This is a genomic window from Streptomyces sp. NPDC026246, assembly GCF_055567995.1.
Map to the genome: position 1 here is coordinate 438,148 of NZ_JBVHPJ010000005.1, position 55,150 is coordinate 493,297.

The 55,150-nt window shown below is 75.1% G+C and carries 52 protein-coding genes (1 of these 52 cut by a window edge); 22 read left to right on the forward strand and 30 right to left on the reverse strand.

Features of this window, described 5'->3' with window-relative positions; translation table 11 throughout:
• Positions 1 to 120: 120 nt before the first annotated feature.
• From ACZ4M5_RS16435 to ACZ4M5_RS16445, 3 genes are all read right to left on the reverse strand, one after another.
• Positions 121 to 4,458 (reverse strand): cation-translocating P-type ATPase, encoded by a 4,338-nt coding sequence (locus ACZ4M5_RS16435; RefSeq protein WP_467737242.1) that lies wholly within the window; start codon positions 4,456 to 4,458, stop codon positions 121 to 123.
• An 18-nt stretch (positions 4,459 to 4,476) separates the two neighbouring features.
• Positions 4,477 to 5,019, reverse strand: a complete 543-nt coding sequence (locus tag ACZ4M5_RS16440; protein ID WP_467737244.1) for a hypothetical protein — start codon at positions 5,017 to 5,019, stop codon at positions 4,477 to 4,479.
• 106 nt (positions 5,020 to 5,125) lie between these two features.
• The gene (locus ACZ4M5_RS16445) at positions 5,126 to 5,335 is read right to left on the reverse strand and encodes a hypothetical protein (protein WP_467737246.1); all 210 of its coding nucleotides are present in this window, start codon (positions 5,333 to 5,335) and stop codon (positions 5,126 to 5,128) included.
• 406 nt (positions 5,336 to 5,741) lie between these two features.
• On the opposite strand from ACZ4M5_RS16445, the gene ACZ4M5_RS16450 reads away from it, so the two are divergent.
• The 5 genes from ACZ4M5_RS16450 (at position 5,742) to ACZ4M5_RS16470 (ending at position 10,918) form a co-directional block, all read left to right on the forward strand.
• Entirely contained in the window at positions 5,742 to 6,422 is a 681-nt protein-coding gene (locus ACZ4M5_RS16450; protein ID WP_467737248.1) for a nucleotidyltransferase family protein, read from the forward strand.
• Between the two features lie 12 nt (positions 6,423 to 6,434).
• A complete protein-coding gene (locus ACZ4M5_RS16455) occupies positions 6,435 to 6,722 on the forward strand; it encodes a BON domain-containing protein (RefSeq protein WP_467737250.1) in 288 nt (95 codons plus the stop codon).
• Complete coding sequence (locus ACZ4M5_RS16460) at positions 6,719 to 7,483, forward strand: metallophosphoesterase family protein (protein ID WP_467737252.1); 765 nt, start codon at positions 6,719 to 6,721, stop codon at positions 7,481 to 7,483. The genes ACZ4M5_RS16455 and ACZ4M5_RS16460 overlap by 4 nt, the downstream gene beginning before the upstream one ends.
• 219 nt (positions 7,484 to 7,702) lie before the next feature.
• Positions 7,703 to 9,367 carry an alkaline phosphatase D family protein gene (locus tag ACZ4M5_RS16465; RefSeq protein ID WP_467737254.1) on the forward strand — a complete coding sequence of 555 codons (1,665 nt, stop codon included), beginning with the start codon at positions 7,703 to 7,705 and terminating at the stop codon, positions 9,365 to 9,367.
• Positions 9,368 to 9,553: 186 nt separating this feature from the next.
• Positions 9,554 to 10,918, forward strand: a complete 1,365-nt coding sequence (locus ACZ4M5_RS16470; protein WP_467737256.1) for an alpha-lytic protease prodomain-containing protein — start codon at positions 9,554 to 9,556, stop codon at positions 10,916 to 10,918.
• Positions 10,919 to 10,976: 58 nt separating this feature from the next.
• Here ACZ4M5_RS16470 and ACZ4M5_RS16475 read toward each other — a convergent pair whose 3' ends face one another.
• The 5 genes from ACZ4M5_RS16475 to ACZ4M5_RS16495 are packed head-to-tail and all read right to left on the reverse strand — an operon-like array spanning position 10,977 to position 14,915.
• Positions 10,977 to 12,128: a serine hydrolase domain-containing protein gene (locus tag ACZ4M5_RS16475; RefSeq protein ID WP_467737258.1), complete on the reverse strand. Its 1,152-nt coding sequence runs from the start codon at positions 12,126 to 12,128 to the stop codon at positions 10,977 to 10,979.
• A complete protein-coding gene (locus ACZ4M5_RS16480) occupies positions 12,125 to 13,042 on the reverse strand; it encodes a DUF6895 family protein (protein WP_467737260.1) in 918 nt (305 codons plus the stop codon). Before ACZ4M5_RS16480 ends, ACZ4M5_RS16475 begins: the two co-directional genes overlap by 4 nt.
• Positions 13,039 to 14,001, reverse strand: a complete 963-nt coding sequence (locus ACZ4M5_RS16485; RefSeq protein WP_467737262.1) for a DUF6895 family protein — start codon at positions 13,999 to 14,001, stop codon at positions 13,039 to 13,041. Before ACZ4M5_RS16485 ends, ACZ4M5_RS16480 begins: the two co-directional genes overlap by 4 nt.
• Positions 13,998 to 14,705 (reverse strand): hypothetical protein, encoded by a 708-nt coding sequence (locus ACZ4M5_RS16490; protein WP_467737264.1) that lies wholly within the window; start codon positions 14,703 to 14,705, stop codon positions 13,998 to 14,000. The genes ACZ4M5_RS16485 and ACZ4M5_RS16490 overlap by 4 nt, the downstream gene beginning before the upstream one ends.
• A gap of 21 nt (positions 14,706 to 14,726) precedes the next feature.
• Complete coding sequence (locus ACZ4M5_RS16495) at positions 14,727 to 14,915, reverse strand: hypothetical protein (protein ID WP_333930290.1); 189 nt, start codon at positions 14,913 to 14,915, stop codon at positions 14,727 to 14,729.
• A gap of 484 nt (positions 14,916 to 15,399) precedes the next feature.
• Here ACZ4M5_RS16495 and ACZ4M5_RS16500 point away from each other — a divergent pair, with 484 nt between their 5' ends.
• From ACZ4M5_RS16500 to ACZ4M5_RS16510, 3 genes are all read left to right on the forward strand, one after another.
• Positions 15,400 to 15,933 (forward strand): DoxX family protein, encoded by a 534-nt coding sequence (locus tag ACZ4M5_RS16500; RefSeq protein ID WP_467737266.1) that lies wholly within the window; start codon positions 15,400 to 15,402, stop codon positions 15,931 to 15,933.
• Positions 15,934 to 16,040: 107 nt separating this feature from the next.
• Positions 16,041 to 16,604: a hemerythrin domain-containing protein gene (locus ACZ4M5_RS16505; protein WP_467737268.1), complete on the forward strand. Its 564-nt coding sequence runs from the start codon at positions 16,041 to 16,043 to the stop codon at positions 16,602 to 16,604.
• A 330-nt stretch (positions 16,605 to 16,934) separates the two neighbouring features.
• A complete protein-coding gene (locus tag ACZ4M5_RS16510) occupies positions 16,935 to 18,254 on the forward strand; it encodes an MFS transporter (protein WP_467737270.1) in 1,320 nt (439 codons plus the stop codon).
• Positions 18,255 to 18,638: 384 nt separating this feature from the next.
• Here ACZ4M5_RS16510 and rfaE2 read toward each other — a convergent pair whose 3' ends face one another.
• From rfaE2 to ACZ4M5_RS16560, 10 genes are all read right to left on the reverse strand, one after another.
• A complete protein-coding gene (gene rfaE2 / locus ACZ4M5_RS16515; RefSeq protein ID WP_467737272.1) occupies positions 18,639 to 20,045 on the reverse strand; it encodes a D-glycero-beta-D-manno-heptose 1-phosphate adenylyltransferase in 1,407 nt (468 codons plus the stop codon).
• Positions 20,042 to 20,677: a D-sedoheptulose-7-phosphate isomerase gene (locus ACZ4M5_RS16520; RefSeq protein WP_467737274.1), complete on the reverse strand. Its 636-nt coding sequence runs from the start codon at positions 20,675 to 20,677 to the stop codon at positions 20,042 to 20,044. Before ACZ4M5_RS16520 ends, rfaE2 begins: the two co-directional genes overlap by 4 nt.
• Positions 20,678 to 20,753: 76 nt before the next feature.
• Positions 20,754 to 22,031 carry a glycosyltransferase gene (locus ACZ4M5_RS16525; RefSeq protein WP_467737276.1) on the reverse strand — a complete coding sequence of 426 codons (1,278 nt, stop codon included), beginning with the start codon at positions 22,029 to 22,031 and terminating at the stop codon, positions 20,754 to 20,756.
• Positions 22,028 to 22,993 (reverse strand): glycosyltransferase, encoded by a 966-nt coding sequence (locus ACZ4M5_RS16530; protein ID WP_467737278.1) that lies wholly within the window; start codon positions 22,991 to 22,993, stop codon positions 22,028 to 22,030. Before ACZ4M5_RS16530 ends, ACZ4M5_RS16525 begins: the two co-directional genes overlap by 4 nt.
• Positions 22,990 to 24,063, reverse strand: a complete 1,074-nt coding sequence (locus ACZ4M5_RS16535) for a glycosyltransferase family 9 protein (protein WP_467737280.1) — start codon at positions 24,061 to 24,063, stop codon at positions 22,990 to 22,992. Before ACZ4M5_RS16535 ends, ACZ4M5_RS16530 begins: the two co-directional genes overlap by 4 nt.
• A complete protein-coding gene (locus tag ACZ4M5_RS16540; protein WP_467737282.1) occupies positions 24,060 to 24,716 on the reverse strand; it encodes a D-glycero-alpha-D-manno-heptose-1,7-bisphosphate 7-phosphatase in 657 nt (218 codons plus the stop codon). Before ACZ4M5_RS16540 ends, ACZ4M5_RS16535 begins: the two co-directional genes overlap by 4 nt.
• Positions 24,713 to 25,786, reverse strand: coding sequence for a glycosyltransferase family 2 protein (locus tag ACZ4M5_RS16545; RefSeq protein WP_467737284.1), 1,074 nt, complete (start codon positions 25,784 to 25,786; stop codon positions 24,713 to 24,715). The genes ACZ4M5_RS16540 and ACZ4M5_RS16545 overlap by 4 nt, the downstream gene beginning before the upstream one ends.
• Positions 25,783 to 27,459 carry a carbamoyltransferase family protein gene (locus ACZ4M5_RS16550; RefSeq protein WP_467737286.1) on the reverse strand — a complete coding sequence of 559 codons (1,677 nt, stop codon included), beginning with the start codon at positions 27,457 to 27,459 and terminating at the stop codon, positions 25,783 to 25,785. The genes ACZ4M5_RS16545 and ACZ4M5_RS16550 overlap by 4 nt, the downstream gene beginning before the upstream one ends.
• 67 nt (positions 27,460 to 27,526) lie before the next feature.
• Complete coding sequence (locus ACZ4M5_RS16555; RefSeq protein WP_467737288.1) at positions 27,527 to 28,492, reverse strand: NAD-dependent epimerase/dehydratase family protein; 966 nt, start codon at positions 28,490 to 28,492, stop codon at positions 27,527 to 27,529.
• A 296-nt stretch (positions 28,493 to 28,788) separates the two neighbouring features.
• Positions 28,789 to 29,316 carry a hypothetical protein gene (locus tag ACZ4M5_RS16560; protein WP_467737290.1) on the reverse strand — a complete coding sequence of 176 codons (528 nt, stop codon included), beginning with the start codon at positions 29,314 to 29,316 and terminating at the stop codon, positions 28,789 to 28,791.
• 199 nt (positions 29,317 to 29,515) lie between these two features.
• Here ACZ4M5_RS16560 and ACZ4M5_RS16565 point away from each other — a divergent pair, with 199 nt between their 5' ends.
• On the forward strand, positions 29,516 to 30,187 hold the full coding sequence (locus ACZ4M5_RS16565) for a hypothetical protein (protein WP_467737292.1): 672 nt from the start codon (positions 29,516 to 29,518) through the stop codon (positions 30,185 to 30,187).
• Between the two features lie 45 nt (positions 30,188 to 30,232).
• Here ACZ4M5_RS16565 and ACZ4M5_RS16570 read toward each other — a convergent pair whose 3' ends face one another.
• Complete coding sequence (locus ACZ4M5_RS16570; protein ID WP_467737294.1) at positions 30,233 to 30,556, reverse strand: hypothetical protein; 324 nt, start codon at positions 30,554 to 30,556, stop codon at positions 30,233 to 30,235.
• Positions 30,557 to 31,548: 992 nt separating this feature from the next.
• On the opposite strand from ACZ4M5_RS16570, the gene ACZ4M5_RS16575 reads away from it, so the two are divergent.
• Complete coding sequence (locus ACZ4M5_RS16575) at positions 31,549 to 32,403, forward strand: fructosamine kinase family protein (RefSeq protein WP_467737296.1); 855 nt, start codon at positions 31,549 to 31,551, stop codon at positions 32,401 to 32,403.
• A 4-nt stretch (positions 32,404 to 32,407) separates the two neighbouring features.
• Here ACZ4M5_RS16575 and ACZ4M5_RS16580 read toward each other — a convergent pair whose 3' ends face one another.
• A complete protein-coding gene (locus ACZ4M5_RS16580; protein ID WP_467737298.1) occupies positions 32,408 to 34,066 on the reverse strand; it encodes a catalase in 1,659 nt (552 codons plus the stop codon).
• Positions 34,067 to 34,284: 218 nt separating this feature from the next.
• On the opposite strand from ACZ4M5_RS16580, the gene ACZ4M5_RS16585 reads away from it, so the two are divergent.
• Complete coding sequence (locus ACZ4M5_RS16585; protein ID WP_467737300.1) at positions 34,285 to 34,764, forward strand: hypothetical protein; 480 nt, start codon at positions 34,285 to 34,287, stop codon at positions 34,762 to 34,764.
• Between the two features lie 67 nt (positions 34,765 to 34,831).
• Here the strand turns inward: ACZ4M5_RS16585 and ACZ4M5_RS16590 are convergent, their stop codons facing one another.
• Both ACZ4M5_RS16590 and ACZ4M5_RS16595 read right to left on the reverse strand, forming a co-directional pair.
• Positions 34,832 to 35,068: a hypothetical protein gene (locus ACZ4M5_RS16590; RefSeq protein WP_333930269.1), complete on the reverse strand. Its 237-nt coding sequence runs from the start codon at positions 35,066 to 35,068 to the stop codon at positions 34,832 to 34,834.
• Positions 35,069 to 35,649: 581 nt separating this feature from the next.
• Positions 35,650 to 37,137 (reverse strand): helix-turn-helix domain-containing protein, encoded by a 1,488-nt coding sequence (locus ACZ4M5_RS16595; RefSeq protein WP_467737302.1) that lies wholly within the window; start codon positions 37,135 to 37,137, stop codon positions 35,650 to 35,652.
• A 162-nt stretch (positions 37,138 to 37,299) separates the two neighbouring features.
• On the opposite strand from ACZ4M5_RS16595, the gene ACZ4M5_RS16600 reads away from it, so the two are divergent.
• The 4 genes from ACZ4M5_RS16600 (at position 37,300) to ACZ4M5_RS16615 (ending at position 41,513) form a co-directional block, all read left to right on the forward strand.
• Positions 37,300 to 37,920: an L-threonylcarbamoyladenylate synthase gene (locus ACZ4M5_RS16600; RefSeq protein ID WP_467737304.1), complete on the forward strand. Its 621-nt coding sequence runs from the start codon at positions 37,300 to 37,302 to the stop codon at positions 37,918 to 37,920.
• A gap of 145 nt (positions 37,921 to 38,065) precedes the next feature.
• On the forward strand, positions 38,066 to 38,821 hold the full coding sequence (locus tag ACZ4M5_RS16605; protein ID WP_467737306.1) for a dienelactone hydrolase family protein: 756 nt from the start codon (positions 38,066 to 38,068) through the stop codon (positions 38,819 to 38,821).
• Positions 38,822 to 38,897: 76 nt separating this feature from the next.
• Complete coding sequence (locus ACZ4M5_RS16610) at positions 38,898 to 40,403, forward strand: metallophosphoesterase family protein (RefSeq protein WP_467737308.1); 1,506 nt, start codon at positions 38,898 to 38,900, stop codon at positions 40,401 to 40,403.
• Between the two features lie 81 nt (positions 40,404 to 40,484).
• Entirely contained in the window at positions 40,485 to 41,513 is a 1,029-nt protein-coding gene (locus ACZ4M5_RS16615; RefSeq protein WP_467737310.1) for an LLM class flavin-dependent oxidoreductase, read from the forward strand.
• A gap of 28 nt (positions 41,514 to 41,541) precedes the next feature.
• Here the strand turns inward: ACZ4M5_RS16615 and ACZ4M5_RS16620 are convergent, their stop codons facing one another.
• Complete coding sequence (locus ACZ4M5_RS16620) at positions 41,542 to 42,516, reverse strand: TauD/TfdA dioxygenase family protein (protein ID WP_467737312.1); 975 nt, start codon at positions 42,514 to 42,516, stop codon at positions 41,542 to 41,544.
• A gap of 185 nt (positions 42,517 to 42,701) precedes the next feature.
• Here ACZ4M5_RS16620 and ACZ4M5_RS16625 point away from each other — a divergent pair, with 185 nt between their 5' ends.
• Both ACZ4M5_RS16625 and ACZ4M5_RS16630 read left to right on the forward strand, forming a co-directional pair.
• The gene (locus tag ACZ4M5_RS16625; protein WP_467737314.1) at positions 42,702 to 43,532 is read left to right on the forward strand and encodes an aldo/keto reductase; all 831 of its coding nucleotides are present in this window, start codon (positions 42,702 to 42,704) and stop codon (positions 43,530 to 43,532) included.
• Positions 43,533 to 43,569: 37 nt separating this feature from the next.
• Positions 43,570 to 44,169 carry a DNA polymerase ligase N-terminal domain-containing protein gene (locus ACZ4M5_RS16630; protein ID WP_467737316.1) on the forward strand — a complete coding sequence of 200 codons (600 nt, stop codon included), beginning with the start codon at positions 43,570 to 43,572 and terminating at the stop codon, positions 44,167 to 44,169.
• Positions 44,170 to 44,178: 9 nt separating this feature from the next.
• Here the strand turns inward: ACZ4M5_RS16630 and ACZ4M5_RS16635 are convergent, their stop codons facing one another.
• The 4 genes from ACZ4M5_RS16635 to ACZ4M5_RS16650 all read right to left on the reverse strand — a co-directional run bounded on the left by ACZ4M5_RS16635 (position 44,179) and on the right by ACZ4M5_RS16650 (position 48,580).
• Entirely contained in the window at positions 44,179 to 46,521 is a 2,343-nt protein-coding gene (locus ACZ4M5_RS16635; RefSeq protein ID WP_467737318.1) for a SpoIIE family protein phosphatase, read from the reverse strand.
• Positions 46,522 to 46,592: 71 nt separating this feature from the next.
• Positions 46,593 to 47,060: a peroxiredoxin gene (locus tag ACZ4M5_RS16640; RefSeq protein WP_467737320.1), complete on the reverse strand. Its 468-nt coding sequence runs from the start codon at positions 47,058 to 47,060 to the stop codon at positions 46,593 to 46,595.
• A complete protein-coding gene (locus ACZ4M5_RS16645) occupies positions 47,057 to 47,437 on the reverse strand; it encodes a MauE/DoxX family redox-associated membrane protein (protein ID WP_467737322.1) in 381 nt (126 codons plus the stop codon). Before ACZ4M5_RS16645 ends, ACZ4M5_RS16640 begins: the two co-directional genes overlap by 4 nt.
• 627 nt (positions 47,438 to 48,064) lie before the next feature.
• The gene (locus ACZ4M5_RS16650; RefSeq protein WP_467737324.1) at positions 48,065 to 48,580 is read right to left on the reverse strand and encodes a MarR family winged helix-turn-helix transcriptional regulator; all 516 of its coding nucleotides are present in this window, start codon (positions 48,578 to 48,580) and stop codon (positions 48,065 to 48,067) included.
• Positions 48,581 to 48,689: 109 nt separating this feature from the next.
• Here ACZ4M5_RS16650 and ligD point away from each other — a divergent pair, with 109 nt between their 5' ends.
• From ligD to hemC, 3 genes are all read left to right on the forward strand, one after another.
• Positions 48,690 to 49,670, forward strand: a complete 981-nt coding sequence (gene ligD / locus ACZ4M5_RS16655) for a non-homologous end-joining DNA ligase (RefSeq protein ID WP_467737326.1) — start codon at positions 48,690 to 48,692, stop codon at positions 49,668 to 49,670.
• Positions 49,671 to 49,814: 144 nt separating this feature from the next.
• On the forward strand, positions 49,815 to 50,588 hold the full coding sequence (locus ACZ4M5_RS16660; RefSeq protein WP_467737328.1) for an NPP1 family protein: 774 nt from the start codon (positions 49,815 to 49,817) through the stop codon (positions 50,586 to 50,588).
• A gap of 149 nt (positions 50,589 to 50,737) precedes the next feature.
• Complete coding sequence (hemC, locus tag ACZ4M5_RS16665) at positions 50,738 to 51,673, forward strand: hydroxymethylbilane synthase (protein WP_467737330.1); 936 nt, start codon at positions 50,738 to 50,740, stop codon at positions 51,671 to 51,673.
• 24 nt (positions 51,674 to 51,697) lie between these two features.
• Here hemC and ACZ4M5_RS16670 read toward each other — a convergent pair whose 3' ends face one another.
• Positions 51,698 to 52,219 carry a hypothetical protein gene (locus ACZ4M5_RS16670; protein WP_467737332.1) on the reverse strand — a complete coding sequence of 174 codons (522 nt, stop codon included), beginning with the start codon at positions 52,217 to 52,219 and terminating at the stop codon, positions 51,698 to 51,700.
• Positions 52,220 to 52,681: 462 nt separating this feature from the next.
• On the opposite strand from ACZ4M5_RS16670, the gene ACZ4M5_RS16675 reads away from it, so the two are divergent.
• Complete coding sequence (locus ACZ4M5_RS16675) at positions 52,682 to 53,473, forward strand: RNA polymerase sigma factor SigF (protein ID WP_467737334.1); 792 nt, start codon at positions 52,682 to 52,684, stop codon at positions 53,471 to 53,473.
• A gap of 31 nt (positions 53,474 to 53,504) precedes the next feature.
• Here ACZ4M5_RS16675 and ACZ4M5_RS16680 read toward each other — a convergent pair whose 3' ends face one another.
• Complete coding sequence (locus ACZ4M5_RS16680) at positions 53,505 to 53,825, reverse strand: ANTAR domain-containing protein (protein ID WP_467737336.1); 321 nt, start codon at positions 53,823 to 53,825, stop codon at positions 53,505 to 53,507.
• A gap of 244 nt (positions 53,826 to 54,069) precedes the next feature.
• Here ACZ4M5_RS16680 and ACZ4M5_RS16685 point away from each other — a divergent pair, with 244 nt between their 5' ends.
• The gene (locus ACZ4M5_RS16685; RefSeq protein ID WP_467737337.1) at positions 54,070 to 54,873 is read left to right on the forward strand and encodes a VOC family protein; all 804 of its coding nucleotides are present in this window, start codon (positions 54,070 to 54,072) and stop codon (positions 54,871 to 54,873) included.
• A 64-nt stretch (positions 54,874 to 54,937) separates the two neighbouring features.
• Here the strand turns inward: ACZ4M5_RS16685 and glgX are convergent, their stop codons facing one another.
• Positions 54,938 to 55,150: the 3' end of a glycogen debranching protein GlgX gene (gene glgX, locus ACZ4M5_RS16690; protein ID WP_467737339.1), read on the reverse strand. 1,947 nt of this gene lie beyond the right edge of the window; only the last 213 of its 2,160 coding nucleotides appear in the window; the start codon falls outside the window, past its right edge; the stop codon is at positions 54,938 to 54,940.

Consider the following 55,150-nt stretch of genomic DNA (forward strand, 5'->3'; position numbering starts at 1 on the left):
CCCGGGGGCCCCCGGGCCGGGGCCCCGCCGCCGGCCGGGCCGCGGCCCCCACGGCGCCCCCCCGCCCCGCGCCGGGGCCCGCCCCCCCGGGCGCGGGGGGCGGCGGCCGCTTCGGCGTGCTCACTCGGGCACCGGGGCCGCGACGCCGCTGCGCATCACCTGCCGCGCCTGACGCAGCAGTTCGCCGAGCCGCAGGGCGAGGTGCGCGGTGACGCCGTAGAGGGCGTGCACGGCCGGCAGGCGTTCCAGGCGGGGGGCCAGCGCGGAGAGGGCGATCGCGGCGGCGACACCCGCCCACGCCACGGGTCCGAGCGGCGTGCAGCCGAAGAAGTGGCTGACGCCGGGTGTCTGGACGAGGGCGGCTAGCACGGCGGCGGACCCGAGGGCGGTGGCCCACACCAGCGGACTGTGCCGCCGCCCCGACAGGGTCTGCACCAGCTGCGCGCCGACCACACCGCACAGGGCCATCGTGGTGGCCCGGCGTTCCGTGCCCGGGGTGAGACGGCCGATCAGGTACGCCGTGACCGCGCCGAGGCAGGTGGTGATGCCGCGGCGGCGGATCGAGCGCAGCAGCGGCGCGCCGAGGACGTCGAGACCCATGGGTCCGGCTGCCGCGTGCTCGGCGGTCGAGGGGTCGTTGCTCGGGGTGACCGCGACGGCCATGGCCGGGAACATGTCGGTGAGCAGGTTCACCAGCAGCAGCTGACGGGTCGACAGGGGGGAGGCGCCGGCCAGCAGGGTGCCGAGGACGCTGAAGCCGACCTCGCCGGCGTTGCCGCCGATGAGGATGCTGACCGCGTCGGCGACGCTGCGCCACAGGGCACGGCCCTCGGCGACCGCGTCGACCAGGACGGACAGGTCTCCGGTGGTCAGGACGAGGTCGGCCGCGTTGCGGGCGGCGGCGGAGCCGCGGGACTCGACGCCGACCCCGACGTCGGCGGCGCGGATGGCCGCGGCGTCGTTGGCGCCGTCGCCGGCCATGGCCACGACCCGGCCGGCCTGTTGCAGGGCTTCGACGACGTGCAGCTTCTGCTCGGGGGCGACCCGGGCGACGACACCGGCTCCGTGCAGGGCCCGGACGCGCTCGCGGCGCTCCATGGCCACCAGTTCGTCGCCGGTGACGACCTCGGTCTCCTCCGGCCAGCCCAGCTGCAGGGCGATGGCGCGGGCGGTCTCCGGGTGGTCGCCGGTGAGCATGACGGGCAGGATGCCGGAGCGGCGCAGCTCCGCCAGCAGGGCGTGCGAGGTGTCGCGGGGCACGTCGGCCAGCGCGACGAAGCCGCTGAACTCCAGGTCGGCCAGGGGCGCGTCGAGTTCGGCCTGGGCGTCGTCGGCCCGGCAGGGGCGCCGGGCGACGGCGAGGAGCCGCAGGCCCTGCCCGGCCAGTTCGTGGGCGGTGCCGGTGGCGTGGGCGGGCAGGTCGCGGCAGGCGGGCAGGATCGTCTCGGGGGCGCCCTTGACGACCAGGAGTTCGCCGAGGTCGGGGTCGCCGCCCCGGCCGACCGCCGCCGCGTAGCCCCGGCGGGTCTCGAAGGGCAGTTCGCCGGCCGGGGTCCAGCCGGGGTCGGGCGGGGCCACGTCCAGGACGGCCTCGTCGGTGGCGTGGGCGATGCGGCGGCCCTGCCCGGTGTCCTCCTGCGGGCAGGCGCGGGCGGCCAGGCGTACGACGGGGGCGGCATGGTCGCTGCCGGTGTCCAGGACGGTGCCGTCGGCGGTGGCGACCTTGACCAGACGCAGCTTGTTCTCGGTGAGGGTGCCGGTCTTGTCGAAGCAGACGGTGTCGACCCGCCCGAGCGCCTCCAGCGTGCGCGGGGTGCGGACCAGCACGCCCCGCCGGGACAGCCGCCGGGCGGCGGCCATCTGGGCGACCGTCGCGACGAGCGGGAGCCCTTCCGGCACGGCCGCGACGGCGACGGCGACGCCACCGCTGACAGCACGCCGGACGGGGCTGCCGCGCAGCAGGGACAGTCCGGTCACGGCGGCGCCGCCGGTGAAGGTCACGGGCAGGGCCTTGCGGGTCAGTTCCTGCAGCCGTGCCTGCACTCCGGCGGGTGGCGGGGTGCGGGCGGCGAGGGTGACGGCCCGTCCGGCCTCGGTGCGTTCGCCGGTGTCGACGACGAGGGCGGTGGCGTGTCCGGCCACGACGGTCGTTCCCTCGAAGACCATGCAGGTGCGCTGAGCCACCGGCAGGCCGGGCGTGGACTCCACGGACTTGGTCACCGGCAGGGACTCGCCGGTGAGGGCGGACTCGTCGACCTCCAGGCCGTCGACGTCGAGCAGTCGCGCGTCGGCCGGGACGACGTCGCCGGCGCCGAGGCTGATCTCGTCGCCGGGCCGCAGCCGGGTGGCGTCGACGGTGACGGTGCGGTGGCGGCCCTCCTGCCTGCGGGCCTTGGGCTGCTGGCGGGCCGCGAGCCGGGCGAGGGCCTGCTCGGCGCGCAGCCGCTGGAGTCCGCCCGTGACGGCGTTGAGGTCCATGGCGCCGACGACGAGCAGCGCGTCGACCATCGAGCCGAGCAGCGCGGAGGCGACGGCGCCGGTGGCGAGGACGGGGGTGAGGGGGTCGTCGAGTTCGCGGCGGACCGCCCCGGCGGCCTGCCACGTCCAGCGGGCCGGGGCGAGGGCGGGGTGCCGGCCCACGCGCGTGGCCTGCCGCCGTGAACGGTCGGTGAGCACGGCGAGGCCCTGGGGTTCGTCGTCCCGGCGGGTGCGGCCGATCCGGTCGCGGGCCTCGTCGGGCTCCAGGGCGTGCCAGGGGATGTGCAACCGCGGCGGGGGCGGGGTGGCCCTGGCGATCCGGGTCGCCTCCAGCCAGCCGGTCACCAGGGCGTTCGCGGCGGCGATGTTGACGGGGGCGTGCCGGGTGAGGGGCCACAGGAACCGCCCGCCGGGGGGCCGTCCGCCGCGGGCCACCAGGAGCCCCGACAGGGCGGCCCCGGCGCGGGCCAGGGTCTGCGAGCGGCGCCCGACGCGACGGGCCGCGGGGATGGCGGAGAGCAGTCGCCAGACGTCGGCGAGGCCGCCGGGCGCGAGGGCGTCGGCGCCCCAGGGGACGGCGGCGCGGCCGTCGGTGAGGGCGATGGCCACGTCGGCGGCCGGCAGACCGGCCGCGAGGTCGCCGCCGCCGGAGCCGTCGAGGCGGGCGACGGCGACCACCACGTGCCCGTCGCCCTGCAGGGCCCGTACGACGTCGCCGAACGGCTTGGCGCCCGGGGCGACCTCGTCGGCGAGCCGGGTGATGTCCTTCAGGTCGGAACCGCCGGCGATCACCACGTGCAGTCCGGCGCGGCGGGCGGCGTCCAGGACGGCCTCGGCGAAGGGGTGCACGGGGTCGTCGGGGAAGCCGTCGGCGTCGTCACCGGTCTCCGTGCGGCGGCTGCGCAGGGCGCCGGCGTGCAGGACCAGGGCGTCGGCGATCTCCAGTTGCCGCATCCGCTCCCCGCTGCGCAGGAGGATCCCGGCGCGGGCGAGGTGGGTGCCGAGAAGGGAGTTGAAGGCGACCGGACCGTAGCGGGCCGCCTTGGGCGATCCGGCGAGGACGGCTTCGGCCGCCTCGCCCGTGTCGTGGGTGACGAGGAGGGTGGCGGCGGCGCCGACGAGACTGCCGGTGCTGGCGTGGGAGGCGTACTCCTGGGCCGGTGTCACCTTGAGCGGCGGGCGGGTGTCCGGCGGGGCCGGCAGGCTGGTGCGGCGGTCGTGGCAGATGTCGTCGTGCAGGGCCTCGAAGGCGGCGGCGCGGGCCACGGCCTCGGTGAGCTGGCTGCCGCGCAGCACGCCGTCGAGGACGAGGGCCAGGGGGGTCTGGCCGGCGCCGTGGGCGGCGGCGTTGGCGGCGGCCAGGATCAGTTCCATGCCGGAGGTGCCGAAGCGGCGGCGCAGCACGGCCCGGAAGCGCGGGTTCTCGCGGAGCAGCGTGACGGTGGCGGTGACCATGCGCGAGGTCGGTGGCAGGCGCAGGGAGCGGCCGGCCATGGCCCCGGCCGCTCCGGCGGCGTCCATCAGGATCGCGGCGGCCGTCACCCGTACCTCACGGGGGTCCCCCGGGTGGGTGGTCTCCCGGGCGACCGGGTCGGCGTCCTCGCTCAGGCCGAGACGCGCGGCCAGGGCGGTGGCGTGCTCGGTGACGGTGTCGGTGGCGGCGTCCTCGGCGACGGTGATCACCAGGCGTGCCAGTCCCTCGTCCCAGTAGGCCGCGAGCACGTCGGGGTGGTCGAGGAGTTCGTCCGCCGCCCGGCGGGCGAACGCGGCGGTCTCCCCTTCCGGGTGCCGCAGGGCGAGGTGGACGCGCCCTCCCGCCGTCCAGTGCCGTCCGCCGCGAAGGGCGTTGCGGGCGACGTTGCGGACGCGGCGTGTGGTGCCGTAGGCGGAGGCGGCCGTGCGCGCGGTGCCGCGGGCGGCGCCGGCGGCAGCGCCGGCCAGGGCCCCGACGAGCGGGGCGGCGTCGAAGCGAGTGAGCATCTGCTGCCGTCTTTCGGGTCAGCCGGTGGAGCGGCTGGTGTCGGTGTCCTGCCGGTGGCCGTGGTCCTCGCCGTGGGCGGCGGCTTCGTGCACCTGCTTCAGGGCGGAGGCGGTGGCGGTGTCCCCGACCTTGGCGGGCTGCTCGTGGACGTGCCGTTCGGACCGCTCGCGCCGGTGGCGGGAGGGGGCGAGCCGGTCGCCGGGGCCGTAGGAGGAGGTGCCGGACTCCTCCGGGGCGGACGGCTCTCCGGCGGTGGTGCCGGCCGTGGTGGCGCCGTCGGGGGCGGCGCCGTCGGGCCGCGGTCCGGGCCGGGGCTGGGTCAGCCAGGCGACGGCGGCGCCGGTCAGTGCGACCGGCCACTCCACGACGCCGGCGACGCCGAGCACCCCGGCACCCGCGTAGACGGCCATCCGGCGGCCGCGGGGCGACACGGCGCCGATCCTGTCCAGGGTCTGCGTCGCGACCCTGCCGACCTGTTCAGCGCCGGGCAGGTGCTTCAGGCCGGAGGCGACGGCTCGCAGGGGCTGCGGGAGAGCGGCCGCTGGTGCTGGGTGGTTCATGTCGACCTCCACGGAAGCGTGCCCGGTGGTTTCGGCAGATTTACGGCCTTTGCCCCCATACTCCGCTGTCGGGGGTCAGCGCGCTTGTCTTGTTCGGCCGGGGGCCTCAGGTCACGGTCTGGCCGTCGTGGATGCCGCCCTCGCAGCGCTTGGTGTATCCGTCGTCGCCCTGCCCCACGGCGGAGATGATGATCATGCCGCCGCCGGCGATGCACTGACTGGGAGTGACGTCCGCAGGAAGGGCGGCGGCGCGGGCGGGCAGCGCGAGCGCGGACAGGGCCAGGGCGGCGATCACGGCGTGGGGCAACGTGCGCATGGGTGCTCCTTGTCGGCTGGACGGACCCGGGCGCTCCGGGCCGCTCCCAGCCTGACCAGGAGATACGCGCGCCGCCACCGGAGCGCGAGCCGCGGGCCCGGGTACGACGGCCGCCGGAAGGGAGCACCCGGCGGGGCACCGCGACCGCCGGCGGGACACCGCAACCGGAGTCCGGCAACCGCCGCAGGCGCGCCACGCCCCGGGTACGGCGGCAGCTTGACCGGGACACCCCTGAACGAGGTGCCGAGCCCGCCGGACAGGTGGGCCGGCGGCCGCGGGGGTCGCCCGCGGCCGGAAGCCTTCCGTGTCGGGCCGGGCGCGCCGGGTACTTGATGCAGACACACGCAGGCCGTCTCGGTCCGGCGCCGCACGGGAGCGGTGTCCGGTTCGGCGCGAAGGAGTGGTCATGACGCACAACGGGGATGACGCGACGCTCGTCCGGGGGCCGGAGGTCCCGGATCTCCGGCCGGCACCGGGTGGGTCCGACTCCCCGCCGCCCCCACCCGACCTCGCCGCGGACGAACCGCCCCACGAGCTGCCCCTGGACCGCAACCAGGCGATTCTGGAGGCGGCCAAGCAGGTCGGTGCCCTGCTCAAGCGCAAGGGGCACCTGTTCGCGCTGGCCGGCAGCGTCGCCGCGTACGCCCATGGCGGTGAGAAGAACCTCCAGCACGACGTCGACTTCGCGATCCGTCCCGAGGACGCGGACGCCGTCGCCGCCACTCTGCGCGAGGCCGGCCTGAACGTGTACACCCCGCCGGAGGACTGGCTGATCAAGGCCACCTGTTTCGGCCAGCCGGTCGACGTCATCTTCGAGCTGGCGCACCGCCCGGTCGGTGCCGACATGCTGGAGCGGGCCGAGGAACTGTCGGTCGACTCGGTGCGCATGCCGGTGCTGGCCCCGACCGATCTGCTGTGGAGCCTGCTCGCCGCGTTCTCCGAGCACCACTGCGACTTCGGCGCGGTCCTGCCCATCGCGCGGGCCCTGCGCGAGAAGGTCGACTGGGAGCGGGTGCGCGGCGCGTGCGGCGACGAACCCATGCCCGCGGCCTTCTTCTTCCTCCTGGAGCGCCTGAACGTCATCTGAAGGAGCACCCCCATGAGCACCCACGGTTCCCAGGACACCGGCGGCACCGCGCCGCCCGACAACCTGGACTACCGCATCGCCCACCTCCAGGACCGGCTCGCCTCGGGCGACCTCGGTGAACTCGGCGTCCGGGTCGAGGCCCGCGGCCACACGGTGCTGCTCACCGGCACCGTCCCCTCGGCGCCCTGCCGCGACGAGATCCTGCGCACCGTCCACGAGGAGCTGGCCGGCTTCCCGGTCCACAGCGACCTCGTGGTCACCGAGGCGTCCTCCCCCGACCACGCGGAGGAGCTCTCATGATCCGCATCGCAGCCGTCGGGGACATCCACATGGGGCCCGACAGCCAGGGCGTCCTGCGCCCGGCGTTCGAGACCCTGCCCGAGTGCGCCGACCTCCTGCTGCTCGCCGGGGACCTCACCCGGCACGGCACGCCCGAGGAGATGCGGGTCGTGGCGCGGGAGATCCACGGCCTGGGCGTGCCGGTGGTCGCCGTCCTGGGCAACCACGACCACCACGACGACCGCCCCGAGGAGTGCGCGCAGATCCTGCGGGACGCCGGGGCCCACGTCCTGGAAGGACAGGGGACGGTGGTGGAGAGCGGCGGGGCGCGCATCGGCGTGGCCGGCACCAAGGGTTTCGGCGGCGGCTTCGTCGGCCGCTGCGCCGGGGAGTTCGGCGAGCCGGTGATGAAGGAGTTCGTGCGGTACTCGCGCCGCAGCGCGGACGGGCTGCGGACCGCGCTGGAGCAGCTGGGCGAGGAGGGCTGCGACGCGCGGATCGCCCTGACCCACTACTCCCCCGTCGCCGACACGCTGGCGGGCGAGCCGCTGGAGATCTACCCGTTCCTGGGCAGTTACCTGCTGGCCGAGGCGATCGACACCGCGGGCGCGGACCTCGCCGTGCACGGGCACGCGCACGCCGGCACCGAGCACGGCATGACCACCGGCGGCGTCCGGGTGCGCAACGTCGCCCAGCCGGTCATCGGACGGGCCTTCCACGTCTACCACCTGCCGGTCAAGGAGCGCGCCGCGACCGGCGCCGCCGCCCAGCACACCCACTGACCCCCCGCGTTCCCCGAACCGCCGCCGGCGCCCGCCGGCGGCGGTTCGCGTTGCCCGCCGCCGGCCCACCCTCGTACCGCCTGTGGTGTGAACGCCCCGCACGTCGTGCCCGTTTCAGGCATTTTGTCTGCTTAGCATGCGAGCTCCGCGCTCCGCACGTCGGCGATGTCCCCACGCGTTCGCCCGGGGCGCCCCTGCCCCGTACGAGAGGACCCCAGGATGGCGCTGACGGGCCGTCAAGGAACACCGTCCGAGCATGCCTTCTCCCCGCACGACGCCGTACTGCGCTCGGCGGCGCCGCACCTCGCCCGCCGCCGCTTCCTGACCGTCACCGCGGCGGCCGCGATGCTCGCCTTCTCCACCAACCGGCCGGCCCGCGGCGCCACCGCCGCGCGGGAACGCGACGCGGCCCGCATCACCGACGACCCGTTCACCCTCGGCGTGGCCTCCGGTGACCCGCTGCCCGACTCGGTGCTGCTGTGGACCCGGCTGGCGCCCGAGCCCTTCGCCGAGGACGGGGGTCTGGGCCAGGAACGGGTCGTCGTCTACTGGGAAGTGGCGATCGACGAGTGGTTCGCCCTCGTCGAGCAGCAGGGAGCCGCCACGGCCCATCCGGAGTACGCCCACAGCGTGCACGTCGACGTCAAGGGCCTGTCGCCGGACAGCACCTACTACTACCGGTTCCGGGTGGGTGCCTGGATCAGCCCCGTCGGCCGCACCCGCACGGCGCCCGCCCCGGGCAGCGACGCCGACACCCTGCGGCTGGCCGCGGTCGCCTGCCAGGCCTACCAGGACGGCTACTACACCGCCCACCGGCACCTGGCGCAGGAGGACATCGACGTGGTGTTCCACCTCGGCGACTACCTCTACGAGTACGGCGTGAACTCCGCGGGCGGGGCGCGCCGCTACACCGACCGCAAGCTGCCGGACGTCTTCAACCACGAGGCGACCACGCTCGCGGACTACCGGCTGCGCTACGCGCTGTACAAGAACGACCCGGATCTCCAGGCCGCGCACGCCCAGCACCCGTTCGTGGTGACCTGGGACGACCACGAGACCGAGAACAACTACGCCGGGCCCTACGACGAGAAGGGCAGCCCCCAGGACCAGTTCCTGGTGCGCCGTGCCGCCGCCTACCGGGCGTACTGGGAGAACCAGCCCCTGCGCGCCGACCAGCTGCCGCAGGGGCCCGACGCCCGGCTGTACCGCAGGCTCACCTGGGGGTCCCTCGCGCAGTTCGACATCCTCGACACCCGCCAGTACCGCTCCGACCAGGCCTACGACGACCGGCCGCACGCGCCGGGACCCGAGTCGGACGACCCGGCCCGCACGCTGACGGGGGACGCCCAGGAACGCTGGCTGCTGGACGGCTGGCGGAACTCCGACGCGCTGTGGAACGTGATGCCGCAGCAGGTCTGCTTCTCGCAGCGCAAGTTCGACCTGACCGCGCCCGCCCGGGTCTCCATGGACGCCTGGGACGGCTACCGCGCCTCGCGCGAGCGCGTCATGGCGGGCGCGAAGGCCGCGGGCATCGACAACTGGATGGTCCTCACCGGGGACGTCCACGTCGGATACGCCTTCGACATCAAGGAGGACTTCGACGACCCGGCGTCCAGGACGGTCGGCACGGAGTTCACCTGCACCTCCATCGCCAGCGGCGGCGACGGCACCGAGAAGCCCGCCGACTGGAACACGTACATGGAGGCCAACCCGCACATGAAGTACTACGACGGCCGGCGCGGCTACGTCCGGGTGGAACTGGGCCGGGACGAGGCGCAGGTCGACTTCCGGATCGTCCCGGCCATCACGACGCCCGGCGCGTCGATCGCGACGACGGCGTCCTTCGTCACGGAGGTGGGCTCGCCCGGACTGAAGTCCGCCTGACGCCCTCCCGTACTGCACATGGCGCCCTTCCCGGCACCAAAGCGCGAACCGGGGCGGCCTCGGGCATCAGGCCGCCCCCGTCCGGCAAGGCCTCAGCGAACGGCTTCGCCGCGACCGGACCCCGCGTGGCGAGACCCCTGCGGCGCACGCCCGCAGCGCACACCGTGACCGAAGGAGACACATCGCATGGCCCACAGACACGCCGTGACCGGCCGCCGGGCGGCCCTGGCCGCACTCGGCGCGCTCGTCGCCACCGGCATCCCCGCCGCGGCGGCCGAGCCGACGCCCGCGCCCGGCCCCCTGCCCTCGGCCGCCCGGACCCTCGGCGCCGACCGGCCGTCGGCCGGGCTGCTGCGCGCCATGGAGCGCGACCTCGGGCTGACCCCGGCCCAGGCGTCCCGGCGGCTGGTGAACGAGGCGGAGGCCGGCACCCGCGCCGGACTGCTGCGCAACGCGCTGGGCGAGCGGTTCGCCGGGGCGTGGCTGCGCGGCGCCACCTCGCAGGAGCTCGTGGTGGCCACCACGGACGCCGCGGACGTGTCCGCGATCGAGGCCCAGGGCGCCGAGGCCGCGGTCGTGAAGCAGCCGCTGCGCGACCTGCGCGCCGCGAAGGAGAAGCTCGACGCCGCGGCGGCCCGGGTGGGCACCGCGAACACGCCCCTGTGGTACGTCGACGTGCCGGCCAACCGGGTGATGGTGCAGGCCACGAGCAAGAGCGCCGCCGCCGCGTTCCTGGAGGCCGCGGGTCTGGACGCCGGGAACGTGGGCGTGAAGGTCACGGCGAACCGGCCGCGGCTGCTGGAGGACATCACCGGCGGCGACGCCTACTACATCGACGGCACGGCCCGCTGCTCGGTCGGGTTCTCCGTCACCAAGGGCGAGCAGCAGGGATTCGCCTCGGCGGGCCACTGCGGCAAGCCGGGTTCGAAGACCACCGGGCACAACCAGGCGGAGCAGGGCACGTTCCAGGCGTCCACCTTCCCCGGCAAGGACATGTCGTGGGTGGCCGTCAACGACCAGTGGACGGTCACGCCGAACGTCAAGGGCGAGGGCGGGCAGGACCTGCAGATCACCGGCTCGGTGCAGGCGCTGGTGGGGGCTGCGGTCTGCCGCTCGGGCTCCACCACCGGCTGGCACTGCGGGAAGATCGAGCAGCACGACACGAGCGTCAGCTACGCCGAGGGCAAGGTCGACGGGCTGACCCAGACGACCGTGTGCGCCGAGCCGGGCGACTCGGGCGGTCCGTACGTCTCGGGTGCGCAGGCGCAGGGCGTCACCTCCGGCGGCTCCGGCGACTGCACCTCCGGCGGCACGACCTTCTACCAGCCGGTCAACGCCCTGCTCGAGGCGTTCGGCCTCACCCTGACCACCGCCGAGGCGGAGGAGCCGGCGCCGCAGGACGGCACCGCGCAGACCTGGGCCGCCGGGCGGGTGTACGAGGCCGGTGCGACGGTGACCCACGCGGGTGTGCGCTACCAGTGCCTGCAGACCCATCAGGCACAGGGGCCCTGGTCCCCGGTGGGCACCCCGGCGCTGTGGCAGCGGGTGTGACACAGGGTCAGGGCTGCCCGGCGCCGGTGCGGTGGTCACCGGCGCCGGGCGCGCTCCGTCACGCCTCGGCGAGCAGCTCGTACGCCCGGGCCACGAACGGGTCGTGGGCCCGGAAGCGCCGTGTGCAGACGGCGGCCAGTGCCGTGCCGGTGTCGGGACGGAAGCCCAGGAACGCCTGCTGGCCGAGGGTGGCGCCGCTGTGGAAGTACATCGGTCCCCCGTCGGTGGGGTGACGGAACCACGCGATGGTGTGCACGTGCCGGTGCGTCAGTCCGCGGCGCAGCACCGGGCGGCGCACCGCACGCAATGCGGCCGCGAGGGTCGGTGAGTCTTCCTGAGCGCCTGCGGGGTCGAGGTGGGCCTCGAGGAAGGTGAGCAGGTCCCCCGGGGTGGCCCGGAGCGCGCCGGCCGCCTGGAATCCGCCCGCGTCGAAGGCGGGTACGGGGGTCCGGCCGTCCTTGTCGTGCCCCGGGGCGTCGAGTTCCGGGCCGTCCGCGTGCAGGGTGGTGCCGGTCAGGCCGAGCGGACGCAGGACCTGCTCGGCGACCAGCCTCTCCCAGGGGGTTCCGGTGGTGGCCGCCAGGGCGTGTCCGAGCACGGCGACGCCGTAGTTGGAGTAGCACCACCGGGTGCCGGGGCGGTGGCGGGGCCGGTGGCGCAGGAACGCCCGGACGACCAGTTCGGCCGGGAAGCAGGCGTAGGGGTTGGTGTGCCAGGCGGGCAGCGCGCGCCGCAGGAAGCCGGGCGGCAGGGCGGGCAGTCCGGAGGTGTGCGTGATCAGGTGGGCGAGCGTGACCGGGTGGGCGCCGGGGGGACGCCCCGCGTCGAGGAGCGCGGCGGCCGGTTCGCCTCCGGTCACCGTGCCGCCGTGGATGAGCCGGGCCAGGAGCAGCCCGGTGAAGGTCTTGCCCGCCGAGCCGACCTCGTAGCGCAGTGCCTCACGGGGCAGGGACCGGCGGCCGGCGGTGCCGCCGCTCATGACCGTGCGCCGGCCGCGGCGGGAGACGGCGAGGACGACGTCGGGGGCGTCGGCCGCGTCGACGGCCTCGGCGAGCCGCCGGGCGAGGGGCTCGGTCGCCGGTCCGCGCGGGTCGGGGGCGTCGTCCGCGAGGGCGGGGTGCGGGGGCCGCGTCTCCTCGTCGTCGCAGGGCTCGCCCGGCCAGAACACGTGGGGCGAGCCGGGTGCGAGAAGGGATCCGGACCCCGTCATGAGGCGTGGGAGAGCGCGGACAGGGACCGGGACGTGGCCAGGAACGAGGCGAACGCGGCCACCAGTGTGGGGTGGTAGACGATGTCGAACACCTCGTCCGGCTCGCCCTCGGGCATCGTGCGGATGGCGGGCATCGCGCCGTCGGGCTGCTGGGCGGCCGCGAACGCCTCCCAGGCCGGGGGGTCCAGCGTGGGCCGGGGCAGACAGGCGTCGACCACCAGCAGCTCACCGAGCAGGTCCCAGCGCCGCAGGTCCAGCCAGTCGTCGATCCACACCGGCAGCCAGGTGGCGAGGTAGTCGGCGATGCGGGGCGGCAGGCCGTCCGGGTTCTCGCCCCAGTCGGTGAGGTGGAACACCGTGTGCGTGACGTCGTAGGCGGTGTGGCCCTCCACCGTCCAGGGCTCGGGGGTGCGGGCCAGCCAGGTGGCGTCCACCAGGTCCGCCTCCGGCGGGCGGGGTGCCAGTCCGAAGCGGCGCTGGAAGGCGGACAGGCCCAGGCGGCGGGTGGGGGTGGTCTCGAAGGCCACCCAGCTCTCCAGCCGGTGGTTCAGCTCGGTGGCCCGCTCGACCTCGGGCTGGCGGTAGCCGAGTTCCTTGAAGGGCAGGTACACCTCGAAGGGGATCGGCGAGGCGGGCTCGGTGCGCTGTCCGCGCACCAGCATCCGGCCGCCGTCCAGGGTGTCGCGCCAGGCGTGGTCGAGGAGCTGCCGGGCCAGCTGCGCCTGGCGCGAGCCGGCCACGCCCTCGCGGAAGAGCACACGGCAGATGAGGGCGAGTTCACCGATGGGCTTGAACCGTTCGAGGAAGCCCGTCTCCGGGTCGACGTCGGTCTCCAGCCGGAATCCGTCGCGGTGCGCCCACAGCCATTCCAGGGCACGGACCCCGACGTTGTGGATCAGGCGGGTGTCGGTCATCCCAGCACTCCTTGTGCGCCGGGCCGGTCGTGCGGACCGGCCGGGGCCGCGTCGTCCAGCCGCCCGGTGGTCAGGGCCGCCGCGAAGACGGTCATGAGGGTCGAGTGGTAGTGGACGGTGAAGTCCGGTTCGCCGTCGCTGTGCCCGGCCTCGCGCAGCGCGCCCGAGGGGTGCTGCGCGGCCGCGATCCGTTCCCAGGCGTCCCGCAGCAGGGCGGGCGCGGGCAGTTCGGGCAGGCTCGCCGCAACGGCCAGCAGCTCGCAGCCGAGGTCCCACATCTGCGCGTCCAGGCAGGTGTCGAGCCAGGGCGGCAGCCAGTCGGCCAGATAGGCCGCCAGGTCCGTGGGCAGTCCCGCGGGTCCGAGCCGTCCCCAGTCGGTGAGGTGGAAGACCACGTGCGTCAGGGCGTACCCGGAGTCGCGCTCGAAGGTCCACGGCTCCGGCAGTCCGCCCAGCCAGGTGGTGCGCAGGGCCTGCGGCATGCCGCCCGAGCGGCGGACGCCGGTGGTCTCCTCGGCGTTGAGGACGCCGAGCCGGCGGGTGGCGGGCTGTTCGGTGAGCTGCCAGCCGCGGGTGCGGGCCACGAGGGTGGCGGCCGCCTCGTAGCCGGGGTGGCGCAGCCCGGTGGAGGCGAAGGCGGCGTACACCTCCAGCGGGTAGGTGGCGAAGGGCTCCAGGTGCTGCAGGCGCACCAGGAGTTCGCCGCGGCCGGCCTCCTGCCAGGCGTACTCCAGGAGGTCGGCCGCGCGTGCGTGCAGCGGGTCGGAGGGCGGGGTGTTGCGGGACACCGCCGCACACATCAGGGCGAGTTCGCCGAGCGGTTTCCAGCTGCGGTTGACCTCGCCGTCGGCGGCGAGCGCGTCCTCGCCGAGCGCGAAGTCGGCCCGGCGGTCGCAGATCCAGGCCAGCGCGGCCTCGGCCGGCCGGCGGACCACCGCCGGGTCGAGCGGCGCCGTCACGCGGGGGCTCCCGCGCGGGTGAGCCGTGCCGCCTGCACCTGCAGGGCCACGAGCGGGTCCGCACCGCCCATCAGCTCCGTGAAGTCGAGGCCGGCGTCGAGTCCGAGCGTGTCCGGGACGCCGTCGAGCAGGGTGAGCCAGCGCCCGGCGCCGGCCGCCTGCCGCCAGTCCCGGCGGCGCACGGCGCGGACGAACCCGCGGGCCACGTCGAGCGCCCGGCGCTGGGCCGTGCGGGCGACCGCGCTGTCCTCGCCGGGCAGGGCGAGCGGGGCCAGGACGGCGAGTTGGTGGGTGAGGGACTGCCAGCTCGCGTCGGCGAGGGCGTCCACGTCGGGTTCCGTCTCCGCACCGTGGGTGGTGGCGTCGACGAAGGAGGGGTCGAGCCGGCTCATCGTGCGCCGCATCGCCCAGTGGCTCCACACGACGGTCGGTGCGGCGTCCGCACGGGGCGGGTAGGCCTCCACCGCCTTGCGGAACACGGCCAGTTCGTCGGGCAGGGGCGGAGTGTGCAGGAGGACGCTCGGCAGCAGCGCGTCGGATCCCAGCACGCGCACGGCCGCGACGGCCAGTCCCTCGGCTTCCCCGCCGGCCGCCGCGGGGGCGGCCGACGGGGTGTGGTCCCCGCTCCGAAGAGCGGAGACCACACCGGAAGCGAGGTCCCGCACCGCGCCCTGCAGGAGGGTCGAGGTGCCAGACAGTTCCATTGACTACTACTCCTGTCTCCGTCAGCCCTTCTTCGGGCGCGGGGTGGGCGGCGACAGCAGGAGCTTCGTCGCGCCCGACTGCAGCGCGAGCGCTGCGCACTGACGGCTGTCGCGGTAGACGCCGTCGAGTTCTGCCGGGTCGAGTGCCGCCTCGATGTCGACGCTCGGGACACCGGTCAGTTCCTTGGTGACCTTTTCGGTGGAAGGCATAGCACCATCTCCTTGAGCTGAAGCGGGTACCTTCACCTTCCGGATCTCCGGAATCGGACAAAGCATGCCAAATTTCTCAGAATTCACTTCAGTAACATCTTCAACATCTCACCCGTGAGGAACCGCCTCGCGTGCCACGACCCGCAGCGTGCGCACCTCCGGGTCGGCCGCGTCCGGATGAGGACGCCGTGCTCGACGCCGACGCCGCGCTGCGTTCCAGCGCGACTGGGCGCGGGCGCCGCTGACCGCCCAGGTGCAGTACTGGGTGGCCTTCCACGGCCGCGCCGCCCACCCAACGGCCAACCCGACGGAGCACCGGGGCGCTGCTCGCCGTGACGCGGGCGCTCGCGTGCGCCGCCGTCGGCGTGCTGCTCTGCGGGGAGCTGCGCGCGCGGGCGTGGGCCGCGCACCGCGCGGCGTGCGTGGTCCCTCCCGCCCGGGGAACCCGGCGTGCAGTGATGCCACCGACACCCTGGAGAGGGCCATGAGTCTGTTGCGCGTGCTCGGCCGCCCCATGCTGGCCTCGATGTTCCTGGCGGGCGGGGTGAACTCCGTCCGCAACCCCAAGCAGGTCGCCGAGGCCGCCGAGCCGGTCGTCAAACCGGTCACCGACCGCGTGTCCGCGCTGCCGGACCGCACCGAACAGGCGGTCCGGCTGAACGGCGCCGTGCAGGTGGTGGCCGGGCTGATGCTGGCCACCGGGCGCATGCCGCGGCCTGCCGCCCTGGCCATCGCGGCCACGCTGGTTCCGACGACGCTGGCCGGGCACCGCTTCTGGGAGGCGGACGACCCCGGGGAGCGGGCCCAGCAGCGCATCCACTTCCTGAAGAACCTGTCCATGCTGGGCGGTCTGCTGATCGCGGCCGACGACACCGGCTCCCGCCCCTCGCTGCTGTGGCGCGGTACCCACGCCGCTCGCGGCGCGCGGCGCGACGCGGGCCTGGTGCGGCGCTCGGTGCGCGCCACCGCCCGCCCGGCCGCCACGGCCGGCCGGGTCCGGGCCAAGCTCCCCGTCTGAGCCGCCCGCACCGGGAAGCTCCCCGTCTGAGCCGCCCGCACCGGGCGGCGGAACCGCCCGTTAGCCCGTGAGGGCCGGGGGGGACCCGGGGGCAGGAGGTGAAGGACATGGGACACGGAGGCAACGTCATCGACGAGCTGGTCACCGACCACCGCGAGGTCGAGGAGATGTTCGGCAGGATCGAGGCCCTGCCGCCCGGCCACGAGGACCGCAAGGTCTACGCGGACCAGGTCACCATGGAACTCGTCCGGCACTCGGTGGCCGAGGAGGCCTACCTCTACCCGGCCGTGCGGGAGCACGTGACCGGCGGGGACGCCCTCGCCGACCGGGAACTGCGGGACCACGCCACGGCCGAGCAGATCATGAAGGACCTGGAGGGCTGCGACGCGGGTGACGCCGAGTTCGACCGGCTCGTCGGCATGCTGATGAGCGAGATCCGCTCGCACATCGCCGACGAGGAGGGCAACCTCTTCCCCGCCCTGCGCGCGGCCTGCCCGCCGGACGCGCTGGACGAGCTGGGCGAGAAGGTCCGCAGGGCGAAGAAGACCGCCCCGACCCGGCCCCACCCGGCAAGCCCCGACAAGCCTCCGGCGAACAAGCTCCTGAACCCGGGCGCCGGCATGGTCGACCGGCTGCGGGACGCCCTGTCCGGCCGGGGCACGTTCGAGTAGCGCGTCCGCATCCCGAAGGGCCCGTCGCCCCGGCGACGGGCCCTTCGCCGTGCCTGTGGCCGCCGTCACGTGGAGTGATGTCCCGGGGCTCCATGATCATCCACTGTGATCAACCCCACGCGGGCCGTCAAGGCGCGTCGAGCGGTGGGGCGTTGGGACGTCACCGGGCAGGGTGTGCGGTGCCGGGCGAACGGTGCGGGGGTCGCCCTCTGTCACGATGGTCCGCGCCGTCACCCGGCGAGGGGAGCCACCGCGCAGCGCGGCCGGTGCTCTCGTTCCCCCCGCCCTTCCTCTGCTGAGTCTCCCGACTCGTCTTGCGAGTGCCGTCCTGTGTCTTCGTCGTCCTCCCCTGCCCAGTCCGCCTCCCGTTCGCCCTGGCGTTCGCTGAGGTACCGCAGCATGCGCTGGTGGTCCGTCGCGAACTTCGTGTCGAACGCCGGCACCTGGATGCAGCTCACCGTGCAGAACCTGCTGGTCCTGCAGATCACCGGCTCCGCCGCCGCGACCGGGCTGTCCATGTCCGTGCAGGCCGCGCCCGCGCTGCTGATCAGCGTCTTCGGCGGCGCCGCCGTCGACCGCTGGCCCCGGAAGCTGACGGCAGCCGTGAGCCAGGCGCTGCTCGGGACGATCGCGTTCACCACGGCCGTGCTCGTGGCGCTGGACCGGATCGACATGACCTCGCTGATGGTGCTGGCCGCGCTCACCGGTGTCGTCGCGACCGTCGACAACCCGGCGTGCGCCCTGCTCGGCAACGACCTCGTCCCGCCGGAGGACGTCCCCTCGGCCATCGGGGTCGGGGCGCTGGTGCACCAGGCGGGCCGGCTCGTCGGCGCGGCCCTGGCCGGCGTGGCGGTCGGGTTCCTCGGCACGTCGGCCGCGTACTTCGCCAACGGCCTGTCCTTCCTGTTCGTGGCCTCGGTGATCCCCTTCCTGCGCCCGGCGCCGGGTGCGGTGCGGCAGGAGGTCCCGGATCCGGGTGCCGGGGACAAGCGCCCGGCCTCCCTCACCGTGCGGGAGGGGCTGGCGTTCTTCGCGCGCCGGCCGCGGCTGGTCGCCCTGGCCGGGGTGACCGGGATCAGCGCGGTGTTCGGCCGCAACTACGGGCTCACCCTGGCCGTGCTGGTGACCGGGCCGCTCGCCGGGGGCGCCGGTTCGTTCGGCACGGTGTCGACCGTGCTCGCCGTCGGCGGCATCCTCGGCGCGGTGCTCGGTGCCCGGCTGCGGCGTCCGTCCGTCCGGCTGGTGGGCGCCCTCGCGGCGGCCGGTGCGCTGCTGCAGGTGGTGGCGGGCCTGTCACCCTCGCTGGCGGTCCTGATCGTGCTGGTGCTGCCGATGGCCGTCGTGGAGTCCGTCTCCGACACCGCCGGCACGTCCGTGCTCCAGACGGACCCGCCCGCCCATCTGCGCGGGCGCGTGCTGGGCGTGTGGGGCAGCATCGGCACCGTCTGGGGCCTGGGCGGCCCGCCCGCCCTGGGACTGCTGATGGAGCTGGCCGGGGCACGCGGCGCCCTCGTCACCGGCGGGCTGATCATCGCCGGTTCGATCGGCGCCGGGTACGTGCTGCGCCGGCGCCGGGCCCTGACGCCGGTGCTGCTGCGCAAGGAGCAGGACGACCTGCCGGGCCGCCCGGCCCTGAGCGCGGCGGCCTGAGAACGCCAGGGCCGGCGGGCCGGACCGTCGCGCCCACTGCCGTCGGACCCCTGGTGGGCGGGCGGGCCCGGACCTGCCCGGCCAGGCGCCCGAGGTCCGGCAGCACGCCGGCGCGAGCCCGGCTGACCTCGCCGGGCCCGCAGCTCCCCCAGGGGCTCGTCAGCGGTCCGCGCGCCCCCGGCCGCGCGCCGCCCCTCGCTGCCGCCGGACCCGGCACGGCGGCGGGCCCCACGGTTCCGGGTGACGCGGCCGCCGTCGCGGCGGCTAAGCCCGGTCCGCCGGGCACGACACGCGGACACCGTTGCGGGCCGGGAACCCCATCGCCGCTGTGGGCCCGGGCGACCGATGCCCGCCGGCGAGCCGGTCAGGGCCCGGACCGCCCGGTCATGCCCCGGACCGCCCGAGGGCTGTCGAGGCTGCCTTCGCCGCCCTGCGGGCCAGCAGGGTCGTGGAGCGGCCGTCCAGGTACGGCAGCACCACCGCCTGGCCGCCCCAGGTGCGCAGGACCTCCGCCTCGGGCAGGTCCTGCACCGAGTAGTCGCCGCCCTTGACCCAGACGTCGGGGCGCAGCCGGGCCAGGACCGCCTCGGGGGTGTCCTCCTCGAACACTGCGACCGCGTCCACGCTGCCGAGGGCCGCCAGGACCCGGGCCCGGTCGGCGGCCGGGTTGAACGGACGGCCCGGGCCCTTGCGGCGGGTGACGGACGCGTCGGAGTTCAGGCACACGATGAGGCAGTCACCGATGCGCCGGGCGCTCTCCAGCAGCCCGACGTGACCGGCGTGGACCAGGTCGAAGCAGCCGCCGGTGGCGACGACGGTGCCGCCGCGCGCCCGGACGCTCTCCGCGAGGGCGAAGGCGTCGGAGACGGGGTCACCGGCGGGACCGGGCGCCGGCTCGGTGCGCCACAGGTCGGGGTTGCCGGCCCCGCCCGCGGCGACGAACGCGGCCGCCTCGGCGACGGCCCGCTGCAGGGCCTCCTCGGGGAGCAGGCCGTCGGCGAGGGCCGCCGCCGTGGTCGCCGCGAAGCAGTCGCCCGCCCCGCACGGGTCGCCGTCGGCCCGGAAGGGGACCGGCACGAGCATCGGCGTGGCGGAGCCGGGGCGGGTGAGCAGGACGCCGCGTTCGCCGAGGGTGACGGCGACACCGGCGGCGCGCCACAGCTCGGCGAGGTGCGTCCCGCGCTCGGCGTAGGCGCCCAGGGACGTGTCGCCGGAGCCGGGGTGCAGGGCCCGTGCCTCCGCCGCGTTGGGGGTGACCAGGCGGGCCCCGGGCACGGGCGGGTCGCCCTTGGGGTGCGGGTCCCACACCAGGGGCGTGCGCCGCGCCACGTCCTCCAGGAGCGGGCGCAGGGCACCCGCGGTGCGGCGGCCGTAGTCGGCTACCAGGACGGCACGGGCGTTCGCGAGCGCCTCGCGGACGGCCTCGTCGGGCTCGCCGGGGGTGCCGCCGCCCCGGTCGATGCGGACGACGGGCCGGCCGTCCGCGAGGACCCGGGTCTTGACCGGCAGGGTGCCGTTCAGCGGGATCTCCAGCAGGCGGACCCGGTCGCGCAGGTCGCGGCGCACGGCCTCGCTGGCCTCGTCGTCACCCAGGGCGGTCACCAGGACCACGTCCCGGCCGCCGCGTGCGGCCAGCGCGGCGGCCAGCCCCGCACCGCCGGGGTGGCGCCGGTCGCCGGTGACGTCGACGACGGGGGCGGGGGCGTCGGGCGCGAGGCGGGTCGCGACGCCCTCGATGTCCTCGTCGAGCAGGACGTCACCGACGACGGCGAGGGGCTTCGGACCGGTCATGAGGTGCTCCCGCGGGTGAGGACCGTGCGCCGGGCCAGGGACGTGGACACGGCCGTGTCGAAGCATTCGCAGAGCAGGTGCACGGCGACCAGGTGGGTCTCCTGGACGTTCGCGGTGCTGTCGGCGTCGATGCACAGCGCCTCGTCGGCGGCCTCCGCCAGCGGGTTCGGCCCGCGGCCGGTGAGGGCCCAGACGCGCAGTCCGGCCTGGCGGGCGGTGACGGCGGCGGCGATGAGGTTGGTGCTGCGGCCCGACGTGGACAGCAGCATCAGGACGTCGCCGGGACGGCCGTGGGCGGCGACCTGCCGGGCGTAGACCTGGTCGAAGCCGTAGTCGTTGCCGATGGCGGTCACGCTGGAGGTCTCGGCGTGCAGGGCGATCGCCGAGTAGGCGCGGCGCTCGCGGCGGTAGCGGCCGACGAGCTCGGCGGTGAGGTGCTGGGCCTGGGCGGCGCTGCCGCCGTTGCCCGCGGCGAGCAGCCGGCCGCCGCCGCCGAGGACGCCGGCGAGCCGGCCGCCCCAGTCGGCGACGCGGTCCAGGCCGTCCCGGCGGAACCGGCCGAGGGCCTCCTCCAGCGACCGGCAGTGCAGGCGGGCGGCGTCGAGGCCGGACTGTGCGGGGGATTCGCTCATGCGGATCGGGCGCACCGCCGTGCGGTGACGGCGGGGACCCACACCTCCTTCGGGCGGTGGGCGGGACGGGCGGGGCTCAGCCGGCGCCGGTGGCGGCGGACTCGGTGTCGAGGACCGCGCAGTAGGCGGCCTCGGTCGCCGCGGCGACCCGGCCCCAGCCGAACCGGCTCAGCACCCGGCGGCGGCCGGCCGCGCCGCAGGCGGCCCGGGCCGCGGGGTCGGCGAGCAGGTCGGCGACGGCGCGGGCCAGGGCCTCGGGGTCGCCGGGGGGAACCAGCCGGCCGGTGGCGGGGTCGGCGACGGTGTCGAGCTGCCCGCCGACCGCGCTGGCCACCACGGGCACCCCGCAGGCCATGGCCTCCAGCGGGACGATGCCGAATGGCTCGTAGTCGGCGGGGCACACCACCACGTCGGCCGAGCGCAGCAGCGCCGGGACGTCCTGGCTGGCGACGGCGCCGGCGAAGCGGACCCGGTCGGCCACCCCCGCGTCCCGGGCGATGCCGCGCAGCCGCCGCACCTCCGGGTCGTCGTCGAGCCGGTCCGCCGGCGGTCCGCCGATGACGACCAGCTCGGTCTCGGGGAGCCGGGCGAGGGCGGTGACGGTCACCGCGGCGCCCTTGCGGGGCACCAGCCGGCCCAGCTGCAGCAGCCGGTACCGGTGGGGTCCGCGGGGCACGGCCGGCCCCTGGGGGGTGAACCGTTCGGTGTCGACGCCGCACGGCACGACGGTGACCTTCTGCGGCGGAACACCCATGCGGGCCAGCTCGTGCACCTCGTCGCGGCAGGTGGCGACGACCCGGTCGCAGCCGAGCCCGATCTCGATCTCGCCCGGGATGCGCTCGGGCGGACTGGTGTCGGCCAGCCGCTGGTGCCGTCGCTTCACCGTGCCGAGGGCGTGGTAGGTGTGCAGCAGCGGCAGCCCGTGCTCGCGGGCGGCGTGCATCGCGGCGAGGCCGGACATCCAGTAGTGCGAGTGCACCACGTCCGGGGCGCGGGTGCGCCAGCTGCGGGCGAGGTAGCGGCCGAACGCGTCCATGTGCGGCAGGAGTTCGTCCTTGGGCAGGGCCTCGGCGGGTCCGGCGGGCACGTGGTGCACCTCCACGCCGTCGCACAGCCGCACCCGGGCGGGCAGGTCGGGCGCGTCGCGGCGGGTGTAGACGGTGACGAGGTGGCCCCGGTCGGCGAGGGCGGCCGCGAGGCTCGCCACGTGGACGTTCTGGCCTCCGGCGTCGACCCCGCCGAGCGCGGCGAGGGGGCTGGCGTGCTCGGAGACCAGGGCGATCGCGAGGGCGCCCGGGTCGAGACCGTCACCGCCGAGGGGCCCGGCGGGGAAGGGGCTGAGGGACGGGGTCATGAGCACACCTCCGTGATCAGTCGCTCCCAGTCGGCCAGGAAGCGCTTGAGCCCGTAGCGTTCGAGGGCCGCCTGGCGGGCGCGGGCCCCGTCCGCCGCCGCGGCCTCGGGCTCGTGCAGGTAGTGGCGGGCGGCCCGGGCCAGGGCCTCGGGCCGGGTGGACAGGGCTCCTGCGCCGGCCGGGACGGCCTCCACCGCCTCGGTGGTGGCGAGCGCGAGGACGGGCATGCCCAGGTGCATGGCCTCCAGCAGCGACAGCCCCAGGGAGGTCCAGCGCACCGGGTGCAGGTACATGCGGCGTTCGGCCATGGCCGGGTGCAGCTCGCTCTGGGGCAGGTCTGCCGCGCTGCACCGGTCGGGCGGCAGGCCGAGGTGGGCGGCCAGGTCCGCGGTGCCCATGCCGAACACGTCGAGCGGCACCGCCTCGGCCAGTCCGGGCAGCAGGTCGGTGCCGGTGTACCGGCCGCGCCGCACGGGTTCGTTGACGACGACCGCGGCACGGGCGAGCCGGCCCGTGTAGCGGTGGCCGGGGTCGACGATGCCGTGCTCGATGACCTCGGTGCGGGTGCGACCGCAGTCCCAGAACAGCCGGTTGAAGTGGGTGACGTGCACGAGCGTCAGGTCGGCGCGGTCGGCGCACGGGTGGCGGGTGTCGGGCACGTCACCGTCGGGCGCGTTGTGCTCCAGGTACACGGCGGGCACGTCCCGGCCGGGACGGCGGCCACCGAGCCACCGTTCGGCCAGCTCGCTCTCGTGCGGGCGTTGCAGCAGCACGAGGTCGACCGGTGTGTCCCGGAGCTGCTCGGGGGTGACCTCGCGCACCGACGCGGGCCAGGAGAAGGTCCGGGCCCGCCCGAGCCCGTCCGGGTCGCGGCCCGGGGTGACGGGGACGAGGTAGGTGTGCGGCCCCTGGACGAAGGCGGTGGTCCAGGAACCGTGCACGTGCCACAGCAGGATGTTCATACGGTCGCTCCTCGCTCCGTCTGTTCTCCCTGGCCGGCGGGGTGGTCGGTGAGAGCCGCGACGGCCGCGAGCACCTCGGCGTCGCCGATCGCGTCCAGGCAGGGGTGTCCGGGCACGGGGCAGTGCCGCGCCCGGGTGTCCGCGCACGGGGCCCGCCGGTCGCCCAGCAGGATGTGCGGCACGCCATAGGGGGACCACCGTTCGGCCGGGACGACCGGCGCGAAGAGGCTGACCACGGGCGTGCCCACGGCCGCGGCGAGGTGGGCCGGACCGGTGTTGCCGGCCACGACCGCCCGCGCCCCGGCCAGCACCCCGGCGAGCTCCGCCAGATCGGTGGCGCCGCCCAGGTCGAGGGCGTGCCGGCCCGCGACCCGTGCGGTCAGCTCGCCCTCGGCGCGCCCGCCGGTGACGACGACCCGGTGCCCGGCGGCGGACAGCGCGGCCACGGCCTGCGCGGCCCGTCCGGGCGTCCAGGCGCGGGCGGGCACGGCGGCGCCCGGGTGGACGACGACGTACGGCTCGGGTCCGGTGAGGTGGGTCGTGCGCGGTGGCGGTGTCACCGCGAGGGCGCCGTCGTCGCCGTCGGGCAGTGCGAAACCGGCGGCGTGCGCCAGGTCGAGGGCGGCGAGCACCTCGTGACGGTGCGGCCGCCTGCGGTGCCTGAGGTCGAGCAGGGCCCCGGGATAGTCCTCGCTGTCCGCGCCGGTCCAGCCGATGCCGGCCAGCTTCAGCAGCAGGGCGACGGGCAGGGGGCTCTGGTGGTAGGACACGAGCACCAGGGCCCGGTCGAAGCGGCCGGCGGTGAGCGCGCGCATCAGCTCACGGGTCGCCGCCCGGCTGACCGGCGCCGGTTCCAGCCCGACCCAGGGGGCGTCGTGCACCAGCACGTCGTCCACGCCGGGCAGCATCCGTGCGGCCGCCGCGCCCTGGGGTCCGCACAGCAGCGCGGTGTGGGACGACCCGGCGGCGACGGCGCGCACGGCGGGGCCCGCCAGCAGTACGTCCCCGGCACTGTCCAGGCGCACCACGAGGGTGCGGGGGCGGCGGTCGCGCGACGGCAGGGGGGTCATCGCGCCTCCTCGGCCGGCAGGCCCGCGGGGTGATCCGCCGCTCGGTGCAGGGGACCGTCCGGGTCGAGCACGAGGCGCACCGCCGTGCGCAGGTCCGGCGCGGTGTGTTCGGCGTCCTCGATCTCCCCGGCCAGGGTGACGGGCGTGGGGACCAGGACCCCGCGGGCGCCCGCGGCCCGCGCGGCCCGGACGTCGGCGCCGATGTCGCCGACGACGACCGTGTGCCGCGGGGGGACGCCGAGGTGGCGGCACGCGGCCACGATCAGGCCGGGGGCCGGCTTGCGGCAGCCGCAGCCCTCCCCCGGCCCGTGCGGGCACACGGCCCAGACGGCGAACGGCCCCAGCAGGTGCTCCACGCGCAGGCGGACGTCCGCCACCTGGCGGCGGGTCAGCAGCCCCCGGGCGACCCCCGACTGGTTGGTGACGACGCCGACGGGCACCCCGGCGGCGCGCAGGGCGTCCAGCGCCTCGCGCGCTCCGGGCATCGGCGTGACGCGGGCGGGGTCGCCGTTGTAGGGGACGTCGGCGACGAGCGTGCCGTCACGGTCGAAGAGGACGGCCGCCGGGAGCGGGTGGCCCGGGCCGCGCGGGGGCCGCCGCACGGGTGCTTGGTGCGGAGCGGTGAGCAGCCAGGGGCCCGCGGTACGGGTCACGACCGCTGCCGTTCCCTGACCGGGGGGCGGGACGGGGGCGCGCCCTCCCCTGCGCCGGGGAGGGCGAGCGGACCGGCGTTGCGGTGCTCGATCCGGCCGCGCAGCCAGTGCCAGGTCGCGGCGGGCGGCACGAGGACGCTGGTCGCGGCCATGGTGAGGACCTCGTCGCGGGTGGCCGGACCGGGCAGGATCCGGGCGAGCGCGAACTCGGTGGTCCCCGCGAGCCATGCCCCGGCGCACACCGCGGCCGCGCGGTGCCTGCCCAGCAGGGCGCAGCCGAGCGCGGTCACGGCGGCCCCCGTCACCGCCAGGTGCAGCGGCAGCCGTCCGCGGGGGGCTCCGGCCCGGCGCCACCAGTGACGGCCGTGCAGCCGGGTCATCAGCACGTCGTCGGCGTTGCCGGCCTGGAGGCGGACGGAGATCCAGCGCCCGGCCGGCCGCACCGGGTGGGTGGTGGCGCGCCGGCCCGTGGTGAGGGTCCAGCCCGCGTCCAGTACGCGCAGGGCCAGGTCGGCGTCCTCGCGGAACGCGCGCCGGAAGCGTTCGTCGAATCCGCCGACGGTCACCAGCGCGGCCCGGCGGTACGCCATGTCGGCGGTGATCCAGCGGGCCCCGGCGAGTCCGGCGGTGTTGCGTTCCCAGTCGGTGGGGCGGCGGTCGGGCGGCAGGGGCACCTCGATGCGGGCGGTGATCGCGGCGGTCCGCCCGGTGGCGGCCGCAAGGTCCAGCGTGAGGTCGTCGCCCCAGGTGGGGCCGGGGACGACGTCGTCGTCGAGGAACACGATCCAGGGCACGTCGCCCGCCGCGCGCCAGCCGAGGTTGCGTGCGGCCGCGGGTCCGCGCGCCCCGCCGGGTACGACGATCGTGCGCGCGCGCAGGGCCGGCGGGACGTCGGCGGTGAGAGGCACCCGGGACGCGTCGGGCCGGTCGTCGACGAGGACGACCCGTACCGGACCCGGCCCGGTCGCCTCGGCGAGTGCGTGCAGGCACTTGCCCAGGCTGGGCCGGCCCAGGGTCGGGATCACCACGGCGTAGGCGGCGTCCCGGGCCGGTGCGCCGAAGTCGGTCATCGCGGGCCTCCGGCGTCGTCGCCGCGGGAGCCGGTGCGGAACAGGTCGCCGCGCCGGATCGCGTACGGGCCGATGGCCAGCAGGTCCACGGGCGAGGAGCCGAAGCACTCCAGGGCGTCGCGCGGGTCGTCGACCATGGGCCGGCCGGCCGTGTTCAGGCTGGTGTTGACGACGACGGGCAGTCCGGTGAGCCGCTCGAACTCCTCGAGCATGCGGGCGACCAGCGGTTCGCGGCCGCGGTCGACGGTCTGGATGCGGGCCGTTCCGTCGACGTGCACGACGGCGGGGATACGGTCCCGCCACGCCGGGTCCACGTCGTGCACGAACAGCATGTACGGGCTGGGCAGCGGGCCGTCGAAGATGCCGGCGGCCCGGTCGGCCAGCACCATCGGGGCGACGGGCCGGAACTGCTCGCGTCCCTTGACGTCGTTGAGCCGCTCCAGGTTCCCGGCGTGCCCCGGGTGGGCCAGCAGGGAGCGGTGGCCGAGGGCGCGCGGGCCGTACTCGGAGCGGCCCTGGAACCAGGCGACGATCCCGTTGTCGGCGAGGGCCCGGGCGACGGTGGCGGCGATGTCCGCGGGGCGCTCGAAGGGGACGGCCGCGGTCTTCAGCCAGGCGCCGAGTTCCGCGTCGGACCAGTCGCGGCCGAGGTCGGCGCCGTCCATGGCCTCGGGCATGTCCCCCTCGCGCGCGGACAGCAGCAGGGCGCCGCCCAGGGCGGTGCCCGCGTCACCGGCGGCGGGTTGCACCCACACGCGGGAGAACGGCCCCTCGCGGGCGATCCGGGAGTTGGCGACGCAGTTCAGGGCGACGCCGCCGGCCAGGGTGAGCACCCGGTCGTGGGTTCGGCCGTGCAGCCAGCGCACCAGGTCGAGCAGGGTCTCCTCCAGGACGGCCTGGGCACTGGCGGCGACGTCGGCGTGGTCCTGGGTCCACGGCTCGTCGGCCCCGCGGGGGGCGCACAGCTCGTGCCAGGGCACACCCGAGGCGTGGAACCCGCCGTCGCCGGTCGGGTACACGTGGCGGCGCAGTTCGGCGAGCATGCGGGGCCTGCCGTGCGAGGCCAGGGCCATCACCTTGAACTCGTCGGAGGAGCGCAGGAAACCGAGGTGCTCGGTGAGTTCCTCGTAGACCAGGCCGAGCGAGTGCGGCAGGTCCTGCGCGTACAGGGCCTCGAGCCGGTCGCCCACGCGGCGCGCGGCCAGGTGGGAGGCGCGCTCGCCGCGGCCGTCGAGGACCAGCACGGAGGAGTCGCCGGCGTCGGGGGCGGCGAAGGCGCCGGAGGCGGCGTGGGCCATGTGGTGCGGCACGAAACGGACCCGCCCTGCGTCGAGGCCGGGCAGCGCGCTGCTCAGGAAGCCCGGCGCCTCGCGGGCGTAGGTCAGCCGCAGGTGGTCCCAGGGGTCGTCCAGGCCCATGTCGGCGGCGGGACGGGCCAGTTCGGGGTCGAAGGAGTAGGCGACCGCGTCGAGGTCCTGCGGACGCAGCCCGGCCCGTCTCAGACACCAGGCGGCGGCCTGCTCGGGCAGCTCCCACGCGGAGAACGGCAGGGGCCGCTTGCCGTGCTTGCGCCGGGAGAACCGCTCTTCCTCCGCGGCGGCGACGGTCCGCCCGTCGATCACCAGGGCGGCGGCGGGGTCGTGGAAGAGGGCGTTGATGCCGAGGATGCGCATGACAGGCGGGCCTTTCGGCGGTCGTGACGACGGATCCGGACGCGGCGGGGCGACAGGGGCCGCGGGCTCAGGCGTCCGCTTCGTGCTCGCGGAACCAGGCGATGGTGCGCCGCAGTCCTTCCTCGGCGCGCACCTGCGGCTCCCAGCCCAGCTTGTCGCGGGCCAGGGTGATGTCCGGGCAGCGCACGGCCGGGTCGTCCACCGGGCGTTCGATGTAGCGGATCTCCGAGGGGGATCCGGCGAGTTCGACGACCAGACGCGCCAGGTCGAGCATGGCGATCTCGCCGGGGTTGCCGATGTTGACCGGGCCGCGCATGCCGTGGGCGGCCGCGGCGAGGATGCCGCGCACGGTGTCGTCGACGAAGCACAGCGACCGGGTCTGCCGGCCGTCGCCGGTCACGGTGAGGGGCTCGCCGGCCAAGGCCTGCCGGACGAACGTCGGCACGGCGCGGCCGTCGTGGCCGCGCATCCGGGGGCCGTAGGTGTTGAACAGCCGCACGATGCAGGTGTCGGTGCCGTGGGTCTCGGCGTGGGCGGTGGTCAGCGCCTCGCCGAAGCGTTTGGCCTCGTCGTAGACGCTGCGCGGGCCGACGGGGTTGACGTTGCCCCAGTAGCGCTCGTCCTGCGGGTTCTGCTGCGGGTCGCCGTACACCTCGGAGGTCGAGGCGAGGACGAAGCGGGCCTCGCAGGAGTGGGCGAGCTCCAGGGCGTTGCGGGTGCCGGAACTGCCCGTCTCCATGGTGTGCAGCGGCAGCCGCAGGTAGTCCGCCGGGGACGCCGGGGAGGCGAAGTGCAGGACGAGGTCCGGCGGGCGTTTGATGCGCAGGCCCTCGGCGACGTTCGCCTGCACCAGGGTGAAGCCGGGCCGGTCGAGCAGCGGCGTGATGTTCTCGGGACGGCCGGTGCTGAAGTCGTCCACGCAGGTGACCTCCGCGCCCGCGTCCAGCAGGGCGGCGCACAGGTGGGAGCCGACGAACCCGGCACCGCCGGTCACGACGGCGTGTTTCCAGTTCCGTGAGAAGGCGGTGGTCATGGGTCGGTTCCCTCCGTCAGCGGCGGCACTGCCCGGCGCGACATCGCGCCCGGGGCCGTGGGGTCCGGGGCCGTCGAGCCTGTGACCAGCGTCCGTCGGCGGTCGGCGTCCGGCACGGTCGCTTACGGCGAACCGGTGAATCACGCGGAGTGAGGAGGGGCGCCCGTCCGGGCGTCGGCGCAGCTCGCGCCGGGTGGCCGGGGCGCGCGGCGGTCCAGTGGGAGCAGCCGGTGCGCGGCGGCTCAGTGGGGAGCACCGGTGTGCGGCGCCCCCGGGCGGTGGTGGCGGCGGACGGTTCAGCCGATCAGGGTGCGGCCCGGGGCGAGACGGTCGGTCAGCTGCGCCTGGTGCAGTTCGGCCACGGGCGCGACCAGGTCGGGATGGCGCAACAGCGCGGCGGCGCTGCGGTCACCCTCGTCGGGGGCGACGAGCCGCCGGAACGCGGCCGGTGAGCCGTCGGCGTGCATGCCGCCGGCGAGGGCGGCGACCGCCCGGCCCGCCAGCTCCGGGTCGGCGAGCAGGCAGGCCGCCCAGCTGGCGACGACCTCGTCCACCCAGGTGCGCCAGGCGTGCGCGTCCTCGTCGTCGTCCAGGACGGTGTGCGCGCCGGTCACCCGGTCCAGCCGGGCGGAGCCGCCGGGGCCGGCGATGCCGACGAGGGCGACGTCCATCTCGGTGGGGTACCTCAGCCAGGCCGCGACCGTGACGGCCTGGCGGGCCTGGACCTCGCACAGGGCGGACGCCAGCGCGCCGCCGGAGGCGGGGAAGGCGCGGCGCAGCCACTGCGCGGTCGCCGCTATGACGGGGGAGAGATCTGCGTGCACTGCGGCCGTCCGGACGAAGGGGGCGGGAACTGGTCGTCGACGGTAGCCGCCGCCTCCCGCGCCGGGACGTGACGCGGGCCTCCTCCGTGCTGTGGTCTCGGCCACAGCGCGGGGGTCGTACCGGGCCGCCGGGCGAGGCACAGGGCCCTCCGGCCGCGCGGTCCGTTTCGGCGCGGCGGGGCCCGGGCACCCGGCCGCCGTGTCCAGCGAGACAACCGCGGGCCGCGCCCGGCCGTCGACGCGCCTGTTGCGTTTCGACGGCTGGATCGCGGGGGTCGGTACGACGTCCGGGGCGCGTGCGGTGCTCGGCCATTGGGCGGACTCGCCGTTCGGGCCGTTCAGCGACGTGATGTTCGAGGGGGCCGACGGGCGGCGGCTGCTGCTGGCGCCCACGCGGGAGACGGCCGACTTCATCGCCGGCCTGTACGTCTTCGACGAGGTGCGCGTGGTGCCGGTGGACGTACGCGTGACCGGTCGGCGGCACTGGTCGGTGACCGCCCCGCCGCTCGCCCTGCGGTTCGGCACCGGACGCCGGGGCCTGCCGGGCCTCGCGCTGCGCGCGGTGCCGCCCGCTCTTGCCGTACGGCGGGGGTGGATCGCCCTGTGGGACCGGCCCGCCCGCCTGCTGCTGGGGGCGGGCACCCATGGCAGCGTCCGGGCCGGACGGCACCAGTGGTACGGCGCCCGCGACCTCCACCGGATCACCTCGGCGAGCGCCGACTACGACGGAGTGGACCTCGGCCCGCTCGCTCCGGTGGAGCCTCCCGTACGGTTCGGCCCGGGCTCGGCGCCCCGGGGGCCCTGCCTGGTCCGGGTCACCACCCAGGTGGCGGTGGCGGACGACGGCGGGGCGGCGGCAGCGGCCCCGTGACGGCACCGCCGGCCACCGGCCCGGCGCGAGTGGGCGCCGTGCCGTTCACCAGAAGCGGCTGCTCAGGGCGGGTTGGTGGGCCAGGTCCACGGCGTCACGCAGCCGCAGGGCGACGCTGATGGTGGCGCGCAGCGCGGAGGACGGGACGCTCTGGGCGGTCTCGGTGGCCAGCACCAGCAGGCAGGCCGCCGCCTGCTCGACCACCGAGAGCGGCAGGATGAAGTCGCTGTCGGCCGCCGCGCGGAACGCCTTCAGGGGAACCGCCGCGCCGTCGATGGTCCGCTGCGCGGCCTGCTCCAGGTACTGGGCGGCCTGTTCGCACACCGGGGCGGGCAGGGCGATGGTGCGCTGGAACGGTGAACTCGTCATGAGCCACTGCTCCCCCGGCGGCGGCCGGCTCTGTCGGCGCGCGGCGGCTTTTCACCGTCCCGCGTGACGCCGCGTGGCGAATGTCCCCGCGCCGCGCGACACCGCCAAGTCGAGTGCGGCGGCGGGCCGGTGGGCCGGACGCGTCGCGGTGGCCATGAACGGCCTGGCGCCCGGGGCTCGGCTGCCGGGGGCTGACGGCGGTGCCGCTAGGCCGGGGCGAGGCCGCAAAGCCGGGGCGAGGCCGCAAAGCCGGGGCGAGGCCGGGAGCCGGGGCGAGGCCGGGAGCCGGCGGGGGTGCCGGAGGGCGGGGCGAGGCCGCAAAGCCGGGGCGAGGCCGGGAGCCGGCGGCAGTGCCGGAGGACGGAGCAAGGCCGCAAGGCCGGGGCGAGGCCGGGAACCGGCGGCAGTGCCGTTAGGCCGGGGCGGCCGAGAGCCAGCGGCGGTGCCGGAGGACGGGGCAAGGCCGCAAAGCCGGGGCGAGGCGGGGAGCCAGCGGCGAGGCCGGGAGCCGCGGCGAGGCCGCAAGGCCGGGGCGAGGCCGGGAACCGGCGGCAGTGCCGTTAGGCCGGGGCGGCCGAGAGCCAGCGGCGGTGCCGGAGGACGGGGCAAGGCCGCAAAGCCGGGGCGAGGCGGGGAGCCAGCGGCGAGGCCGGGAGCCGCGGCGAGGCCGCAAGGCCGGGGCGAGGCCGGGAACCGGCGGCAGTGCCGTTAGGAGCCGGCGGCGGTGCCGTTAGGCCGGGGCGAGGCCGGGAGCCGGCGGCGGAGCCGGAGGGCGAGGCGAGGCCGCAAAGCCAGGGCGAGGCCGGAGGGCGAGGCGAGGCCGCAAGGCCGGGGCGAGGCCGGAGGGCGAGGCGAGGCCGCAAGGCCGGGGCGAGGCCGGGAGCCGGCGGCGGAGCCGGAAGGCGGGGCGACGCCGCAAGGCCGGGGTGGCGTCGGGGTCGTACGCTGGGTGGCGATCTTGCACCGCGTCGCGAGGAGCAGGAGGAGCGCGGATGACCGCCCGGACCGATGTCGTGGCCCGGCTCACCGGCCGGGCCGTGAGCGCGTGGCGGCCGATGTCGGGGGATCTCACCGAGGCCACCCTCGACGACGGGCGGGTGGTGGTCGTGAAGCGGGCGCCGGGACCCGGCGCGGCACGGGCCGAGGCGGCGGGGCTGCGCTGGCTCGCCGACGCGGGCGGCGTGCGCGTGCCGGTGGTGCACGGCTACGAGGGCGACCGGCTGGTCGTCGACCGGGTCGCCGAGGGCCTGCCGAGCCGGGAGGCGGCCGTCCGCTTCGGGCAGGGGCTGGCCCGGCTGCACGCCGCCGGGGCGCCGGCGTTCGGCGCGCCGCCGCCGGGCGGTCCGGCGGAGGCGTTCATCGGGCTCGCCCCGATGCGCAACGACCCCGATGACGACTGGCCCCGCTGGTACGCCGGGCAGCGTGTGCTGCCGTACCTGCGCCGGGCCGTCGACGAGGGCACGGTCCGGTCCGGGGAGGCGGCCGTCGTGGAGCGGCTGTGCGAGCGGCTGCCCGCGCTGGCGGGCCCCGCCGAGCCACCCGCGCGACTGCACGGCGACCTGTGGAACGGCAACGTGCTCTGGGGGGCCGACGGGCACGTCCGGCTGATCGACCCGGCCGCGCACGGCGGGCACCGTGAGACCGATCTGGCGATGCTGCGCCTGTTCGGCTGCCCGCACCTGGACGCGGTGCTGGCCGGTTACCAGCAGGTGGCACCGCTCGCGGAGGGCTGGACGGCGCGCGTCGGCGTGCACCAGCTGTTCCCGCTGCTGGTGCACGCCGTGCTGTTCGGCCGGGGCTACGCGGAGCAGGCCCTGTCCGCGGCCCGCGCGGCCCTCGCGGGCTGACCGGTCACCGCGTCACGACATGCCGCTCGTCCGGGACGCAGTGGGTCATCGTGAGCCCCTCGACGTCCCGCGGCTTGTTCTTGCCGAGGTTGGACAGGCGCTCGCGGTCCTCGTCGGTGAGGTCCTGGCTCGCCAGCGGCTCCAGGTCCGCCACGTCCTCCGGGCCGATGCCCAGTCCCTCGCCGACCCGCAGACCGAGGTCGTTCTCGACCAGCAGGAAGTGCCAGACCATGCGCTCCTGCACCGCCCGGTCGCACTGCGACAGCTGGTTGACGAAGTTCTTCACCAGGTCGTCGCGCTCCCAGTCCTCCAGGAGCAGGTAGCGCTGACCGGCCTGCAGGTAGTCGTTCGTGCGCGGGATGCGCTTGCGGGTCAGCCGGCCGACGATCTCGGGGCCCTGCTCGTCGTGGGTCGGGTACTGCGCCTCGCGCAGGCCGCCGGTGATCGACGGCTCGTAGTTGACGTGGGGGTTCTCGCCGCCGCCGTCCTGGTGGTACGCCATCTGCCCGTCGCGCTGGTTGGTGCGCACCTCGGCGTTCCTGGCCTGGTTGACGGGCAGTTGCAGGTAGTTCGGCCCGACCCGGTAGCGCTGGGTGTCGCTGTACGAGAAGGTCCGGCCGACGAGCATCTTGTCGTCGGAGAAGTCCAGCCCGTCGACGAGGACACCGGTGCCGAAGGAGATCTGCTCGTTCTCGGCGAAGAAGTCCTTCGGCATGCGGTCGAGCACCATCCGGCCGACCGGCTTCGGCGGGAAGTCCTGCTCGGGCCAGGTCTTGGTGTCGTCCAGCGGGTCGAAGTCCAGCTCGGGGTGGTCGTGGTCGTCCATCATCTGGACGAGCAGCTCCCACTCGGGGTACTCACCGCGCTCCACCGCCTCGTACAGGTCCTTGGTGGCGTGACCGAGGGAGTCGGCCTGGACGTTGGCCGCGTCCTCCTCGGTCATGCTGCGCACGCCCTGCTTGGGCATCCAGTGGTACTTGACGAGCTTGGTCTCACCCTCGGCGTTGACCCACTTGTAGGTGTTCACGCCGAAGCCCTGCATGTGCCGGTAGTCGGCCGGGATGCCACGCGGGCTGAACAGGTTGACCAGCATGTGCATGGCCTCGGGCGTCTGCGACATGAAGTCGAAGATGCGCCGGGGCTGCTGCTCGAAGGTCACCGGGTCGGGCTTGAGGGCGTGGATGACGTCCGGGAACTTGATGGCGTCGCGGATGAAGAAGACGCCGAGGTTGTTGCCGACCAGGTCCCAGTTGCCGTCCTCGGTGTAGAACTTCACCGCGAAGCCGCGCGGGTCGCGCGCCGCCTCGGAGGAGTCCCGCCCGCCGATGACGGTGGAGAAGCGGACGGCGAGGTCGGTGCGCTTGCCCTGCTCCTGGAAGAGCTTGGCGCGGGTGTAGCGGGAGATCGGCTCGTCGCCCCACGTCCCGTACGCCTCGAAGTAGCCGTAGGCGGTGACGCCGCGCGCGTGGACGACCCGCTCGGGGATGCGTTCGCGGTCGAAGTGGCTGATCTTCTCGAGGAACTGGTAGTTCTCCAGCGTGGCCGGGCCACGGGCGCCGACGGTGCGCTGGTTCTGGTTGTCGTAGACCGGATGGCCCTGCCGGTTGGTCAGTACCTTGCGGTCGTCGCCCGGTGCGGGGCCGGTCCCGGATACGTCCGTCATGTGGTGGGGCTCCTTCGGCTGGAGACCGGGGCGGCCGGGTCGTGCCCGGGGGCGGCCGCCGCCGATCATGGCGGGACGGGCCGGGTACCCGCCGTCGGCGGGTCACTCACGTCCTCTTTTCGGGTGAACCGACCGGGTCCGTACAACCTTCGGCCGGTGCCTGGTGTCTTCCTGACCGAACGACCGCCTTCGTCCCAACTCGTTCCACGGGGGAACACATGAGCTCGGACCGTACTCGTCTGCGCCGCGGCACGGCCGTCGGCCTCACCGTCCTGATGGCGGCCGCTCTCAGTGCCGCCGGGGCCGGTGCCTCCACCGCCGGCACCGCCGTCCAGCAGCAGCAACAGAAGCAGAAGCAGAAGCAGCAAGCGCAGCAGATCGCCTCGTCCGTCGTCGGGTCCGACTACAAGATCACTCTCACCGCGCTGCGCTCGACGCAGGACGAGTACGCCGCCTCGGTGCGGCTGCAGGTCTACACGCAGTCCGGGGGCACCTGGAAGGAGTCGGACCGCGTGACCGTCGGCGAGACCGACGGCTGGTTCTGGTACCCGCTGACGGGCAGGGGCGCCGTGTGCGCGTTCTCGACCGCGGGCACCGAGCCGGCGCCGCTGACGGTCAGCCTGCTGCTGACCCCCTCCCTCGGCTGCTCCGAGCCCGCGCACTACGTCGTGCAGGACGGCCGGGTCCTCGCGGGCTGAGCCCGCCCGCGCCCATGAGAAGGCCCGGACCCTCGAGAGGTCCGGGCCTTCTCGCGCGCGTCGTGACTCAGCCTTCGGCCAGGCGGCTGCGCAGCAGCTGCTTGCCCAGCTCGGCTCCCTTGCGGCTGTCCGCCTGCGCCTTGCGGAACAGATCCGCGACCTCGGTGTCCTTGGCACGCTCCGCGTCCTGGATGTAGCTCTCCAGCCGCAGGGCGTTGCTCAGGCACGCCTCGACGTACCAGATCAGGTTGTAGTCCTTGTCCTGCGTACCGGTCGCACCGCCGGTCTCCGACTCGCTGGTCATGCGGACCTCCTTCTCCGTGGAGCGGACCTCTTCGGGGCGACCGGGTACCCGGCCACCGGGAGTGCACACGGACCGCAGCCCGGACTCAGGGGCATGTTCCGGTCATCGCCCCCCCGGGACGGCCGCGGCCACGTGCAGACCGGCACGGAACACCAACTCCCCCCGTCAGCACGGCAATTCCGGCGTTGGCCACAGAAGCGCCCGCCGGTCGCGATGCCCGCCCTGTTCGGCCGCTTGCCCTGCCTGCGGCTCGCGCCGGGCGACGAGGAGCCGCGACGGCGCCGCCGTTCATCGCCTTCGGCTGGCAGGAGATCCCGGTACGGCCCGGGGACTGACGATCGCGCCGCGGGACCGAAGACCGCGCCGCGAGAGTCGGATCGCGCCTCGCGGGAGCGCGACCGGTCCCCCGTTCCGGTCGTGCCCCCGCGGTGCCCCGAACCTACGTGCCGGACGGCGGCCTTGTGAATCGTCGCGGTGCCCATCGAGCACCGCAGCGGACTCACCTGTGCACAGCCGCGCCCGTTTTGCACGGCTTCGCCGGGCGCCGGTCCGGCCTGCTGCCCGCCCGCCGGGCACGCCGCTCAGGCGGACGCCCCGAACACCGGCAGCTCGAGCTCGCCCACGGCCAGGTGGGCGAGGACGACCTCGTACAGGTCCGTGCCCGAGGTGAGCAGCCGGCGCTCCAGGACCGGTTCGGCGCTGCGGACGTGCTCGCGCACGGTCTGCGCGTGCATGCCGAGCGCCTGGGCGGCCCGCTCGGCGTTGCCGCCCGCGGCGATCCAGGCGCGCAGGGTGCGGCGCGGGTTGCGGGCGTCGGCGTCCAGCCGTCCGAGCAGGTCCCGCGCCCAGGTGCGCAGGGCGGGGCCGGACAGCAGGTCGGCGAGCAGCGCTGCGCGCCCCCGGGAGCCGTCGGCCGTGTGGCTGTCGGGCAGGCCGATCCGCGTGTTGACCGCCAGGTGGACGACGGCCCGGGCCGCGAGGCCGGTGAAGTCCGCGCCGAGCAGGTTCTCCACCCGTTCCATGCGGGCACGGACGGTGTTGCGGCTCACGCCGAGGACCTTGGCGGCGTTGACGGCGGTGAACTCCAGGCCCAGCCGGTTGGTGGCGAGGAGCTCGGCGCGGGTGTGGTGCGGCAGCGCGTCCAGCGGGCGCAGTGCCCGGGCCGTCCAGCCGCGCAGCAGCTCGGGGTCCATCAGGCGCTCGGGGTGGGTGCGCTCGGCGTAGACGGCCGTCTTGTCCGGTCGGAAGTGCGCCACCGCCAGGGCGCTGACGGCCTGCCCGTAGGCGGTCGCGGTCCGGGCGAGGCTCTGGCGGACGCTGCCGCCGAGGAACAGGTCGCGGTGCCCGGCGACCAGGGACCGCAGCGCACCGGCGGCGGTGTCCCGGGGGCTGACGACGATGACGTGGCCCGACATGGCGGGGCACCGGACGACGAGGGCCTTCTCGCCGGTGCGGTCCAGGCACTCCTGGGCGACGCGGTCGCGGGCGGAGGGCGCGGACTCCACGACGTAGACGCACGCCGTGTCGGCGTCGAGCAGCCCCGGCCACAGACCGGCGGCGACGCGGCGGGCGGCGACGGTGTCCTCCACCATGAGCAGCTGAAGGATCGCCAGACGCAGGTCGGAGGTGGCCCTCCGGAGCCGCTGTCCGGCCGCGGCCGACTCGTGCGCGGTCAGCAGCAGGCCGATCACCTGGGCGGTGTGCGTGACGGCGTCGGAGGCCCGCCGGTCGAAGGGCGCCGCGCGGGAGACGGCCAGGACACAGGACCGTGCGGCGTGCTCCACCCGGACCAGGCGCAGATGACGCTCCCGGCTCTGCCAGGCGGCGGAGGCGATCCGGCCGGCGACGACGTCCGCGACGAGGCCGCCGTCGAGCGGCAGCCGGTCGCCGGCCATCAGGTTCCCGGCGTCGTCCTGGAGGGCGACAGCGGCGTCCAGCGTGCCGGAGAGCCAGGCGACGACCCTGCGCACGTCGCGGCCGGCGGGTCGCAGATGCTCCAGGAGCTGCGCCGCCCACGCCCCCTCGGCGCCGGTCGCCGTCCCTCCCGTCCCGTTCTCACGGCCGGTCACCTCGGCCCTCCCCTCGCTGCTCGTGCCGCCGTCCGGCACACCGGCCGCGGACGTTACCCGACGGGTGCCGGGCCGTCCCGGCGGCGCCGGCGGGCCCGGCCCCCGCGGGTCCGGCTCCGGCCCCTGCGCCTGCGGCCCGTGCGCGCGGCTTAAGCTCGGCAGATGGCGAAGTACTACGACGTGCACCCCGACAACCCCCAGCCGCGCACCATCGGCCAGATCGCCGACAGCATCCGCGCGGACGCCCTTGTCGCCTACCCCACGGACTCCTGTTACGCACTGGGCTGCCGTCTGGGCAGCCGCGACGGCATCGACCGGATCCGCTCGATCCGCAAGCTGGACGACCGGCACCACTTCACGCTGGTGTGCCAGGACTTCGCGCAGCTCGGGCAGTTCGTGCGGATCGACAACGACGTGTTCCGCGCGATCAAGGCGTCCACGCCGGGCAGCTACACGTTCATCCTGCCCGCGACGAGGGAGGTGCCGCGGATGCTGCAGCACCCCAAGAAGAAGACGGTGGGCGTGCGCATCCCCGACCACGTCGTCACGCAGGCGCTGCTCGCCGAGCTCGGTGAGCCGCTGCTGTCGAGCACCCTGCTGCTGCCCGGCGAGGACGAGCCGATGACGCAGGGCTGGGAGATCAAGGACCTGCTCGACCACGTGCTGGACGGGGTCGTCGACTCCGGCGACTGCGGCACCGAGCCGACGACGGTCGTCGACTTCTCCGGTGGCGAGGCGGAGATCGTGCGGTACGGGGCGGGTGACCCCGCGCGGTTCGAGTAAAGCGCGAACCAAGGGCCGTTCACGGTTCAACCTTATGGCGGGGGTGGGCGAATTGCCCCGGAACCGCGCGTGCCACGATGACCATGATCCGCCCGGTCACGCGGACGGGTTCCGGCCCGCCACCCCCGCAGAAAGGCAGCCCGCCATGACCGCCGTACAGGGAACCGCCGTCGACATCCCCACCGAGGACGGCACCGCCGACGCCTACCTGGCCCGGCCCGGCGACGGGGCCGCCCACCCGGCGGTCCTGCTCTTCATGGACGCCTTCGGCCTGCGTCCGCAACTGCGCTCCATGGCCGACCGGCTGGCCGGCGAGGGGTACACGGTGCTGGTGCCCAACCTGTTCTACCGGGCGGGCCGCGCCCCGCTGTTCGACCTGCCCGACTTCATCGACCCGCAGGCGCGGCCGGGCACGTTCGAGCAGATCATGCCGGTCATGCAGGCCCTGACCAACGAGCGGGCCATGCGGGACGCCGACGCCTTCCTGCGGTGGCTGGCCGCGTCGCCCGCGGTCGCCTACGGCCCCGTCGCCCTGACCGGCTACTGCATGGGCGCCCGCCTCTCCCTGCTCACCGCCGGGACCTTCCCGGAGCGGGTGGCCGCCGCGGCCGGCTTCCACGGCGGACGGCTGGCGACGGACAAGCCCGACAGCCCCCATCTGGTGGCCGGCGACGTCACCGCCGAGCTGTACTTCGGCCACGCCGACCAGGACCACTCCCTGCCGCCCGAGCAGATCGACCGTCTGGAGCGGGCCCTGACCGAGGCCGGCGTCCGCCACCGGTGCGAGGTGTACACGGGCGCCCCGCACGGCTTCACGCAGGCCGACACGGCGGCGTACCACCGGGAGGGCGACGAGCGGCACTGGTCGGCACTGCTGGACCTGCTCAAGCGCACGTTCTGACCCCGGCCCGGCCGCGTGCGGCGGGAGTCGCGCCCCGCCCATCTCCCGCTCCCGGCGGGGTTGTTACCGTGCACCGGTGTCCGACTCCTCACGCGATACCGCCGAGGGCGCCGGCTGGGGCAGTGCCGAACGGGGCGCCTACCAGCAGCTGATGCCGCCGAAGACGGAGAAGATCTCCTGGCTGGACCCGAGGATGCTGTGGGTCGCCCGCAACGGCGTCCTGGCCTCCTGGTTCGGCGATCCCACCGGCCGGACCCGCAGCCGCTGGGTGGCGCAACGGGCCGCCGCCGGCGCCCCGGCCGACAAGGTGATCCGGCGCGACGACCCGGACCGCTTCTCGTTCCTGGTCATCGGCGACACCGGGGAGGGCGACGACCCTCAGTACGCCGTCGTGCCCGGGCTGTTGAGCGCCGGCCGGGACACCCGCTTCGCGGTCCTGGCCAGTGACGTCGTCTACCCGGTGGGCAGCGCGGACGACTACGGCCCGAAGTTCTTCCGCCCGTACCGCGACTACCCGGCGCCGATCTACGCGATACCCGGCAACCACGACTGGTACGAGGACCTCGACGGCTTCATGCGGGTCTTCTGCGACGACGCGCCCGCCCTTCCGCCCGAGCCCCGGCCGCGTCCGCTGACCCGCGCCTGGCTGCGCTCCCTGCTCTGGCACCGGCCGCGCCCCGGGGACGGCCAACGGCTGGACGAGGCGCGGGCGCTGCGCTCCGCACCCGCCCAGCAGGCCGTGCAGCCGGGCCCGTACTGGGCGATCGACGCGGGACCGGTGCGGATCGTCGGCATCGACACCGGCCTGCTCGGCACCCTCGACGCCGAGCAGGGGGCCTGGCTGCGCGAGGTCTCCCGCGGGCCCCGCCCGAAGATCCTGGTCACCGGCTCGCCGCTGTACGTCGACGGGCGGCGCGAGCCGTGCGCCGTCGAGGGCGGCGGCACCGTCGACGACATCGTCCGCGACCCGGCGCACCACTACGTCGCGGCGATCGGCGGCGACATCCACAACTACCAGCGCTATCCGGTCCGGCTGGACGACGGGCGCACCCTGCAGTACGTCGTCGCGGGCGGCGGCGGGGCGTTCATGCACGCCACCCACACCATTCCCCGCGTCGACGTCGCCGGCGTCACCGAGCGGGACTTCCGCTGCTACCCGCTGCGCGGCGACTCGCTGGCCTTCTACAGCCGTCTCTACGGCCGGCGGTTGCGCCTGCCGCGCTTCTTCACCCTCACCGAGGCAGAGGCGACGGCCGTGATCGCCGAGCGCCTGGGCATCCCGCCCACGCGCTCGCAGGGCGCCCCGGTGAAGGTGACCCGGCGGGTGCGGCTGGTCGCCGGGCTGCTCGGCACGGGCCGCCGCCCCGACCGGGCCCGGCGGTTCCGGCTGCCGGTGCGCAAGATCTACACGTCGTTGTTCTCGCCGGGCTCGGCGACGTACAGCCCGCCCTTCTTCAAGTGCTTCCTGCGCCTGGACGTCTCCCCGGAGTCGGTCCGCCTGCGCTGCCACGCGGCGACGGGCAACCGGGCGCAGGAACTCGCCCCGCCGGTCGAGGACGAGGTGACGATCCCGCTGCGCTGATCCGCGGAGGGCGGGAACACGGTGGTGACGACCGGGGTTGCCACTGCCGTGAGCCATCGAGCGAGCGACGACGGAGGGCCCGTGCCACCGACCTCACGACCGCTGCGGAAGCTGGGCTTCTTGACCATCGGGCTGTTCGACGAGGCGGACCCGCGCCGGGGTCACGAGTCCACCCTGGAGATCATCGAGCTCGGTGAGCGGCTCGGCTTCGACAGCGCCTGGGTGCGCCACCGCCACCTGCAGTACGGCATCTCCTCCCCCGTCGCCGTCCTGTCGGCCGCCTCCCAGCGCACCCGCCGGATCGAGCTGGGCACGGCGGTCATCCCGCTGGCCTGGGAGAACCCGCTGCGGCTGGCCGAGAACCTGGCCACGGTCGACCTGCTGTCCGGCGGGCGGCTCAACCCGGGTGTCAGTGTGGGGCCGCCGGCGCACTTCGAGCAGGTCAAGGACGCCCTGTATCCGGACACGGCCGAGGCGGAGGACTTCGGCTACGGCCGCGTGGAGCGGCTGCTGGACTTCGTCCGCGGCAAGCCTGCCACGGACTTCAGCGGGGTGGAGGGCTTCGAGGTCTTCTCCGACCGTGTCCAGCCGCACTCCCCCGGGCTGGGCCGCCGCATGTGGTACGGCGGCGGCAGCCTGCGCTCGGCCCGCTGGGCGGGCGAGCACGGGATGAACCTCCTCACCAGCAGCGTGGTGAAGGCCGGGGACACGCAGGGTCCTTACGACTTCGCGGCGATCCAGCTCGCCCAGATCCGGGCGTTCCGCGCCGCCCACCCCGACGGTGAGGCGGCCCGGGTCTCGCAGGGGCTGGTGGTCATCCCGACGGACTCGGCGACCCCCGCTCAGCGCGCCCGCTACGAGGAGTACGCCGCCCGGCGCACTGCGCGCACCACGTCCCCGCAGGGCCCGGCCCGCCTGCTGTTCGCGCCGGACCTGGTGGGCCCGTCGGCGCTGATCGCCGAACGCCTCCACGCGCACGCCGCGTTCCGCGAGGTCGACGAGGTCGCCTTCGCGCTCCCCTTCACCTTCGCCCACGAGGACTACGTGCAGATCCTGACCGACCTGGCCACCCACCTGGGCCCGGCCCTCGGCCGGCAGCCGAGGGGCTGAGCCCCGCCGGCCGCGGTGACCCCGTGGGTCACCAGCGGCCCGGGGCCGTTCCCGTGAGGGGGTGCGACGGGCGGCCGTCGGGGCCGACGGGGACGTCACCGGCGAGCATCACCCGGTGCATGATCCGCGGATGGTCCAGGTGGGTGGTGTCGCCGGGGGCGAGGTGCATCGTGGCGCGGTTGTCCCAGAACGCCACGCTGCCCGGTTCCCAGCGGAAGCGGACCGTGTACTCGGGCCGGACCGCGTGCTCCAGCAGCAACTCCAGGATCGCCGCGCTCTCGGGCCGGGACAGGCCCTCGATCTGCTCCACGTAGTAGCCGTTGACGTACAGGATCCGCTCGCCCGTCTCGGGGTGGACCCGCACCAGCGGATGCAGCGAGGCGACCTGACGCTCCAGCAGGTGACGGACGTAGGCGTCGTCGCCGGGCCGGGGCTGGTAGCCGACGCCGAGCCGGTGCTCGGCCCGCAGCCGGTCGGCGAACTCCCGCAGCGGCGCGGACAGGCCGGCGTACGCGGCCGCCAGGTTCGCCCAGGTCGTGTCGCCGCCGTAGGGCGGGACGGTCTCCGCCCGCAGGATCGTCGCGGCGGGCGGGTCGACACGGGCTCCGTGGTCGCAGTGCCAGCCGCGCAGCAGGGTGTGGCGGCGCCGCCGCAGCCACTCGTCGTGCTCCATGCCGTACCGCCCGCCCAGTTCCAGCCGGTCGGCGGTGGTCTCGATCTCGGGGACGCCGGGCGGTGAGGCCTTGCCGCGCCGCGGCAGCACCACCGGCCGGCCGAACCGCCGGGCGAACGCCACGTGCCCGGCGTGGTCGAGCCGCTGACCGCGGAAGAACACCACCTTCCACCGCAGCACCGCCGCCCGGATCGCGGCGATCGTCACGTCGTCGAGATCGGCGGCCAGGTCCACTCCGCCGATCTCGGCCCCGATGTGTCCGGCGACCGGCCGCACCTCGATGCCGGCCTCACGTGCCGCCTCGTCCGTCCTCGGGCTGTCCGTCGTCATGAGCGCTCCGCTGGTCGTGGGCGTGGTCCTGCCTTCCGGGAGAGCGTGACAGCGATCCCGGCGAAGGGCGACCACGCCCCCTCGGGTCCCCGCCCCGTTCCCCCGGTACCCGGTTCCCCGGTTGATCACCGCCCCTCCCGTCCGCGACGCTGGAGGGACGACACAGTCAACGGGAAGGTCCGACGGTGATCAGCATCCCGACGCACACGCTCAACGACGGCACGGCGCTCCCGGCCCTGGGCCTGGGCACCTGGCCGCTCGGCGACGACGAGGCGCAGGCCGCGGTGGTCTCGGCCCTGGAGGCGGGCTACCGCCTGATCGACACGGCGACGAACTACCGCAACGAGACGGGGGTCGGCCGGGCCGTGACCGCCGGGGTGGTGCCGCGCGAGGAGATCGTCGTGACGACGAAGCTCCCGGGCCGCCACCACGGCTACGAGGAGACCCTCGCCTCCTTCGAGGAGTCCCGGTCCCGCCTCGGCCTGGAGTACGTCGACCTGTACCTGATCCACTGGCCGCTGCCGCGCCAGGACCGGTACGTCGACTCCTGGAAGGCCATGGTGAAACTGCGTGACGACGGGCTGGTGCGTTCCATCGGCGTCTCGAACTTCACGCCCGCGCACATCGAGCGGCTGGAGAAGGAGACCGGGGTCCTGCCGTCGGTCAACCAGATCGAGCTGCACCCGTTCCTGCCGCAGGACGAACTGCGCGCCTTCCACGCCGGCCGGAACATCGTCACGGAGAGCTGGAGCCCGCTCGGCCGGGGGACGTCCCTGCTGGAGGACCCGGCCCTGGCCCGGATCGCCGGGGCGCACGGGGTGACGCCCGGGCAGGTGGTGCTGCGCTGGCACACCCAGCTGGGCGCCGTGCCCATCCCGAAGTCGGCGAACCCCGAGCGCCGGCGCGCCAACCTGGACGTGTTCGGTTTCGAGCTGAGCGCGGACGAGATGGCCGCCGTGGCCGACCGGGCCCACCGCCGGGTCGGTGGGGACCCCGAGGTGCACGAGGAGTTCTGACGGGTACCCGGGCCGGCCGGACAGGAGGGAGCCGCACATGGCCGATCGGGACCGGCTGCGGGACTACCGCGGCAAGCGCGACTTCGGCCGGACCGGGGAGCCCGAGGGCAGCGGGTCCGCCTCCGGTCGGCGCCCGCGCTTCGTGGTGCAGATCCACGACGCGAGCACCATGCACTTCGACTTCCGGCTGCAGGTCGGTGACGTCCTGAAGTCCTGGTCGGTCCCGAAGGGCCCTTCGGCGGACCCCGGGGACAAGCGGCTGGCGGTGCCCACGGAGGACCATCCGCTGGAGTACGAGGACTTCGAGGGCGTGATCCCCCGCGGTGAGTACGGCGGGGGCACGGTCATCGTGTGGGACCGCGGCACGTACGAGCCGCTGAGCCACGACCGCCGGGGCCGGCCGGTGGACTTCGGCGCGTCGCTGGAGCGCGGGCACGCCACGTTCCGGCTGCACGGCTCGAAGCTGCGCGGCGGCTACGCGCTGACCCGCTTCCGCGGGGGCAACGGCGGCCAGGAGGCGTGGCTGCTGGTGAAGCAGGCCGGCGGCTCCCGCACACGGGGCGCCCCGGATCCGCGCCGGGCCCGTTCGGCGGTGTCCGGCCGTACGCTCGCCCAGGTCGTCGAGAAGGCCGGGTGAGCGTCCGGCTCAGAACAGCGGCGTGAGGGCCTGCTCGCACCAGATGGTCTTGCCCCGGCTGGTCTGCCGGCTCCCCCAGCGCTGGGTGAGCTGGGCGACCAGCAGCAGTCCCCGCCCGCCCTCGTCGTCCTGGTGCGCCCGCCGCAGATGCGGTGAGGTCGAACTGCCGTCGGAGACCTCGCAGATGAGGGTCCGGTCTCGGATCAGCCGGAGCTGGACGGGCGGGGCGCCGTAGCGGAGGGCGTTGGTGACCAGCTCACTGACGACGAGTTCGGTGACGAAGGCCGTCTCCTCCAGGCCCCACGCGGTGAGACGGTCGGTAACCGCCTGGCGGATCACCGCCACCTGCGCGGGGTCCGGGGTGATGTCCCAGGTGGCGACCTGGTCGGCGCCCAGCGCCCGGGTGCGGGCCAGCAGCAGGGCGACGTCGTCGGAGGGCTCCTCCGGCAGGACGGCCTTGAGCACCGAGTCGCACAGGGCGTCCAGCGAGTCGGCGGGCACGGTCAGGGTGCGGCACAGCTCGTCGGTCGCGTGGTCGACGTCGCGGTGGCGGTCCTCGACCAGCCCGTCGGTGTACAGGGCGACCAAGGAGCCCTCGGGCAACTGGAGTTCCGTCGCCTCGAACGGCAGTCCGCCGACACCCAGCGGGGGCCCGGCGCTCATCGGGATCATCCGGGCGGACCCGTCGGGCAGCACCAGGGCGGGCGCGGGGTGCCCGGCCGCGGCGAGGTGGAGGCGGCGGGCGACGGGGTCGTAGACGGCGTACAGGCAGGTCGCCCCCACTTCGGCCACCTCGTCCCCGAGGTCGTCGGAGGCCAGGTGCGTGACCAGGTCGTCCAGGTGGGTCAGCAGCTCGTCCGGGGGCAGGTCGACGTCGGCCAGGGTGCGCACGGCGGTGACCAGCCGGCCCATGGTCGCCGAGGAGGGGATGCCGTGCCCGACGACGTCCCCGACGACCAGCGCGACCCGGCTGCCGGACAGCGGGATCACGTCGAACCAGTCGCCGCCGATCCCGGCCGCGGAGCCGGAGGGCAGATAGCGGTGGGCGACCTCGACGGCGGCCTGCCCGGGCATGCCGCGCGGCAGCAGGCTGTGCTGGAGGGCGAGGGCCGTGCCGCGCTCCCGGGCGAAGCGTCGGGCGTTGTCCACGCAGATCGCGGCCCGGCTGGCGAGTTCCTCGGCGAAGACGGCGTCGTCGCCGCCGTAGTCGTCCGGCTGCGCCACCCTGACCGCCACGGCGACGCCGAGCGTGATGCCACGGGCGCGCAACGGTACGGCCATCATCGAGTGGGCGCCCTGGCGGTACGGGCGTCCCTGGGGGGAGCGGCTGTTGCGCTCGGCGACCCAGCGCATGAAGGCCGGTTCCCCCGCCTGGCTGACGACGGCCCGGCTCTCGCGCATGGCCCGGGCGATCGGTGAGAACGCCGGGTACACGTCCACGTCGCCCACGTCCACGGCGGCTTCCGGGGTGCCCTCGCTGACCGATCCGTGGGCGACCCGCCGCAGGGCGATCTCCTCGGCCGGGGCGGCCGGTGCCTCCTGCGCGCCGAGAACCCAGTCGAACAGGTCCACGCTCGCGAAGTCGGCGAACCGGGGCACCACGACGCCGATGAGCTCCTCGGCCGTGCGGACGACGTCCAGGGTCGTACCGATGGCGGCCGCGGCCTCGTTCAGCAGGGCGAGCCGCTGCCGGGCCCAGTAGTGCTCGGTGCTGTCGTACGCGGCCAGGGCGGTGCCCATGAGGCCGCCGTCGGCGTCGCGTACCGGCCACATCTCGGTGACCCAGGCGTTCTCCCGGTTCAGCGCCGGCGCCCCGGTGTAGCTCTCGTAGCGCAGCGGCCGGCCCGTCTCCACGACGTGCCGCAGGTGCCAGTCGAAGCCGCGGCTGTGGCCGGCCTCCTCCACGGTCTCCGGGAAGTGCCGGCCGACCAGGTTCTCCTCGGACACGCCCATCACCTGGCAGGCGGCGTCGTTGAGGCGCAGATAGCGCTGGCCGGTGTCGAACACGGACATCGAGATGGACGCCTGCTGGAAGGCCCGCCCCGCGAGGGAGGTCTCGGCGCGGCCGGGTGGGGCAGCGGTGAGCACGTATCCGTCCGGTCGCCCGTCATCGCCGGCCACGGCGCACGCCCGGACCCGGAGCCCGACGAGGGAACCGTCGCGGTGGCGCACCATGACGGTGCCCGCCCGTGCGGACACCGTCTGCGGCGACACGTCCTCGGCGAGCAGGTGCCGTACGGACCGGCCCACGACCTCGGCGGCGGGATGGCCGGTCAGCTGCCGGGCGCCCTCGCTCCACCCCGTCACGATGCCCCGGGTGTCGATGATCGCAGCAGCGGAGGAGTCCTCCATTCGTCCAGGATTGACCCTTTGCCGCCCCGCATCAACCGCGGGGCGGGGTGCGGGCGGCGCGGGGACGGGTGTCAGGGCCGGTGCGCGCGGAGAGCGGCGAGCGCCCGGTCGGCGTGGGCGTTCATGCGCAGTTCGCTGCGGACGACGTCCAGGACGGTGCGGTCCTGCGCGATGACGAACGTCGTGCGGCGGGTGGGGGCCAGGGAGAAGTCGCGCTTCACGCCGAACCGCTCGCGGACCGTGCCGTCGGCGTCGGACAGCAGGGGCATCCCGAGCTGGTGCCGCCCGGTGAACTCGCGCTGCCGCTCGACGGTGTCCGCACTGATGCCGACGGGTCGTGCCCCGACGGCGGCGAACTCGGCGGCGAGGTCGCGGAAGTGGCAGGCCTGGGCGGTGCAGCCGGGCGTCAGGGCGGCCGGGTAGAAGAACAGCACGACCGGTCCCTCGGTGAGCAGCGCGGACAGGCTGCGGACACGGCCGGTCTCGTCCGGCAGCGAGAAGTCCTCGACCTCGTCCCCCACTTCCACGCGGGTGCTCACGCCTTGCCCCCGGCGTTCCGGGCGACGCCGCGGGCCCACAGCACCAGCGGCACCTGGAGCGGCAGACGCCCGAAGGCGGCGGCCTTCTCGGGTGCGGGGCGGTGCCGCCAGTCGGCGGCCATCTTGACGTTGGCCGGGAAGACGCCGACGAAGAACGCCGCGGCGGCGAGCGCGGCCGTCCTGCGGGTGCGGGGCAGCGCGAGGCCCGCGGCGAGCGCGAGTTCGGCGGCACCGCTGGCATAGGTCCAGGTCCGGGGCGAGCCCGGCAGGGCGCCGGGCACGATCGCGTCGAACTGGCGGGGGGCGGCGAAGTGGGCGATGCCCGCGGTGGCCAGCAGGCCGGCGAGCAGCAGGGGCGAGCGTTCGGACCGGGACACGGTTCCTCCTCTGATGACCTGCCGGGCGATATTACTCGACGGTAGGAAGCTCCCGGGGCCCGGGCGAGAGCTCGGGCCGCGACTCCGGCCCCGGGCGCCCGGCCTGCGCGACGCCATTGCGGACGCCTCCGCTGCCGCTGAGGGACACCCAGGCGTGCCGGGCCCGGGCGCGGGCGGTCGACGGCAGGGCGGGCCGCGCCTCAGGGGCGCGGGGAACTGCGCGACCGGCGACGACGGCGCCGCGGCCGCTCACCTGGGGAAGCATCACCCGGCCTCCGTCCGGTCCGCCGCCGCGCCGGGACTCGGGACCGTCACAGGGCCATGCGGCCCCGCCGTGCATACCGGGCCCGGGGACGCCGGCCGGGGGCGTCGGGCCTGCCAGGACGGTCGCGGCACAGGCGGTCGACTCCGGGGCGGACCGAGCCTGGGATGCCGGGGCCCGAAAGCGGCACAGGCTCGGGCGGCCCCGCCGGGGCATGCCGAGCCAGGGACGCCCGGCCCGGGGACGCCACGCCGGGGACGCCGGGCCCGCCAGGACGGTCGCCGCACAGGCGGTCGACACCGGGACCGGCACAGGCGCGGGTGGTCACCGCCGGGGCAGGTCGCGGGGTGGGCGGCCGGACGCCTTCACACGGTGGGCGCCGGGGTCCCGTGGGGCTCGGGGGCCTCGTCGGCGGCGTGCGCGAGGAAGTCGTCGACCATGCGGTGGAAGAGCGTGGCCAACTGCCCCAGCTCCTCCGGGGACCAGTGCGCCAGCGCCCGTTGCATACCGCGGACCCCCGCCTCGCGCACCTTGGTGATGGCCTCCCGGCCGGCGTCGGTGAGTTCGATGCGCTGGGCGCGGCCGTCGTCGGGGTCGGGGACGCGCGTGACGTACCCGGTCCTGTGCAGCTGCTGGACCGTGCGCGTGACGTGCGAGGCCTCCACGCCCAGCCGGGCGGCCAGCTCGCCCGGGCGCAGCGGATCGGCGTCGGCGATCTGGCGCAGCAACGCGACGGCGGCCCGGTCGAGCGGCACGCCCGCCAGGGCCATCAGCCGCTCGTGCTGACGGGCGCGCGTGCTCAGGTAGGTGATGCGCGAGAGCGCGCGCTCGATCTCGGTCACCTCCGCCGAGGGGCCGTCGGGGAGCGGTGGGGTGGGCATGCCGTCACTCTACCATATAGTTGCGTAACGCAAGTAAAGTGGGCCGCCGTTCAGGGGAACCGAACGGCCGACGCGCGTGACCGCACCCCGGGGCGTCGACATCTCACCCGTGAGTCTGCCGCTGATCCCGCCCATGCTCGCCACCTCCGGCACCCTGCCGCCCGCGGGGCAGGACGCGCGCTGGGCCTACGAGACCAAGCAGGACGGCCAGCGGGTGGTGGTCTACCTGCCGGGGGACGGGAGCGTGGTGCTGCGCGCCCGGTCCGGCGACGAGATCACGGCCGCCTACCCCGAGCTGCGCCCGCTGGGCACCGCCCTCGGCACCGCCCCCGCCGTCCTGGACGGAGAGATCCTCGCCCTGGACGCCGAGGGGCGGGCGAGCTTCCAGCTGCTGCAGTCCCGGATGGGGCTGGCGCACGCTCCCGCCCGGGCCGCGCGGCGGGCGGCGGAGGTCCCGGCCCACCTCGTGCTGTTCGACGTGCTGCACCTGGCCGGACAGTCCCTGCTGCGGCTGCCCTACACACGCCGCCGCTCCGCCCTGGAGGACCTCGGCCTGACCGGAGCGTCCTGGTCGACCCCGGCCGCGCTCGTCGGCCACGGCGCCGAGGCGCTGCGCGCCACCCGGGAGCACGGCCTGGAGGGCCTGGTCTGCAAGCGGCTGGACTCGGTGTACGAGCCGGGCGTGCGCTCGAGGGCCTGGATCAAGATCCGCAACATGCGCACCGAGGACGTCCTGGTCGGTGGCTGGCAGCCCGGCAAGGGGCGGCTCACCGGCCTGCCGGGCGCGGTCCTGGTGGGGCAGCGCGCGGGCGGACGGCTGCGCTACGTCGGCAGTGTGGGCACCGGCTGGAGCGAGACCGAACGCAGGGAGCTGGCCGGACTGCTGGCGGCCGCCGCCACCGGCACCTGCCCCTTCGACCCGGCTCCCCGGGCACCCGGCGCGCACTGGGTCGTGCCGCGGCTGGTCGGCGAGGTCCGCTACAGCACCCGGACACGGGAGGGGCTGCTGCGTCAGCCGTCCTGGCTGCGGCTGCGGCCGGACCTCGCCCCCGAGGAGTCGGCCGCCGACATCCCGGACGACCCGTCCTGAAACGGCGTCCCGACGCCGCCTGTTGATCCGCCCTTCACCCGCGGGACCCTCCGCCCCTCTTGGCATGGACGCGTTCAACCAGGAAGCTGAACCCCCGTTCCCCCCACAGCCGTTGGGCTGCGCCCGGACCCCGAGGAGGACGCAGTGTCGTCACGCCCGTACACCCGCCGCAGGAGATGGCTCACCGGGGCCGCCGGGGCCGCCGCCCTCGTGCTCGCCCTCCCCGCCACCGCCTTCGCCGCCCCGCCGCCCGCCCTGCCGGCCGCCGCCGAGCCCCTGGAGCGGACGTACCAGCCGGCGTACGACTACGACACCGACGGCTGTTACTCCTCGGCCGCGATCGGCCCCGACGGCAGTGTGAACAGCGGGCTCAAGCCGACCGGGGCGCTCAACGGCAACTGCCGCGACGCCTCCGACCTCGGCAACACCAACGGCTACGCGCGCGCCAAGTGCAACAACGGCTGGTGCGCGGTCCTGTACGCCCTCTACTTCGAGAAGGACCAGGCCCTGCCCGGCGTCGGCCTCGGCGGGCACCGGCACGACTTCGAGCACGTCGCGGTGTTCGTCCAGGACGACCAGGTCAGATACGTCTCGACGTCCGCCCACGGTGACTTCGACGTGCACGCGGCCGCGCAGGTCCGATTCGACGGCACGCACCCCAAGATCGTCTATCACAAGGACGGGATCGGCACCCACTGCTTCCGCCTCGCCGGCTCGGGCGACGAGCCGCCCGAGAACCACCGGGGCACCTGGCAGTACCCGCCGCTGGTCGGCTGGAACGGCTACCCGGCCGGGCTGCGCGACAAGCTGTCCTCGTACGACTTCGGCAGCGCCCACTTCGGTCTGAAGGACGGCAGTTTCGAGAGCCACCTGGCCAAGGCGAAGCCCTCGGGCATTCCTTTCGACCCCTACGCGTGACCCGGCCGGTCCGGCCGGGAGGCGCGCCCCTCCGGCCGGACCGGTGGCGCGGGAACACACGGGCGAGCCTCCCGAACTGACGTACGCCGCCCGGCAGTCGGGGGAGGCACGCGACCTCCCCTCCACCGGGAGGGTCTATCGTGGGGCGCATGTCCGCCCCCGAACTGATCCGCATCGTCTCCCGCGACTCCCCCATGGCGCTGGCCCAGGTGGAGCGCGTCCGGGCCGAACTGGCCGCCGCCCACCCCTCGGTGCGCACCGAGGTCGTCCCGGTGAAGACCACCGGGGACAAGTGGCTCGGCGACCTGTCCCAGGTGGAGGGCAAGGGCGCCTTCACCAAGGAGGTCGACGCGGCACTGCTGGCCGGGGAGGCCGACCTCGCGGTGCACTGCGTGAAGGACGTGCCCGCCGACCGTCCGCTCCCGGCGGGCACGGTGTTCGCCGCCTTCCTCAAGCGGGACGACATCCGCGACGCGCTGATCCACCCCGGCGGCCTCACCCTGGACGAGCTGCCCGCGGGAACCCGCGTCGGCACCTCCTCGGTGCGCCGGGTGGCGCAACTGGCGGCCACGCACCCGCACCTGGAGTGCGTGCCGTTCCGCGGCAACGCCAACCGGCGCCTGGCGAAGCTGGAGGCCGGAGAGGCCGACGCCCTGCTGCTCGCGGTCGCGGGCCTGGAGCGCATCGGCCGGACGGACGTGATCACCGAGATCCTCTCGACCGAGACGATGATGCCGCCCATCGGCGCGGGCGTCCTGGCCCTTCAGTGCCGCGAGGACGACGCCGGCCTGATCGACGCGGTGAGCGGTCTCGGCGACCCGGACACCTACCGGGAGACGACGGCCGAGCGGATGTTCCTGCACGTGCTGCAGGGTCACTGCAACAGCCCCATCGCCGGGTTCGCGCGGGTCGACCGCGGCGGCGAACTCTCCCTCCGCGCCTGCGTGTTCACTCCGGACGGCAAGACGCGGCTGAACGCCCACGAGTGGGCGGGGCGGCTCGATCCGGCCACGCTCGGCACCTCGGTCGCGGTGGCGCTGCTGCGCCAGGGCGCCCGCGAGATCATCGACGGCATCCCGCACTGAGCGCGGCGGCGCCCTGACACCGGGTCAGGCGGTGCCTTCCTCCGCCTGGTCCCGCAGGAAGACGCTCACCTGATGGGCCAGGCTGTCGCGGCACTGGCCCTGCGGGGCCCCGGGGGCTCCCTCGTGCACCCCGATGCCGCCCGCCCACAGGCGCCGGCCGGTCCACTCCTCCTCGACGCGCAGCTGCACCTGCACGTCCACCAGGCTCAGGGCCTCCTCGGCCGCGGCCGCGTAGAGCACGGCCGTGACCCGGCGCAGCGGATAGACGTCGAAGCCCTCGATGAACTGGGAGTTGCGCCAGTCGATGAAGGCACTCTCGCCGTCCGGGCCGACGCGCACGTCGATCTGGCCGTCCTCCAGATGGATGCCGAGGTGCCGGCTGCCGCGGTTCTCGACCGTCACGCGCAGGCGGAAGTAGGTGAGCCCGTCGGCGGCGTCGTCCCTGCCGCGAGGCGGTTCGGCCGGTTCCAGACGGTGGACGCGGACGCGCAGACCGGCATGCTCCTCGTACTCCTGCCAGTCCCCGACCACGTTCGGCTCGTACACGCTGCACCCTCTCGACCTCTGGAAGCTGCTTCCTATCTGTGGCCCGAGCGCACTGTCAAATGAGCAGAATGCGCTGTGGCCAGGCAGTTCGCCCCATCTGATCGATGATCAAGCCGTGCCCAGCGGTTATCCGGAAGCCACTGGAGAAAGCGCTTGCTCGGGCGTGCCGCACATCACTTCCACGAGTGAAGATCAACGGGTCGGGCGACCCGGTCGCGCCCGGGCCGCCCGGACACCGGCGTCGGCGACCACTTCTCGCCACAGCGAGGCCAAGATGCCCCGAATGTCGTATTGTCGGAATTGCTTCGTTCTCACTGCCCGGCCGCGGGCGGTGAAGTGCTTCGGACAGGAGGCACATCCGTGGGAGCCGGCCTGCCGGGCCCCCGGTGCCCGGTGAGGTCCGAGTCCGTGCTTCCCATGGTGTCCGTCCCTTCCGCACCTGCTCAGGGAGGTGCGCACCAGATGCGTATCGCCGGCAGCACCCGAACGCACCCGCACGACGACGCCCCCGACACCGCCGAGGCGTTCCGGCGGCTGGCGCGACTGCCCGAGGGGCCCGAGCGCAAGGCCCTGCGCGACGAACTGGTCGAGGCCTGGCTCCCCATGGCCGAGCGGATCGCCGTCCGGTTCCGTGGCCGCGGCGAGGCCCTGGAGGACCTCTACCAGGTCGCGGCCCTGGGGCTGGTCAAGGCGGTCGACCACTACGACCCGGCCCGCGGCAACGCCTTCGAGGCCTACGCGGTGCCCACCGTCACCGGCGAGATCAAGCGTCACTTCCGTGACCACATGTGGACGCTGCACGTGCCCCGCCGGGTCCAGGACCTGCGCAACCGCGTACGGCACGCCGTCAAGGAACTGTCCCAGACCACCTCGGGCCGCTCCCCCACCCTGGCCGAGATCGCCGAGTACGCCCAGCTCACCGAGGGCGAGGTGCGCACCGGGATGGAGGCGCTGGAGTGCTTCTCCGCCCTGTCGCTGGAGGCGGAGATGCCGGGCACCGACGGCTACGCCCTCGGGGACGCGATCGGCGGGCCCGACCCGGCCTTCGACATCGTGGTCGACCGCGTGGCCGTCCGGCCCTGCCTGGAGGCCCTGCCCGAGCGCGAGCGGGTCATCCTGTACCTGCGGTTCTTCAAGGGCATGACCCAGAGCCGCATCGCGGAGCAGCTCGGCATCTCCCAGATGCACGTCTCACGGCTGCTCAGCAGCTGCTTCGCCCATCTGCGCGAGGAACTGCTCACCGAGACCGGGTGAGCGGAAGGCCGGGACCACGCCCCCGCGCGGATCACCGCTCGGGCGGCGTGCCGGGCAGCTGGACCGGTCCCGCGCGGTCCAGGGCCTCCTCCAGTGCCGCCCGGATCTCCTCGGGCATCAGGCCGGTGCGCCCCCACACGAGGATCGTCTCCGCGACGTTGCGCAGCTTGGTGTTGGTGTGCTGGGAGACCTCCTTCAGCACGGCCCATCCCTGGTCGGGCGAGATCCTGCCGAGTGCCACGACCATCCCGATCGCCTGGTCCACGACGGCGTGGGAGACGACCGCCTCCTTCAGCTGCTGGATCTCCTCCTGCATCTGAAGGATCCGCTCCGAGCCCCCGTCCGTGGGCATGGTCACCTCCGGGTCCGGTGCGCCGCTGTCCGGATGGCCGGACAGGGTGCTTGAGTGCCTTGACGCAGTGTCCGACCCGTCCATCGTCGGCACCCGGCCCGCCGGGTGCCACCCGGGTGGACCAGCCGGTTCCGTTTCGGTGCGCCCGCCGGGGTACTCGGCAGGCGCAGCCCATGGCCGCGGCCGGACACTGGTGGCCATCCACCGGTGGCTGCCGGGCCGACGAGATCAGGACGCGACTGCCATGAACCACGACATGCCCACCCCCTCCGGCACGAAGGACATCATCTCCTCGCACTCCGTGTTCGGCGCTCCCTGCTGGGTGAGCCTGACCAGCCGCGACGTCCGGGCGACCGAGGAGTTCTACGGGGCGGTGCTGGGCTGGCAGTGGCGGCCGGCCAAGCTCGGCGACCGGTTCCGGATCGCCCTGGTGGACGGGTCGCCGGTGGCCGGGATCGCGGGCGTGGCGACCATGTGGCAGATGGCCGTGGCGTGGCTGCCGTACTTCGCGGTGCGCAGCGCGGACGAGGCGGCGGCCCGGGTGCAGGAGCGCATGGGCACGGTCGCGGTGGGACCGATCTCCCTGCCGCCCGGTCGGGCCGCGCTGCTGGCCGACCGTGACGGGGCGGCGTTCGGCATCTGGGAGGGCGACCTGTTCACCGACTGGGAGACCTGGCGCAACGCGCAGCCCGCTTTCATCACCCTGCACACCCGGGACGCCTTCGACGCCGCCATCTTCTACGGCGAGGTCCTGGACTGGGCGTCGGACAGCCCCGGGTGCTGCGAGGTCCACTACGAGGGCGGCGAGGTCGTGCTGCGCAGCCGCGGCGACGTCGTCGCACGGATCGAGTCGGGCGCCCTCGAAGCGGCGCCGGATCCCGCCATCCGCCCCCACTGGCAGGTCCACTTCAGCGTCGACGACGTGGAGGCCTGCGCCCGCGCCGCGGAGCTGCACGGCGGCAGCGTCATGTCCAAGGGCGGCGACGAGGCGGTGCTGCGCGACCACGACGGGGCGCAGTTCACGGTCACCGCCCGACGCGGGCGCTGATTCTCCTCGGCCATGGGCCGGCCCCGCGGGAGCGGCGCTCCCGCGGGGCCGGCGTCCGTGGCCGTCACTGCGTCCGGTCGCCCCGCTTCGCCCGGGAGGGCCGGGACAACAGGACCAGGCTGCGCGCTCCGACGGTGAGGCCGGTACCCGCTTTGTGCTCCGCCTCGTCCGGAGTGCCGTCGGGGTCGGCCGTGTCGATCAGGGCCGTCCAGCGTTCGCCGTAGGAGGCGTTCGGGATGCGGAAGTCGATCGGCTCCCAGTGGCTGTTGAGCAGCAG

Bases quoted from the DNA above. Each gene is read 5' to 3' on its own strand.
- ACZ4M5_RS16680 (WP_467737336.1), bottom strand. From the start codon at position 53,825: ATGCCCACGGACGGGGGCTCGGAGCGGATCCTTCAGATGCAGGAGGAG.
- ACZ4M5_RS16650 (WP_467737324.1), bottom strand. From the start codon at position 48,580: ATGCCCACCCCACCGCTCCCCGACGGCCCCTCGGCGGAGGTGACCGAG.
- ACZ4M5_RS16630 (WP_467737316.1), top strand. From the start codon at position 43,570: ATGGCCGATCGGGACCGGCTGCGGGACTACCGCGGCAAGCGCGACTTC.
- ACZ4M5_RS16460 (WP_467737252.1), top strand. From the start codon at position 6,719: ATGATCCGCATCGCAGCCGTCGGGGACATCCACATGGGGCCCGACAGC.
- ACZ4M5_RS16520 (WP_467737274.1), bottom strand. From the start codon at position 20,677: ATGAGCGAATCCCCCGCACAGTCCGGCCTCGACGCCGCCCGCCTGCAC.
- ACZ4M5_RS16440 (WP_467737244.1), bottom strand. From the start codon at position 5,019: ATGAACCACCCAGCACCAGCGGCCGCTCTCCCGCAGCCCCTGCGAGCC.
- ACZ4M5_RS16480 (WP_467737260.1), bottom strand. From the start codon at position 13,042: ATGACCGACACCCGCCTGATCCACAACGTCGGGGTCCGTGCCCTGGAA.
- ACZ4M5_RS16550 (WP_467737286.1), bottom strand. From the start codon at position 27,459: ATGCGCATCCTCGGCATCAACGCCCTCTTCCACGACCCCGCCGCCGCC.
- ACZ4M5_RS16465 (WP_467737254.1), top strand. From the start codon at position 7,703: ATGGCGCTGACGGGCCGTCAAGGAACACCGTCCGAGCATGCCTTCTCC.
- ACZ4M5_RS16445 (WP_467737246.1), bottom strand. From the start codon at position 5,335: ATGCGCACGTTGCCCCACGCCGTGATCGCCGCCCTGGCCCTGTCCGCG.
- rfaE2 (WP_467737272.1), bottom strand. From the start codon at position 20,045: ATGACCGGTCCGAAGCCCCTCGCCGTCGTCGGTGACGTCCTGCTCGAC.
- ACZ4M5_RS16535 (WP_467737280.1), bottom strand. From the start codon at position 24,063: ATGACCCCCCTGCCGTCGCGCGACCGCCGCCCCCGCACCCTCGTGGTG.
- ACZ4M5_RS16590 (WP_333930269.1), bottom strand. From the start codon at position 35,068: ATGACCAGCGAGTCGGAGACCGGCGGTGCGACCGGTACGCAGGACAAG.
- ACZ4M5_RS16585 (WP_467737300.1), top strand. From the start codon at position 34,285: ATGAGCTCGGACCGTACTCGTCTGCGCCGCGGCACGGCCGTCGGCCTC.
- ACZ4M5_RS16555 (WP_467737288.1), bottom strand. From the start codon at position 28,492: ATGACCACCGCCTTCTCACGGAACTGGAAACACGCCGTCGTGACCGGC.
- ACZ4M5_RS16605 (WP_467737306.1), top strand. From the start codon at position 38,066: ATGACCGCCGTACAGGGAACCGCCGTCGACATCCCCACCGAGGACGGC.
- ACZ4M5_RS16505 (WP_467737268.1), top strand. From the start codon at position 16,041: ATGGGACACGGAGGCAACGTCATCGACGAGCTGGTCACCGACCACCGC.
- ACZ4M5_RS16530 (WP_467737278.1), bottom strand. From the start codon at position 22,993: ATGAACATCCTGCTGTGGCACGTGCACGGTTCCTGGACCACCGCCTTC.
- ACZ4M5_RS16600 (WP_467737304.1), top strand. From the start codon at position 37,300: ATGGCGAAGTACTACGACGTGCACCCCGACAACCCCCAGCCGCGCACC.
- ACZ4M5_RS16675 (WP_467737334.1), top strand. From the start codon at position 52,682: ATGCGTATCGCCGGCAGCACCCGAACGCACCCGCACGACGACGCCCCC.
- ACZ4M5_RS16525 (WP_467737276.1), bottom strand. From the start codon at position 22,031: ATGACCCCGTCCCTCAGCCCCTTCCCCGCCGGGCCCCTCGGCGGTGAC.
- ACZ4M5_RS16475 (WP_467737258.1), bottom strand. From the start codon at position 12,128: ATGACGGGGTCCGGATCCCTTCTCGCACCCGGCTCGCCCCACGTGTTC.
- ACZ4M5_RS16490 (WP_467737264.1), bottom strand. From the start codon at position 14,705: ATGGAACTGTCTGGCACCTCGACCCTCCTGCAGGGCGCGGTGCGGGAC.
- ACZ4M5_RS16450 (WP_467737248.1), top strand. From the start codon at position 5,742: ATGACGCACAACGGGGATGACGCGACGCTCGTCCGGGGGCCGGAGGTC.
- ACZ4M5_RS16455 (WP_467737250.1), top strand. From the start codon at position 6,435: ATGAGCACCCACGGTTCCCAGGACACCGGCGGCACCGCGCCGCCCGAC.
- ACZ4M5_RS16470 (WP_467737256.1), top strand. From the start codon at position 9,554: ATGGCCCACAGACACGCCGTGACCGGCCGCCGGGCGGCCCTGGCCGCA.
- hemC (WP_467737330.1), top strand. From the start codon at position 50,738: ATGTCCGCCCCCGAACTGATCCGCATCGTCTCCCGCGACTCCCCCATG.
- ACZ4M5_RS16685 (WP_467737337.1), top strand. From the start codon at position 54,070: ATGAACCACGACATGCCCACCCCCTCCGGCACGAAGGACATCATCTCC.
- ACZ4M5_RS16580 (WP_467737298.1), bottom strand. From the start codon at position 34,066: ATGACGGACGTATCCGGGACCGGCCCCGCACCGGGCGACGACCGCAAG.
- ACZ4M5_RS16635 (WP_467737318.1), bottom strand. From the start codon at position 46,521: ATGGAGGACTCCTCCGCTGCTGCGATCATCGACACCCGGGGCATCGTG.
- ACZ4M5_RS16495 (WP_333930290.1), bottom strand. From the start codon at position 14,915: ATGCCTTCCACCGAAAAGGTCACCAAGGAACTGACCGGTGTCCCGAGC.
- ACZ4M5_RS16575 (WP_467737296.1), top strand. From the start codon at position 31,549: ATGACCGCCCGGACCGATGTCGTGGCCCGGCTCACCGGCCGGGCCGTG.
- ACZ4M5_RS16435 (WP_467737242.1), bottom strand. From the start codon at position 4,458: ATGCTCACTCGCTTCGACGCCGCCCCGCTCGTCGGGGCCCTGGCCGGC.
- ACZ4M5_RS16570 (WP_467737294.1), bottom strand. From the start codon at position 30,556: ATGACGAGTTCACCGTTCCAGCGCACCATCGCCCTGCCCGCCCCGGTG.
- ACZ4M5_RS16545 (WP_467737284.1), bottom strand. From the start codon at position 25,786: ATGACCGACTTCGGCGCACCGGCCCGGGACGCCGCCTACGCCGTGGTG.
- ACZ4M5_RS16500 (WP_467737266.1), top strand. From the start codon at position 15,400: ATGAGTCTGTTGCGCGTGCTCGGCCGCCCCATGCTGGCCTCGATGTTC.
- ACZ4M5_RS16620 (WP_467737312.1), bottom strand. From the start codon at position 42,516: ATGACGACGGACAGCCCGAGGACGGACGAGGCGGCACGTGAGGCCGGC.